The sequence below is a fragment of the Kribbella speibonae genome (assembly GCF_004331375.1).
Classification (GTDB): domain Bacteria; phylum Actinomycetota; class Actinomycetes; order Propionibacteriales; family Kribbellaceae; genus Kribbella; species Kribbella sindirgiensis.
Genome location: NZ_SJKC01000002.1, coordinates 1313841 through 1371511, shown reverse-complemented (window position 1 = coordinate 1371511; position 57671 = coordinate 1313841). Strand labels below are relative to the sequence as shown.

Annotated in this window: 44 protein-coding genes (2 of these 44 cut by a window edge); 26 read left to right on the top strand and 18 right to left on the bottom strand. The window is 68.6% G+C overall.

Annotation, left to right across the window (positions count from 1 at the left end):
- Positions 1-409, bottom strand: the 5' portion of a protein-coding gene (locus E0H92_RS19720; protein WP_131497207.1) for a DUF3574 domain-containing protein. 20 nt of this gene lie to the left of the window's left edge; only the first 409 of its 429 coding nucleotides appear in the window; the start codon lies at positions 407-409; the stop codon falls past the left edge of the window.
- A gap of 182 nt (positions 410-591) precedes the next feature.
- Between E0H92_RS19720 and E0H92_RS19715 the strand changes: the two genes are divergently transcribed.
- The 5 genes from E0H92_RS19715 to E0H92_RS19695 all read left to right on the top strand — a co-directional run bounded on the left by E0H92_RS19715 (position 592) and on the right by E0H92_RS19695 (position 7626).
- Positions 592-1452 (top strand): S1 family peptidase, encoded by an 861-nt coding sequence (locus E0H92_RS19715; RefSeq protein WP_131497206.1) that lies wholly within the window; start codon positions 592-594, stop codon positions 1450-1452.
- A 219-nt stretch (positions 1453-1671) separates the two neighbouring features.
- Positions 1672-4152, top strand: coding sequence for a leucine--tRNA ligase (gene leuS, locus E0H92_RS19710; protein ID WP_202873696.1), 2481 nt, complete (start codon positions 1672-1674; stop codon positions 4150-4152).
- Between the two features lie 12 nt (positions 4153-4164).
- On the top strand, positions 4165-4569 hold the full coding sequence (locus E0H92_RS19705; protein WP_131459199.1) for a YjbQ family protein: 405 nt from the start codon (positions 4165-4167) through the stop codon (positions 4567-4569).
- Positions 4570-4668: 99 nt separating this feature from the next.
- Positions 4669-4863, top strand: a complete 195-nt coding sequence (locus E0H92_RS19700) for a hypothetical protein (protein WP_131459198.1) — start codon at positions 4669-4671, stop codon at positions 4861-4863.
- 159 nt (positions 4864-5022) lie between these two features.
- Positions 5023-7626 carry an ATP-binding protein gene (locus E0H92_RS19695; RefSeq protein ID WP_131497205.1) on the top strand — a complete coding sequence of 868 codons (2604 nt, stop codon included), beginning with the start codon at positions 5023-5025 and terminating at the stop codon, positions 7624-7626.
- 632 nt (positions 7627-8258) lie between these two features.
- Here E0H92_RS19695 and E0H92_RS19690 read toward each other — a convergent pair.
- Complete coding sequence (locus E0H92_RS19690) at positions 8259-8777, bottom strand: pyridoxamine 5'-phosphate oxidase family protein (protein WP_131497471.1); 519 nt, start codon at positions 8775-8777, stop codon at positions 8259-8261.
- Positions 8778-8997: 220 nt separating this feature from the next.
- Between E0H92_RS19690 and E0H92_RS19680 the strand changes: the two genes are divergently transcribed.
- The 3 genes from E0H92_RS19680 to E0H92_RS19670 all read left to right on the top strand — a co-directional run bounded on the left by E0H92_RS19680 (position 8998) and on the right by E0H92_RS19670 (position 14755).
- Positions 8998-9840 carry a DegV family protein gene (locus tag E0H92_RS19680; protein ID WP_131497204.1) on the top strand — a complete coding sequence of 281 codons (843 nt, stop codon included), beginning with the start codon at positions 8998-9000 and terminating at the stop codon, positions 9838-9840.
- Positions 9841-11190: 1350 nt separating this feature from the next.
- Positions 11191-11988 carry a ComEA family DNA-binding protein gene (locus tag E0H92_RS45515; RefSeq protein ID WP_131497203.1) on the top strand — a complete coding sequence of 266 codons (798 nt, stop codon included), beginning with the start codon at positions 11191-11193 and terminating at the stop codon, positions 11986-11988.
- Between the two features lie 169 nt (positions 11989-12157).
- Positions 12158-14755 carry a ComEC/Rec2 family competence protein gene (locus E0H92_RS19670; protein WP_238173492.1) on the top strand — a complete coding sequence of 866 codons (2598 nt, stop codon included), beginning with the start codon at positions 12158-12160 and terminating at the stop codon, positions 14753-14755.
- Here E0H92_RS19670 and E0H92_RS19665 read toward each other — a convergent pair.
- Complete coding sequence (locus tag E0H92_RS19665) at positions 14745-15266, bottom strand: cysteine hydrolase family protein (protein WP_238173491.1); 522 nt, start codon at positions 15264-15266, stop codon at positions 14745-14747. The two genes, E0H92_RS19670 and E0H92_RS19665, sit on opposite strands and share 11 nt — an antisense overlap.
- A gap of 265 nt (positions 15267-15531) precedes the next feature.
- On the opposite strand from E0H92_RS19665, the gene holA reads away from it, so the two are divergent.
- Positions 15532-16491, top strand: a complete 960-nt coding sequence (gene holA / locus E0H92_RS19660) for a DNA polymerase III subunit delta (protein WP_238173490.1) — start codon at positions 15532-15534, stop codon at positions 16489-16491.
- A gap of 128 nt (positions 16492-16619) precedes the next feature.
- Here the strand turns inward: holA and rpsT are convergent, their stop codons facing one another.
- Entirely contained in the window at positions 16620-16880 is a 261-nt protein-coding gene (rpsT, locus tag E0H92_RS19655; protein WP_131290686.1) for a 30S ribosomal protein S20, read from the bottom strand.
- A gap of 175 nt (positions 16881-17055) precedes the next feature.
- On the opposite strand from rpsT, the gene E0H92_RS19650 reads away from it, so the two are divergent.
- Complete coding sequence (locus E0H92_RS19650; protein ID WP_165549840.1) at positions 17056-17979, top strand: DUF2207 domain-containing protein; 924 nt, start codon at positions 17056-17058, stop codon at positions 17977-17979.
- 81 nt (positions 17980-18060) lie between these two features.
- Entirely contained in the window at positions 18061-21057 is a 2997-nt protein-coding gene (locus E0H92_RS19645) for a S8 family serine peptidase (RefSeq protein WP_131497199.1), read from the top strand.
- Between the two features lie 48 nt (positions 21058-21105).
- Here E0H92_RS19645 and E0H92_RS19640 read toward each other — a convergent pair whose 3' ends face one another.
- The 3 genes from E0H92_RS19640 to E0H92_RS19630 are packed head-to-tail and all read right to left on the bottom strand — an operon-like array spanning position 21106 to position 23663.
- Positions 21106-22218 (bottom strand): hypothetical protein, encoded by a 1113-nt coding sequence (locus tag E0H92_RS19640; RefSeq protein ID WP_131497198.1) that lies wholly within the window; start codon positions 22216-22218, stop codon positions 21106-21108.
- Positions 22215-22724, bottom strand: a complete 510-nt coding sequence (locus E0H92_RS19635) for a SigE family RNA polymerase sigma factor (RefSeq protein WP_131497197.1) — start codon at positions 22722-22724, stop codon at positions 22215-22217. Before E0H92_RS19635 ends, E0H92_RS19640 begins: the two co-directional genes overlap by 4 nt.
- A 33-nt stretch (positions 22725-22757) precedes the next feature.
- Positions 22758-23663: a phosphotransferase family protein gene (locus E0H92_RS19630; protein WP_131497196.1), complete on the bottom strand. Its 906-nt coding sequence runs from the start codon at positions 23661-23663 to the stop codon at positions 22758-22760.
- 104 nt (positions 23664-23767) lie between these two features.
- On the opposite strand from E0H92_RS19630, the gene lepA reads away from it, so the two are divergent.
- The 6 genes from lepA (at position 23768) to E0H92_RS19600 (ending at position 30624) form a co-directional block, all read left to right on the top strand.
- The gene (gene lepA / locus E0H92_RS19625) at positions 23768-25657 is read left to right on the top strand and encodes a translation elongation factor 4 (RefSeq protein ID WP_202873695.1); all 1890 of its coding nucleotides are present in this window, start codon (positions 23768-23770) and stop codon (positions 25655-25657) included.
- Positions 25658-26557, top strand: a complete 900-nt coding sequence (locus E0H92_RS19620) for an aminoglycoside phosphotransferase family protein (RefSeq protein ID WP_131497195.1) — start codon at positions 25658-25660, stop codon at positions 26555-26557.
- 58 nt (positions 26558-26615) lie between these two features.
- A complete protein-coding gene (locus E0H92_RS19615; RefSeq protein WP_202873694.1) occupies positions 26616-27194 on the top strand; it encodes a TetR/AcrR family transcriptional regulator in 579 nt (192 codons plus the stop codon).
- 35 nt (positions 27195-27229) lie between these two features.
- Positions 27230-28582: an MFS transporter gene (locus E0H92_RS19610; protein WP_202873693.1), complete on the top strand. Its 1353-nt coding sequence runs from the start codon at positions 27230-27232 to the stop codon at positions 28580-28582.
- A 4-nt stretch (positions 28583-28586) separates the two neighbouring features.
- Positions 28587-29225: an MOSC domain-containing protein gene (locus E0H92_RS19605; RefSeq protein ID WP_131497193.1), complete on the top strand. Its 639-nt coding sequence runs from the start codon at positions 28587-28589 to the stop codon at positions 29223-29225.
- A gap of 166 nt (positions 29226-29391) precedes the next feature.
- Entirely contained in the window at positions 29392-30624 is a 1233-nt protein-coding gene (locus E0H92_RS19600) for an MFS transporter (RefSeq protein WP_131497192.1), read from the top strand.
- Here E0H92_RS19600 and E0H92_RS19595 read toward each other — a convergent pair.
- The 3 genes from E0H92_RS19595 to kduI are packed head-to-tail and all read right to left on the bottom strand — an operon-like array spanning position 30603 to position 32955.
- Positions 30603-31358 carry an IclR family transcriptional regulator gene (locus E0H92_RS19595; protein ID WP_131290714.1) on the bottom strand — a complete coding sequence of 252 codons (756 nt, stop codon included), beginning with the start codon at positions 31356-31358 and terminating at the stop codon, positions 30603-30605. The genes E0H92_RS19600 and E0H92_RS19595 overlap by 22 nt on opposite strands.
- A 20-nt stretch (positions 31359-31378) precedes the next feature.
- On the bottom strand, positions 31379-32134 hold the full coding sequence (locus E0H92_RS19590; protein WP_131459183.1) for an SDR family oxidoreductase: 756 nt from the start codon (positions 32132-32134) through the stop codon (positions 31379-31381).
- Complete coding sequence (gene kduI, locus E0H92_RS19585) at positions 32131-32955, bottom strand: 5-dehydro-4-deoxy-D-glucuronate isomerase (protein ID WP_238152391.1); 825 nt, start codon at positions 32953-32955, stop codon at positions 32131-32133. Before kduI ends, E0H92_RS19590 begins: the two co-directional genes overlap by 4 nt.
- Before the next feature lie 148 nt (positions 32956-33103).
- Here kduI and E0H92_RS19580 point away from each other — a divergent pair, with 148 nt between their 5' ends.
- From E0H92_RS19580 to E0H92_RS19565, 4 genes are all read left to right on the top strand, one after another.
- Positions 33104-34606, top strand: a complete 1503-nt coding sequence (locus E0H92_RS19580; protein ID WP_131459182.1) for a sodium:solute symporter family protein — start codon at positions 33104-33106, stop codon at positions 34604-34606.
- Between the two features lie 68 nt (positions 34607-34674).
- A complete protein-coding gene (locus tag E0H92_RS19575) occupies positions 34675-34860 on the top strand; it encodes a tautomerase family protein (RefSeq protein ID WP_131497191.1) in 186 nt (61 codons plus the stop codon).
- Between the two features lie 255 nt (positions 34861-35115).
- Entirely contained in the window at positions 35116-36141 is a 1026-nt protein-coding gene (locus E0H92_RS19570; protein ID WP_131497190.1) for an aspartate-semialdehyde dehydrogenase, read from the top strand.
- 119 nt (positions 36142-36260) lie between these two features.
- Complete coding sequence (locus E0H92_RS19565; RefSeq protein ID WP_131497189.1) at positions 36261-38993, top strand: AfsR/SARP family transcriptional regulator; 2733 nt, start codon at positions 36261-36263, stop codon at positions 38991-38993.
- Here the strand turns inward: E0H92_RS19565 and E0H92_RS19560 are convergent.
- Positions 38981-40588, bottom strand: a complete 1608-nt coding sequence (locus tag E0H92_RS19560) for a peptide-N4-asparagine amidase (RefSeq protein WP_131497188.1) — start codon at positions 40586-40588, stop codon at positions 38981-38983. The genes E0H92_RS19565 and E0H92_RS19560 overlap by 13 nt on opposite strands.
- Positions 40589-40696: 108 nt before the next feature.
- On the opposite strand from E0H92_RS19560, the gene E0H92_RS19555 reads away from it, so the two are divergent.
- The gene (locus E0H92_RS19555) at positions 40697-42532 is read left to right on the top strand and encodes an AMP-dependent synthetase/ligase (RefSeq protein WP_131497187.1); all 1836 of its coding nucleotides are present in this window, start codon (positions 40697-40699) and stop codon (positions 42530-42532) included.
- Between the two features lie 175 nt (positions 42533-42707).
- Here the strand turns inward: E0H92_RS19555 and E0H92_RS19550 are convergent, their stop codons facing one another.
- Together E0H92_RS19550 and E0H92_RS19545 are read right to left on the bottom strand one after the other, a co-directional pair.
- Positions 42708-43385 carry an IMP cyclohydrolase gene (locus E0H92_RS19550; RefSeq protein ID WP_131497186.1) on the bottom strand — a complete coding sequence of 226 codons (678 nt, stop codon included), beginning with the start codon at positions 43383-43385 and terminating at the stop codon, positions 42708-42710.
- Complete coding sequence (locus E0H92_RS19545; RefSeq protein WP_165549839.1) at positions 43382-44254, bottom strand: alpha/beta fold hydrolase; 873 nt, start codon at positions 44252-44254, stop codon at positions 43382-43384. The genes E0H92_RS19550 and E0H92_RS19545 overlap by 4 nt, the downstream gene beginning before the upstream one ends.
- Positions 44255-44457: 203 nt before the next feature.
- Here E0H92_RS19545 and E0H92_RS19540 point away from each other — a divergent pair, with 203 nt between their 5' ends.
- Positions 44458-45276 carry an META domain-containing protein gene (locus tag E0H92_RS19540; protein WP_165549838.1) on the top strand — a complete coding sequence of 273 codons (819 nt, stop codon included), beginning with the start codon at positions 44458-44460 and terminating at the stop codon, positions 45274-45276.
- Positions 45277-45312: 36 nt separating this feature from the next.
- Here the strand turns inward: E0H92_RS19540 and E0H92_RS19535 are convergent, their stop codons facing one another.
- Positions 45313-47328, bottom strand: coding sequence for an MDR family MFS transporter (locus E0H92_RS19535; RefSeq protein WP_131497183.1), 2016 nt, complete (start codon positions 47326-47328; stop codon positions 45313-45315).
- A gap of 184 nt (positions 47329-47512) precedes the next feature.
- Between E0H92_RS19535 and hemW the strand changes: the two genes are divergently transcribed.
- The 3 genes from hemW (at position 47513) to E0H92_RS19520 (ending at position 52656) form a co-directional block, all read left to right on the top strand.
- The gene (hemW, locus tag E0H92_RS19530; RefSeq protein ID WP_131459170.1) at positions 47513-48772 is read left to right on the top strand and encodes a radical SAM family heme chaperone HemW; all 1260 of its coding nucleotides are present in this window, start codon (positions 47513-47515) and stop codon (positions 48770-48772) included.
- 96 nt (positions 48773-48868) lie between these two features.
- A complete protein-coding gene (locus E0H92_RS19525; RefSeq protein WP_131497182.1) occupies positions 48869-51229 on the top strand; it encodes a polysaccharide lyase 8 family protein in 2361 nt (786 codons plus the stop codon).
- 80 nt (positions 51230-51309) lie between these two features.
- Positions 51310-52656 (top strand): M60 family metallopeptidase, encoded by a 1347-nt coding sequence (locus tag E0H92_RS19520; RefSeq protein WP_202873692.1) that lies wholly within the window; start codon positions 51310-51312, stop codon positions 52654-52656.
- Positions 52657-52978: 322 nt separating this feature from the next.
- Here E0H92_RS19520 and E0H92_RS19515 read toward each other — a convergent pair whose 3' ends face one another.
- The 4 genes in view from E0H92_RS19515 to E0H92_RS19500 are tightly spaced (at most 10 nt apart) and all read right to left on the bottom strand, a layout consistent with a single transcriptional unit that may run on beyond the window.
- Entirely contained in the window at positions 52979-54238 is a 1260-nt protein-coding gene (locus E0H92_RS19515) for an alpha-L-fucosidase (RefSeq protein ID WP_131497181.1), read from the bottom strand.
- Positions 54235-55887 carry a type 2 periplasmic-binding domain-containing protein gene (locus E0H92_RS19510; RefSeq protein WP_131459167.1) on the bottom strand — a complete coding sequence of 551 codons (1653 nt, stop codon included), beginning with the start codon at positions 55885-55887 and terminating at the stop codon, positions 54235-54237. Before E0H92_RS19510 ends, E0H92_RS19515 begins: the two co-directional genes overlap by 4 nt.
- A 10-nt stretch (positions 55888-55897) precedes the next feature.
- On the bottom strand, positions 55898-56791 hold the full coding sequence (locus E0H92_RS19505) for a carbohydrate ABC transporter permease (RefSeq protein WP_202873691.1): 894 nt from the start codon (positions 56789-56791) through the stop codon (positions 55898-55900).
- On the bottom strand, positions 56788-57671 hold the 3' portion of the coding sequence (locus E0H92_RS19500; protein WP_238173489.1) for an ABC transporter permease. The gene runs 133 nt beyond the window's last position; 884 of the gene's 1017 nt are visible here — the last part of the coding sequence; its start codon lies beyond the right edge, outside the window; it ends in the stop codon at positions 56788-56790. The genes E0H92_RS19505 and E0H92_RS19500 overlap by 4 nt, the downstream gene beginning before the upstream one ends.

Here is a 57671-nt window from a genome sequence, read left to right as displayed (position 1 = left end):
TGGAGTCGGTACGGAGCACGGACTCCTGCTGGAACTGCTTCTCATAGGCAGAGCGAATCTCTTCGATCTTCTTGCCACTGCCGGCGGCACCGTCCGCCGGGTACAGGATGATGACGAGCTTGGACCGCTCCCGGACGATCTTGCCGTCCGACTTCCACTGCCCGTTGCCGGACAGCACCGTGAGCCCGTCCGGAAACCGCGGCGTCACGGTGTCGTTCACGAACCGACTGAACTGGTACTCCGTCACGTCCGGCCCCGGCCTGTCCGTCCCGAAGAACAACTCGGTCCGTACCCAGGTCTCACCAGCGAGCTTCGGGCCGTCGTCCTGCTGCAGCGCCACCGCAGCGGGAGCGGCCACGGCCGTCATCATCAGCGCGGCTGTGGCGCCGATCTTCCCCAGTTGCTTCATGCGGTTGACGCTAATGACAGAACGCAGGCATCGGCTGGGTTCTGCGGGCAGTCTGCCCGCCCGCTCCGGTGGATCTGCCCCAGCGGACGGTCACAGAAGGTAGTCAAACGAACTCTGGACAGCGGATGACGCCGCTGCTCAAATGCAGGCACATAGTCACGCCGTACCCCTGGAGGGGACACATGAGGAGTCGACTGGGCCGCATCATCGGCATCTGTGCACTGGCTCTCGGACTGGCCGTCACACCGGTTCTGTCCGCCAGCGCCATCACCGGCGGCGAACCCGACGGCAACGCGCACCCCAACGTCGGTCTGATCCTGTTCTACCAACCTGACGGGCGCTTCCGCTGTACGGCGACGCTCGTCTCGCCGACCGTCGTGGTGACCGCGGCGCACTGCACGCTCGGCACGCTCGGCAAGACCCTGGTGACGTTCGACTCGGTGATCGCCGAGCAGCCGCCGTCGCCGTTCCCGGTCGCCGCCGACCCGGCGAAGGGCTACACGCAGGCGGAACTGGAGAAGGCCGGCTACAAGTCCGGTACGGCGTACACGCACCCGAACTACTCCGACTTCACCGACCTGGACAACTGGAACGACGTCGGCGTGATCGTGCTCGACCGGCCGGTCACGAACATCGCTCCGGCGAAGATCGCGCCCGCCAACTACCTCAACGCGTACCAGCAGCCCAAGCTGAACAGCACGATCTTCAGGTCCGTCGGCTACGGCACCGAGGTCCGCAAGGCCGACTCAGGCCCGCAGAAGCCCACCCCGATGTCGTACCCGCTCCTGCGCCGCTGGGCCGACGAGCCGGGCCAGAAGCTCACCCCGCAGATCCTGCAGGTGAACGGCAACGAGCACGACAACCGCGGTACCGGCGGCACCTGCTTCGGTGACTCCGGCGGCCCGACGTTCCACGGCGGTTACCAGGTGACCGTGACCAGTTACGGCTACACACAGAACTGCCGCTACCTCGACGGTCTGCAGCGGATCGACATCAAGGTCGTCCAGGACTGGCTGAAGACGTTCGGCGTCAAGATCGGCTGAACGCTCTGTGTGAGTAACCGGGTGCCGCGACCGTCCCGGACGGTCGCGGCACCCGGTGCTATCCTGCTGCTATGCGAGTGAGCCTGCTCCTTACGTAGCCGTACTGGCAACCAGGCGCAATCTGAAGCGCCGGTCAGTGCGGCACCCCCTCCTGTGTGAGGGGATTTTTTATTTCTGGCAGATTTAGGCTCAACAAGACCAAGAAGCAGGAGTAGGACCGTGACGGAGCAGGTAGAGGACGCCTCGATCGACCGGGGTGGCTACGACTTCAACGCCATGCAGGCCAAGTGGCGTCCGGTGTGGGAGAAGCTGGACCCGTTCAAGGCGAAGGACGACGGCTCGGCGGAGCGTCGCTACGCGCTCACGATGTTCTCCTACCCGTCCGGCGACCTGCACATGGGCCACGCCGAGGTGTTCGCGCTGCACGACGTCCTGGCGCGCTACTGGTTCCAGCAGGGGTACGACGTGCTGAACCCGATCGGCTGGGACTCGTTCGGCCTGCCGGCGGAGAACGCCGCGATCAAGCGCAACGAGCACCCCGCGACGTACACGTACGCCAACATCGAGACGCAGGCCGAGTCGATCCGGCGCTACGCGCTGAGCTTCGACTGGTCGCGCCGGCTGCACACGTCCGACCCGGAGTACTACCGCTGGACGCAGTGGCTGTTCCTGCGGCTGTACGAGCGCGGTCTGGCGTACCGCAAGGCGTCGTACGTCAACTGGTGCCCGAACGACCAGACCGTACTGGCCAACGAGCAGGTGGTCCAGGGACGCTGCGAGCGCTGTGGCTGGGAGGTCACGAAGCGGGAGCTGACCCAGTGGTACTTCAAGACCACTGAGTACGCCCAGCGGCTGCTGGACGACATGGAGCTGCTGCAGTGGCCGGAAGAGATCCTGCTGATGCAGCGCAACTGGATCGGCCGCTCCGAGGGCGCGTTCGCGGACTTCCAGGTCGAGGGCCGCGACGAGCCGATCAAGGTGTTCACCACCCGTCCGGACACGCTGTTCGGCGCGACCTTCATGGTCGTGGCGCCGGACGCGAAGCTGGCGGCGACCCTGGTCACGCCGGACCAGCAGGAGGCGTTCGACACCTATCTGGCGAAGGTCAAGGGCGAGACCGAGATCGAGCGGCTGAGCACCGAGCGCGAGAAGACCGGTGTCTTCCTGGGCTCGTACGCGATCAACCCGGTGACCGGTCAGCGGATCCCGATCTGGGCGGCCGACTACGTGCTGGCCGACTACGGCACCGGCGCGATCATGGCCGTCCCGGGCCAGGACACGCGCGACTGGGAGTTCGCGGAGAAGTTCGACCTGCCGATCGTCCGCACCGTGCAGCCGACCGACGGCTTCGACGGCAAGGCGTTCACCGGTGACGGCCCGGCGATCAACAGCGCGAACGACGAGATCAGCCTGGACGGCCTGGAGGTCGCCGAGGCCAAGTCGCGGATCATCGACTGGCTGGAGAGCAAGAGCCTGGGCGAGCGGACGATCAACTACCGCCTGCGCGACTGGCTGCTGAGCCGCCAGCGGTACTGGGGCTGCCCGATCCCGATCATCCACTGCCCGTCCTGCGGCGAGGTCCCGGTCCCCGACGACCAGCTGCCGATGGAGCTGCCCGACCTGCGCGGCGCCGACCTGCAGCCGAAGGGCGTGTCGCCGCTGGCCGCCGCCCGCGAGTGGGTCGAGGTCGACTGCCCGAAGTGCGGTGGCCGGGCCGAGCGCGACACCGACACGATGGACACGTTCGTCGACTCGTCCTGGTACTTCCTGCGCTACCTGTCGCCGGAGTACACCGACGGTCCGTTCGACCAGGCCACGGCCGAGCGGTGGATGTCGGTGTACCAGTACGTCGGCGGCAAGGAGCACGCCGTACTGCATCTCCTGTACGCGCGGTTCTTCGTCAAGGCGCTGCACGACATGGGCCTGCTGAACGTCGTGGAGCCGTTCACCCGGCTGCTGAACCAGGGCCAGGTCATCAACCAGGGCAAGGCGATGAGCAAGTCCCTGGGCAACGGCGTGAACCTGGGCGACATGATCGACGAGTACGGCGTGGACGCCGTCCGGCTGACCATGGTGTTCGCCGGACCGCCGTCGGACGACATCGACTGGGCCGACATGTCCCCGGGCGGCTCGCTGAAGTTCCTGCAGCGGGCCTGGCGGCTGGCCGGAGCGGTCGAGGCGCCGGTCGGCGCGGACCCCGCGACCGGTGACGCCGAGCTGCGCAAGCTGACCCACCGGACGGTGGCGGACGCGGCCGAGCTGATCGACTCACAGCGGTTCAACGTCATGGTCGCCCGGATCATGGAGCTGGTGAACGCGACCCGGAAGGCGATCGACTCCGGTCCGGGTGCGGCCGACCCGGCGGTGCGCGAGGCAGTCGAGGCGGTGGCGATCGTGCTGAGCCTGGTCGCGCCGTACACGGCCGAGGAGATGTGGGAGGAGCTGGGCCACGAGCCGACCGTCGCCAAGGCCGGCTGGCCGAAGGTCGACCCGGCGCTGCTGGTCCAGGACTCGGTCACCTGCGTGGTGCAGATCGCCGGCAAGGTGAAGGACCGGCTGGAGGTCTCGCCGGACATCTCCGACGCCGACCTGGAGCAGCTGGCGCTGGCCTCCGAGGCGATCCAGAAGGCGCTGGACGGCCGCGGCACCCGCAAGGTGATCGTGCGGGCGCCCAAGCTGGTCAACATCGTCCCGGCCTGATTTCGTCGCCTGATGGACTCCATCGTGCTGGATGTGAACACCGGTGCTCGTGAGGTCGTCCTCGACCTCACGAGCCGGTGTGAACAGTTCGTTTCCGGTCGCGGCGACGGCCTGCTGCACGTGTTCGTGCCGCACGCGACCGCCGGCGTCGCGATCCTCGAGACCGGGGCCGGCAGCGACCTCGACCTGCTGGCGGTCCTGGAGGACCTGCTGCCGCGGGACTTCGAGTGGCGGCACCGCCACGGCTCGCCCGGTCACGGCCGCGACCACGTGCTCCCGGCCCTGATTCCGCCATACGCGACGGTCCCGGTTCTGGCCGGCCGCCTGACGCTGGGCACCTGGCAATCCATCTGCCTCGTCGACACCAACCGCGACAATCCCGACCGCCACGTCCGGCTGTCGTTCCTGGCCGGTTAGCGGACTACCCGGTAATAACCCGGGCCGTATTTTGGTGACTTATCGTGATGTTGGCAGTCGCGTTACGTTTGCGAAACACGGCTCCGCTTGAATTACCGCATGGCAGCCCTGGAGACCTTGCGAGACGTCACGGTTGAGCTCCTGGTTCGGGCGACCCGGGGGATTTCCGACGGCAGTTTGCTGAATGCCGACACCGGGCGCACCGACACCCGGGCCCGGCTCGACGACTGGGCCGGCGTGCTTTCTCTGTACGCCGGGGAAAATGAATCCAGCTCGGTTCGCGCGACTGCTTGAAACGTGCATTTCTGAGTTCGCAGCAATTCGAAACCCGTTGCCCCGATCAACGAATTGTGTGATCCAGGCCGCATCCCGCCGCCCGGTCACGCCCGCCGCCGGGCCGCTTGTCACGCTATGTTGTGACAGGAACGTGAGGCCTAAGAGGGGTGACAGGCTGTGTCGGACACGGATGGCCGGGCGGACGGTCGGCGGGGATTCGCCGATCTGTTGCTCGACTTGAGGGTCCAGGCCGGTCTCTCCCAGGAGGAGCTGGCCGACCGGGCCGGGCTGAGTGTGCGGTCGATCCGCGAGATGGAGGCCGGCCGGGTCGCGCGCCCGCGCAAGGACTCCGTCCGCCTGCTCGCCTCGGCACTCGGTCTGCGCCCCGACGACACCGATCGCTTCCTCGCGGCCGCGGGGCATGGCTCGGTGCGTCCCGTCGTACGGCCGGTGGAGCCGTCCCCGCCGGTCGTCTCGGTCGCGGACGCCGTACCGACCGGTCTGCGCTGGCGAGGCACCCGCCCGATCCCTGACGGTCTGGTGGGTCGCGAAGAAGAGCTGTTCGAGCTCGAGGCGCTGCTGCGGCAGAACCGGCTCGTCACGCTCGTAGGTCCCGGCGGGGTCGGCAAGACCGAGTTGGCGCTCGCCGCGGCAGACCGGTTCTCCGGCGCCGACACCACCGTCGTGGTCGTCGACCTCACCACCGTCCAGCGCGATGCCGCCGTACCGTCGGCGATCCTGGACGCCTTCGGCACAGCACCGGGTACGTCGGACCTCGACGACGTACTGTCCGGACGCCGGCCCGGTGACCTGGTGATCGTCGAGGACAACGCCGAGCACGTCCTCGACGGTGTCGCGACCGTCGCCAACCGGATGGTCCGCAGCTTCCCGGGGATCGGCGTGCTGGTCACGTCCCGGATCCCGCTCGGTCTGCCGGACGAGGTAGTCCGCCGGGTGCAGGTGCTCGGGGTGCCGGCGAACGACGAGGACTTCGAGGCGATCTCCGCTTCGCCGGCGGTCGAGATGTTCTGCCGCCGCGTCGCGCGGGTGCGGCCGGGCTTCACGCTGACCCCTTCGAACGCCCCGACCGTGGCGCGGCTGTGCCGGCGGCTGGACGGTCTGCCGCTCGCACTCGAGCTGGCGGCCGCGCGGGCGGGGTCGCTGTCGGTGGAGGCGATTCTCGCTGCGCTCGACGACCGGTTCCGGCTGCTGTCCGGGCCGCGACGGTTCGGTGCGCCGCATCAGCGGACGCTGGCCGACACGATCGCGTGGAGCGTCGATGCGCTCTCGGACCCGGCGCGGCAGCTGCTGTACCGGACCTCGGTGCTCGGGTCGCCGTTCACGCTCGAGGCAGTCGCGGGTGTCTGCACGGGCACTCCGATCGACGAGAGCGACGTACCGATGCTGCTCGCCGAGCTGGTCGAGAAGTCGCTGCTGCAGCCTGTGCACGAGTTCGAGCAGCTGTACGGCGCGCGGTACAAGCTGCTGGAGACGATCCGGGAGCACGCGTACGCCGGGCTGTCGTCACAGGACGACGACCTCACCGAGTTCCGGAACCGGGCGGTCGAGTGGTGTACGACGTACGTCTCGGGGCTGGAGGGCGCGTGGTCGTCACCGGACCGCGATCGGCGGTACCGGGCGGCGCATGCGAACTCGGCGCTCTTCGAGGTCGCGCTGGCGCGTGCGGGTGAGCTGGGGGAGTGGGACACCGCGGCGCGGATCGTGCTCGGGTTCCGGATCGCGTGGCAGTACCAGGCGAGCGTTGCCGAGAGCGGGATCCGGTGGGCGACACTGTGCGCCTCCAACGTCTCTGACAAGGAGGTTGGCGGTCGGCTGCTCGCGATCGCCGGCCGGCTGTCCAGTCTGACCGGTGACATCCGTGGAGCGCGCCGGCACTACGAAGAGGCACGCACGCTGATCCCGGGTGAGACAGAGATGGGCCTGGTCGCCCGGGGCGGCTGGGTGTCGTCCGGGTCGCACCTGCTCGATACACAGAGCCTGGCCGAGATCCCTGCGCTCGTAGAGGACGCTCGCAAGCATGGCGACGTACAGCGGTCTGCCACGGTGCAGGCGACCTGTGGGCTGGCGCTGCTGCGCTGGGGTCGTTTGGTCGAGGCCAAGGAGCTCCTGCTTGCTTGGGAGGCCGCACTGGTCAATCCGGGCGTCTACCCGGACGAGATCGCGTACATGGCACTCAGCCGCGTCGACCTGGAGCTGGGGAACCTGTCCGGCGCCCGTCACTGGGCCCAGCTCGCCCGCGACAGCCAAGCGTCGGACGACCCGGAGCGCACCAAGGTCGCCGGATGCCTCGCGATGGTCGAGTACCACGACGGCCGGTACGACGAGGCGCGGGCACTGCTCGACCAGGCCGACGCCGACATCCGCGGCCACCGTGGGTACTTCGACTACTTGGTGATGCTCTACCGGTCCCGGCTGGCCCGTGCCGCTGGTGAGGCCGAGCAGGCGCGTGTGACGATCCTGGACGCGCTCAACCGGTTGCTGCTCGAGGGGCGGGTCGTCTACCTGCTCGAAGTGCTGCCGGAGGCTGTGGCGGTGCTGCACGCACTAGGGCGCTCTGAGGCCGGAGACGCCGTCTGCGGCCAGTTGCTGGCGTGGCAGCGGTCGATGGACCCGCCGATGCTGCCGACCGCGTGGGCGGTCCTGCAGGAGTCGTGCGAGAGCGCATCGGCCGCGGACGGGTGGCCGGAGCCAGACCCGTCGGCCGCCGTACAGCGGCTGGCCAACGACGTACTCGGTGCGCTTTCCGCCCCTCTTTTATGACGCGGATCTGCTGAAGCTGCCGGGTAACTGCCGGTTGTTCTGCCTCGTCCTGACATGGCTGCCGGACCAAGAATTACAGCCGTAGGGCAGGTTCCACGAAGCAGAGACCGACATCGGCGACGGGCAGCGAAAGGGGTGGCGAACCATGAAGAGGCCATGGCGAACCGCTCAGCTGCCCAGCCCGGCGAAGGCGACGCGGAGGGCCTCCGGTGGCTGGTTGGTGGGGGCGCCGACCGGCGGCCGAGAGCTCCGGAGTGCTGTGGAGTGTGGATCTGTCCTGCCTGTACCGGGCGCGGTGCACCGTCAGGGCACTGCTTCCGGGGCGGGGTCCCAGCACAGGGTCAGGCACACGACACAGGGGACGAGTGCCACGACCCGGCTGGCGCGGATCAACCGGTGGGTTTGGTCACCCACCGGCCGGTCGGCCGCTGGGACCTCCCGGGACCTCGACGAGCTCGCGGTCAGGCCGGTTCTCATGGAGCCGGATACGGGGAGTAGCTCGCCGAGGACCCACCAACTTCGGCTGACAACCAGGGGGAGTCAGCAGGACGAGCCGGGCTGGTGACGCACAGGGGACGTCAGTAGCCCGGCACAACCAAGAGCGAGGTGAAGGTCCCGTGGAGGGGTGGCCTTCACCTCGCTGGTGTGTCCAGCACAGCCGACTTGTCGAACGCGTAGCCGACCATCCACGACGGCTGGAGCCGGCAGTAGACGATGTCGTCGCCCCAGCTCGACGGCGAGCTGCCGTAGTGGCTGGTGAGGTGCTCCTCGATCTCGGCGAAATCCGGGTGGTCCGCGGTCAGGAACTCGACGTCCCCGTGGCTGAACACGCCGATCCGCTCGCCGTCGACGTACGAGATGCTCGCCGCCGGGCGCTGCTTCAGGTGCCGTGCCTTCGCCGCCGACCCCGACGTCGTGAACACCCACCGCGCGTGCAGGAAGTGGCCGTCCACAGCGCTGATCCGCGGCTCACCCCGCGCGGTCACGGTGGCCAGGTTCAGCGTGCACATACCGGTCAGAACCTGCACCAGCTCCCCGGCGTCCAGCCGCCGCGGCCCCGTGATGATGTTGCGCAGATGCTCGGTCGACCGCTCGTAGGCCGCGTCGAGGAGCACCTGCAGCTGTGTGACTTCGGTCGCTGTCTCCCTCATCTTGCCGAGTCTGGCACTGCGCTCGGACATTAAGGGCGTGTCTGCCGGTCCCACACCTACTGCGCGGCACTCGGCACGGCACCTCGCCGCACGGGTGCAAAGGCCACGATGCTCCGCATCGAGACCTTCGCCCCCGCACGCCGATGCACCGCACCGAGCACCTGCTCGCGACGGTGTGGGACCGGCAGACACGCCCTAAACTGTCCGGTAACCTCGCTGCATGGCAGCCCGCGTGCAGGTCGTCACCGACTCCACGGCCGGTCTGTCCACGCACGAGCTGCTCCGCCACCCGCTGACCGTCGTACCGCTGCAGGTCGTCATCGGCGGGACGTCGTACGACGACGGCGCCACGTCGGCGGATGCGGTCGCGGAGGCGCTGAAGACGTTCACACCGGTCTCGACCAGCCGGCCGGCGCCGCAGACGTTCGCCGAGACGTACGCGGAGTGCGCCAAGGACGGCGCCGAGGCCATCGTGTCGATCCACCTGTCCGGCGACATGTCCGGCACGTTCGAGGCCGCGATGATCGGCGCCAAGGAGTCCCCGGTCCCGGTCCACGTGGTCGACTCCCGCTCGCTGGCCATGGGACTAGGTTTCCCGGTCCTCGCCGCGGCCGCAGCAGCCGCCGCCGGCGAGGACGCCGTCACCGTCGAGGCCGCTGCTCGGGCCCGGATGAAGTCCATCTCGTCGTACTTCTACGTCGACACCCTCGAATACCTCCGCCGCGGCGGCCGCATCGGCGCCGCCCAGGCCCTTCTCGGTACGGCGCTCGCAGTCAAGCCACTGCTCACCATCAGCGGCGGCCGGATCGTCCCCCTGGAAAAGGTCCGCACCTCCAGCCGAGCCATCGCCCGCCTGGCCGACATAGCCGTCCAACGCGCCGGCGACACCCCCGTCCAAATCGCCGTCCACCACCTCGCCAACCTGGAAAAAGCCCAAACCCTCGCCGACAACCTCGCCACCCGCCTCCCCCAAGCCGAAGAGGTAGTCCTCCGAGAAGTAGGAGCCGTAATAGGAGCCCACGTAGGCCCCGGCCTCCTAGCAGTAGTAATAAGCCCCCACTAACCCCGCCTGCCCGGCGCCGCACCTGCCCGGCTCGCGCCACCCCGGCCTGGCCCGGCCGCCCGCCCCACTGGCCGCCGACCCGCCCAACGTCCGCGCGCCGGCCCCTTCGAGCGACCGCCGCAGGCCCTGGCGACTCATCGAGTCGTGACCTCCGGCGACCAAACCCAGCCGCAACCCACGACTCGCCACTCCCGGATCGCACCAAACGCCACGACTCGACGTACTTGCCGGTCAGCGCCCGCCCAAACGAGCCCGTCCGACCGACCGGCCCTCCCGAGCCGCCCCGGCACAACCCCGCACCTGGCACCCGCCCCGGATAACCCCGCGCGTTGGGGGTTCTCCCCTCGCACACCAGCCGACAACCCCCAACACCCGGGGTTATCCGTACATGCGACTGACCAACGGCGCCGGCGCCGGGTACCGGGGAACTGGGGGACGGGGGACTGGGGGGACTGGCGAGCTGGGGGAACTGGGGGCTGGCGAACCGGGGGAACTGCGAACCGGGGGAACTGCGGACTTGGGGTACTGCGGACTTGGGGTACTGCGGACTTGGGGTACTGCGGACTTGGGGTACTGCGGACTTGGGGTACTGCGGACTTGGGGTACTGCGGACTTGGGGTACTGCGGACTTGGGGTACTGCGGACTTGGGGTACTGCGGACTTGGGGTACTGCGGACTTGGGGAGGATTACTTCCCACATCGGGCAGGAAATCCTCCCCAACTACCTCCGCCCAGCACCGCGCCACGGCATCTGCCCACCCGCCGTCGTGAGTCAACGACCCACGAACCTGGCAGAAACCTCCTCGTCACCGCCCCACGGGACATCCCCACTCCCACAAGCCGACCAACCCACGCGCAATCAGCCGGCGTCCGCGGCCGCCATTGCGAGCACCCAATCCTCCGTTCCCGCCCCGACCGCGCGGTTTCTCCACAGCTTTCAAGTCGCCGTTCCACCCACACCCGAGACTCGTACCTTCTCTGGGCGTGAAGGTCTTCCGCCGAACCCCACCTCCCGACCCGGCCGCCCGAGCCCGAGCCCTCGCCCGCCTAACCCCCCGCCCTCAACACCCAACCCCCACCCACCTTCACACCCCACCCACCACCCAAACCCACCCCAACCGCCCCGCCACCAACCAGCCCCCCACCGCCCCGACAAGTGCCACCGAGCCAACCTCCGACGCGCCAACCTCCACCGAGCAAACGTCCGCCCGGCGAACCTCCGCCGATCGGACCACTCAGACGCCCAGCTCGCGCGCCGCGCCCGGCACGACCGACCGCGACGTACACCCCACCGGCGACCCGCCAAGCGGGCGAGAGCCACCAGACGAATATCCGGAGGAGCGTGATGAGGTGCGAGGCGGATGGACCCCCGAACAACCCCCACCCGACCGACTGCGCGACGCCCGCTGGACCCTCACCCCACGCCACATCGTCGTCCTGGCCGTACTCCTCACCCTCGGCCTGACCTGGGCCGCCTGGACCTTCTTCAAAGCCCGCCCCGAACCCCTCCCCGACACCCGCCCATCCACCACAACCACAGGCTCCGCAGTAATCCGCCCAACACCCCAACCCGGGACCAACCAAACCCAACCAGCCGCCAACCAACCCGCCGCCACCAACCAGCCACCCACCACCAACCCAACCTCAGGCGCGAACCCAACCTCAGGCGCGCCCCAGCCTCCCGGCGACGGATCCTCCTCCAGCCCACCGCCAGTCGTGGTCCACGTCGCAGGCAAGGTACGCCGCCCCGGCCTGATCCGCGCCCCAGCCGGCTCCCGCGTAGCCGACGTACTCACCCTCGCCGGCGGCCCACTCCGAGGCGTAGACCTCACCACCCTCAACCTCGCCCGCCAAGTAACCGACGGCGAACAAATCATCGTCGGCGCAACCACCCAACCCCCACCCCCGAACCAACCATCAGCAACCGCCGGCCCCAGCCCGTCCTCAGCCCCCACCGCCCCCGTCAACCTCAACACCGCCACCCTCGACCAACTCGACGCCCTCCCCGGCGTAGGCCCAGTCCTAGCCCAACGAATCCTCGACTACCGCACCCAAAACGGCCCCTTCACCACCATCGACCAACTCCAGGAGGTCCCCGGCGTAGGCCCCAAGAAGTTCGACTCCCTAAAACCCCATGTCCGCACCTAACCCCACCAACCACCCACCCAAACCAGCTCCCACTCCCGCCCCGACGCCTGGGGAAGCCACCAATCCTGCACTCGCAGAGGCTCTCGGACCTGTGCCCGCGGACGCGGTTGTGCGCGTGCCCGGGGAGGCTGTTGAGCCTGCATCTGCGGAGGGTGTCGACCCGACCTCCGTGGAGGCGACCGAGCATGAGCAGCTCGATGCGCGGCTGCTCATCCCGGCGGCCGCGGGCTGGCTGGCTACCGCGGTGCTGGTCGGCCAGCCGCCAGTCGTCGGCGGGATCGTCGCCGCATGCGCACTGGCACTCGCCGCGATACTCGGGCTCACCCTCCGGCGCACGAGCCGCACACCCTCAACCGCAACCCCTACGACCGATCCGGCAACTGATCCGGCAACTGATCCGGCAACTGATCCCGCGACCGGCCCGGCGACCGGCCCGGCTACCGGTCTGGTGACTGCCCCGGGGACTGATCCCGCGGCCGGGCAGGCAACTGATTCGGCGACTGGCTCGGTACGTCGGTGGGCTACTCGGTGGCTGGCTCGTGCAGCGGCTGGTTGGGCGATCGTTGGTTCGTTGGTCGTCGTGGGTGGTCTGGCGATCGCCGCCGGGCTGCACACCGCCGCCCTCCGCGCCGGCCCCGTGCAGGAACTCGCGTCCCGCTCGGCGACAGTCACCGTTCGGCTCAAGATCGACGGGGATCCGTCGCTCCGGCAGAGCACCACCAGCAGACGGCCGCCGTACGTCGTGGTGAGGGCGACCATCGAGGAGATCCGCACCGGTGCCGGCTCGGACCACGCGATCCGGGAGCGAGTACGTACGCCGGTCCTGGTGGTAGGCACCGCGAAATGGGAGCACGTGAGATACGGCCAGCATGTCGACGCGAGCGGAAGGCTCGAGCAAGTAGAAGGCGGCGCCGAAGTGGCAGCGATGCTCTCGACCAGGTCCCCGCCGCGGACCGTAGATCACCCTCCCTGGTGGCTTCGTGCGGCCGAGCAGGTTCGGGCAGGACTGCGAGAAGCCGTAGCAGGTGAGCCCGAGGACGTCCGCGGGCTGGTGCCGGCACTCGTCATGGGTGACGTCTCCGGCGTATCACCGGACCTCAACGCGGACTTCCAAACCACAGGCCTCACCCACCTGTCCGCCGTGTCAGGGACGAACCTGACGCTCCTGCTCGCGTTCCTCCTCCCACTGGCGCGCCTGGTCGGCGTACGGGCGCGTGGGTTGACCGTGGTCGGGCTGTTGACGGTGGTCGTGTTCGTCGTGCTGGCCAGACCACAGCCGAGCGTCCTTCGGGCGGCCGCGATGGGTCTGATCGCCTTGGCCGCTCTGACCAGTGGGGGAGGGCGACGCCGCGCCGTGCGGAGTCTGTCGGTCGCGGTGATCGTGTTGCTGCTACTGGAGACATCGCTCGCGCGCTCAGCCGGGTTCGCGCTCTCGGTGCTTGCGACCGCCGGGATCATCCTGCTCGGACCAGGCTGGCGGGATGCGTTGGCAAGATGGATGCCTGGCTGGCTGGCCGACGCGATCTCGTGTCCGCTCGCGGCGCAACTCGCCTGTACGCCGGTCGTCGCGTGGCTGTCAGGCGAGGTGTCGCTGATCGCCGTCGCCGCGAACCTGTTGGCGGGACCAATGGTCGGCCCGGCGACGATTCTCGGTTTCGTCGCGGCCGGTGTGGCCCTGATCAGCAGCGAGTTGGCCCAAGTCGTCGGCTGGGCGGCCGGATGGCCCGCTCGCTGGATCATTCTGGTTGCTCGCGAAGGCGCGGATCTTCCGGGCGCCGCCAACGCGTGGCCCGCGACCGTGGTCGGGGTCGTCGTACTGACGGTGCTCTGCCTGGCCCTCGTGCTGGGTCTGCACCGCATCCTGGCTCGCCCGATCGCGATGATTCTGGCGGTGGTCCTGCTCGCGGTCGTCGTACTGCGTCCCGTCGGATCGCTCGGCTGGCCGCCTGACGACTGGGTGTTCGTCGTCTGTGATGTCGGACAGGGCGACGGGTTGGTGTTGCGCGCTGGTGATCGTACGGCGGTAGTCGTCGATACCGGGCCGGATCCGGCGGCGATGGATCGGTGTCTGAAGGACCTCGACATCGAGTACGTCCCGGTTGTCGTGCTGAGTCACTTCCATGCGGATCATGTCGGCGGGCTGGCCGGCGTACTGAACGATCGGCGGGTGGACGAGATCGAGGTGACGCCGTACTTCTCGCCGCCGGCCGAGTACGACCGCGTGGTTGATTTGGCGTCGCGGCACGGGGTGGTTGTGCGCACTGTCGCGTTCCACGAGCAGCGGGTCGTGGGGAAGGTGAGTTGGACGACGCTCTGGCCGGCGAAGGTGCCGGCCTTGCCCGCGCCGGGTACGTCCTCGGCGACGTCGACGGATGAAGGGTCGCCGGAGAACAACGCCAGCATCGCGATGATGGTCGAGCTCGACGGCCTCCGGATCCTGCTCACCGGTGACCTGGAGCCGGAGTCGCAGCGCGCCGTCGTGGCGACGGGAGCTGACCTGCGGGCGGATGTGTTGAAGGTCCCGCATCACGGTTCAGCTCAGCAGGATCCTGGATTCATCGCTGCTGCGAACGCGCGGTTGGCGCTCATCTCGGCAGGGCGGGACAACGACTACGGCCACCCGGCCCCGAGGACCCTGGATCTCCTGTCCCACAACGCGACCCGAGCCGCCACCACCAACGTCAGCGGGCCCCTCACTGTCACCAACACCAACAACCACCTCGCCCTCACCACACACCCACCGCTACAGGAGGCAGCTAGAAGGTGACGGCGGAGGTTGGGGTGGTGTTTTCGGGTTGGTCGCCCAGGGACCAGGCGGCTACTCGGGAGACGACGTGGGCCGGGATCTTGTCCGCTACGCCGGGGACGGCGGGTACGTCGTACGTGGCGTGCGCGTCGTACGGGAGGACGACTCGGTAGCCGCGGGCGAGTGCGGTCTTGGATGTGGCGTGTACGCACATCTCCGACATGACGCCGCAGATGGCGAGCGAGCGTACGCCGGCCGATACCAGGATCTCCCCGAGTGGTGTCGCGTCGAAGCCGTCGTCGCGTGGCTTGCGGATCACGTGCTCGCGGGGCCCTGGTTTGAGCGGCAGGTACAGCTCCGAACCGGGTGTGCCGGGTTCGTCGTCCGCGCCGGGCGGGCCGTCGTTCTGCAGGTGTACGACGAGGGCGTCGGCGGCCCGGGCTCGGTCCAGCAGGTCGCTCGTCCGATCCAGGAGGGCCGCGGCGCCGGGCACAGCACCCAGACCCGAGACGAACGCAGTCTGCAGATCCACAAGAACCAAGGCATCAACAGGCGAGCTCATCGCGCCCGACGAATGCATCGCGTCGGAAGCGGTCGTTGCGTCGCGGGAGTGCATCGCGTCAGGTGAGGTTGTCGCGGTGGGTGGGTGTGGGGCGTTGGGTGGGGGTGTGGGGTCGGGTGGGGGCATGGGGGTCATCCTTGCTGGTTTGGTGTGGGGGTGCACGGGGATTGTCGGGAGGGCGTGGGATGCTGACGGGGTGGCTGCTCGTAAAGGTTCTGCGCCGAAGCTGGGTGATGTGCTTCTCGTGACCGGGAGCGAGTCGTTCCTGGCGGATCGGGCCGTGCGGTCGGCGATCGCGGCGGTGTCGAAGAACGCTTCGGCCGAGGGCGACAGCCCGGTGGAGGTGACGGATCTCGAGGCTTCGACGCTGGACGTCGGGGTGTTCGCGGAGCTGACCGGGCCGTCGTTGTTCGCGACCGAGCGGGTGCTGGTGCTGCGCGGGCTGGAGAACCTGCCGAGTGAGATGGCGCCGCATCTGATCGAGTACGCCGCTTCGTCGTCGGACGACGTACTCGCCGTGCTCGTGCACTCCGGTGGGCAGAAGGGGAAGGGCGTCCTCGACAAGTTGCGGAAGGCATCGGTCACCGAGGTTGTCGCGACGGCGCCGAAGGCTTGGGAGCTTCCGCAGTTCGTGGCGGGGGAGATCCGGCTGCACGGGGGGACGGTCGACGAAGGGGCCGCGTCGGCGCTGGTGGACGCGGTCGGGCACGATCTGCGGGCGTTGGCCGGGGCGTGTTCGCAGTTGGTGTCGGACTCGGGTGGTCAGGCGGTGACTACGCAGCTGATCGGGCAGTACTTCGGTGGGCGTGCGGAGGTCACGAGCTTCGCGGTGGCCGATGCGGCGATCGCCGGTCGGACGGAGCCGGCGCTGGAGCAGCTTCGGTGGGCGCTGGACTGTGGTGTGGCGCCGGTGTTGGTGACGAGTGCGATGGCGGGCGGGTTGCGGGGGCTGGCGAAGTACGCGAGCGCGCCGAGTGGGATGCGGGAGGCGGACCTGGCACGCGAGGTCGGCGTACCGCCATGGAAGCTCAAGCAGCTCAAGCAGCAGTCGCGCAGCTGGACTCCGGGTGGTCTCGCGACCGCGATCAAGGCGGTCGCCCAGGCCGACGCAGACGTGAAGGGCGCCTCCGGCGACGCCGGCTACGCCCTCGAACGCATGGTCCTAACCATCACCCGAGCCCACGGCCGCCGCTAACCACCCACCCGCCGCGAACCACCGCAGCTACCTGCCCGCTCGAGGCTGGTTTGGGTACGCAAAAACGATCGGCCGGTTGGGACCGGGCCGATCGTTGGCGGGGGCGCGTCGGGGACGCGGCCCTGGTGTTAGAGGGAAGCGGCCTTCTTGAAGATAGCCGACTTGCGGTTTGCCGCCTGGTTGGCGTGGATGACGCCCTTGCTGACGGCCTTGTCGAGCAGGCGACCGGCCTTGCGGGCGGTGTCGTTGGCCTTCTCGGCCTCGCCGGCCTCGACGGCCTCGTGGAAGCGGCGAACAGCCGTCTTGAGGGTCGACTTCACCGACTTGTTGCGAAGTCGCGCAGCCTCGTTCTGGCGGTTGCGCTTGATCTGGGACTTGATGTTCGCCACGGAGCAGAGCCTCGATCAGGAGTATGCGGTCATTACGGAAGGTGTTGCGGCGCACGGCTGAGCACCACCCGTGAACGCGCGAACAACCAGATTACCAACAAGCCCCGCCCGCAACCAAACCGGCCCAGCGGGGGAACGGCTACGGAAGAACCTGCGGATCGTCACACTACTGTCTGTGGTCGACGGCAGGGTGGTGCGGGTTGTGGCGCTGGCGGCGCTTGGGCTGGCCGTGGCGGGGGTTGTGGTGCCGGTGGTGCGGGAGGGGGAGCGGTTCTATCCCGGGCGTACGGAGGATGCGCAGGTGAAGGCGCAGTACGAGATCCGTGCGGACGGTGCTGTGGATGTCACCGAGACGATCGACTACGAGTACAACAGGTCGGGACTGCCGCTCGACCGGATTGTCCACCTCCGCCGGCCCGCTGAAGGGCCGATCGACCAGCAGGTCTCGGAGCGGGGCAAGGACCGGGTCTGGAAGGTGACCGACGTCACCGCCACGGACCCCACCGGCGCACCGGTGCCGGTGCGGACGAAGGCGCTGGATCCCGCCCTACCGCCGATGACCGCGACCGGCATCGACGGCTGGGACAGCCGGCTGTCCGATCTGCTCATCCAGCTCGGGGACGACAACCAGCCGGCGGGCCACCGGGCGAGCTATGTACTGCGGTACCGCGTTCACGGCGCTCTGGACAAGACAGCCGACGGCTATGAGCTCAACTGGCCCGACCCGGTCCGGGCGGCCGAGAACTCGTGGGTCGACTATCCACAAGTGCCCCTGAATGAGGTCCGGGTGCTCGCACCGACGAAGGTCACTACGGCGTCGTGCACCGCGTACACCGAGGACAAACAGACTCCCTGCGCAACCAAAGGCGAGCCCACAATCTTCACCCCGGGACGCGTTCCCGCAGGGATGACGGTGAAGGTCGTCGTACCGTCCGCCGGCATCACCGACGGCGGTGCGGAGTACGACGGTTCGCCGCTGAGTCTCAAGCTCAAGATCCTGCTCATCGCCGCGGCCGTGGTCCTGTTCCTGGCCCTCGTCGGCTTGGTGGCTAGTTGCCTGATCAGGGGTTTTCCCTTGCACCTCCGCCGGCGTGCGTGACAGCGGCCACCCCTGACGGCATACTCGGGGCCCGCGAGCCAAGGGCTCCGCCATCGCTCCGTCCAAGCCTGGAGGAACTGCGTGACCCGCAAACGCCCGGCGATCGTCGTGGCCACCGCACTGATCGCCGCCTGTGCCGGCGTACCTGTGCTGGTGAACGCCGCGAGCGCCAGCCAGCCGGCCCCGAGTCCGGCCGCCGATCCGGAGGTCAAGCGCTCCGAGACCGGTTCGTACATCGTTCAGCTCGACGACTCCCCGGTCGCCGAGTACGCCGGTGACATCGCCGGCCTCGCCGCCACCAAGGTGGTGCCGGGCGGCAAGCTGCTGAAGACCGCGGCGCCGGTCGTCGACTACGTGAAGCACCTCGCCGGTGAGCGCGACCAGGTGATCGCGAAGGTCCCGGGCGTCAAGAAGCTCTACGACTACAGCTACACGTACGCCGGGTTCTCCGCCGAGATGTCGTACGACGACGCGGTCAAGCTGGCCAAGTCGTCGGGGGTGAAGAGCGTCGAGCCGAGCGAGATCCAGCACGCCGACACCGTCGACACCCCGCGTTTCCTCGGCCTGTCCGGCAAGGGCGGCGCGTGGCAGCAGGCGGGTGGGATCGACAAGGCCGGCGACGGCGTGATCATCGGCATGATCGACTCCGGGTACGTCCCGGAGCGGGCGAGCTTCGCGCCGATGAAGACCACGAAGACCTCCGACGCGATCGTCGCGAAGAAGTGGAAGGGCACCTGCCAGGCCGGCGAGGAGGCGCCCGTCACCTGCAACAACAAGGTGATCGGCGCGCGGTACTTCGACAAGGGCATCGGCACCCGCCCGATCCCGGACGAGTTCAAGTCGCCGCGTGACTACGGCGGCCACGGCACCCACACCGCCAGCACCGCGGCCGGCAACTACGGCGTCGACATGAAGGTCATGGGCCGCGACTACGGCAAGGGCTCCGGTATGGCGCCGCACGCCCGGCTCGCGATCTACAAGGCGCTGTGGGCGGTCGACGCGACCGGCGGCGGCAGCGGTACGGACGCCGACATCGTGGCCGCGATCGACGCCGCGGTCTCCGACGGCGTCGACGTGATCAACTACTCGATCTCCGGCAGCGGATCGACGTACGTGAACGCCACCGGGCTCGCGTTCCTGCGGGCGGCCAAGGCGGGCGTGTTCGTCGCGACCAGCGCCGGGAACACCGGTCCGGGCGAGGCGACCGTCGGCAAGACGTACCCCTGGGTCCAGTCGGTTGCCAACGGCACCCATGACCGCGACATCCAGACCACGGTGACGCTCGGCGACGGCAAGTCCTACACCGGTGCGGGCATCGGTTCCGGTACGCCGGCGACGCCGGTGGTGCTGGCCAAGGACGCGGGCCTGCCGAACGCCGACCCGGCGAACCTCGCCCTCTGCCAGGCGGGCACGCTCGACCCGGCGAAGGCCACCGGCAAGATCGTGGTCTGCGACCGCGGCGGGAACGCCCGGGTCGACAAGAGCGCGCAGGTGAAGGCCGCCGGCGGTGTCGGCATGATCCTGCTCAACATCGTCCCGGGCACGCTGGACGCCGACCTGCACACGGTCCCGACGGTCCACCTCGACGACAAGGCCACGCCGGCGGTCAAGGCGTACGTGAGCGGCACCGCGAACCCGACGGCCACCATCGGCGCCGGTACGCCGGTGAAGGTCAACGCCCCGAAGGTGGCGGCCTCCTCCAGCCGTGGTCCGTCCCCGGCCGGTAACGGCGACCTGCTCAAGCCGGACATCATGGCTCCGGGTACGAACGTGCTGGCCGCGACGACCGCGTTCAGCGCGGCCGGTGGCGAGTACGCGTTCATGAGCGGTACGTCGATGTCGACGCCGCACATCGCCGGGATCGCGGCCGTGCTGAAGAGCAAGCACCCGACCTGGTCCCCGATGGCGATCAAGTCGGCGATGATGACGACCGCCACCGACAAGGACGCCAGCGGCAAGCCGATCCAGAACGACTCCGGCTCGCAGGCGACCCCGTTCGGGTACGGCGCCGGCCAGGTACGGCCGAAGCTCGGGATGGACCCGGGTCTGGTCTACGACTCGACGTACACCGACTGGACGAAGTTCATCTGCGGTTCCGGGCAGGTGCCGAGCACGCACGAGCTGTGCGCGAACGGCAAGATCGACCTCAGCGACCTGAACTACCCGACGATCGCGATCGGTGACCTGGCCGGCAAGCAGACCGTGACCCGGACCGTGACGAACGTCGGTCAGGTGCCGGAGGTCTACTTCTCGAAGGTCGAGGGCCTCAAGGGCCTGAAGGTGACCGTGACGCCGCGGATCCTGGTCACGCTGCCGGGCCGCAGCGCGACGTACAAGGTCACGATCGAGAACAACGGCGCCCCGCTCGAGCAGTACTCGTTCGGCCGGCTGGTCTGGAAGTCGGTGAAGCACTCGGTCGCGAGCACGCTGGCGATCAAGCCGCTGACCGTCAAGGCGCCGGTGCAGGTCAACGGGACCGGCACCGCCGGGTCCGTGCAGGTGCCGGTCACGGCCGGGTACGCCGGAACGCTCGAGACCACCGCGGTGGGCCTGAACCCGGCCACCGTCGGCGAGGCCGCGCTGAAGAACCCGGGTGGCGTTTCGTTCCCGACGACCGCGCCGAAGGTGAACGACCACGTCGCGAAGTTCACCGTCAACGTCCCGGCGGGTACGACGTACGCCAGGTTCTCCACGTTCGACGCGGACTACCCGGCCGGCACTGACCTGGACGTGTTCGCGTACAAGGCCGGTACGACGACTCTGCTCGGCAGCAGCACCGGTGGCTCGGCTGAGGAAGAGGTGAACCTCTCACAGCCCGCAGGCGGTCAGGTGGACGTGTACGTCGACCTGTACGCCGGAGCGAACGAGCAGGTGGTCAAGCTCGACCACTGGGAGCTGCAGAAGGCGGAGGGCAACCTGACCGTCACACCGGCCAGCCAACCGGTCACAGTCGCCGGTCAGGCGAGTGTGACGGCCAGCTGGACCGGTCTGACCGCCGGTACCAGGTACCTCGGCCAGCTGCACTTCACCGACGGAGCCGACGGCTCCGGCTCCACCATCGTCCGCGTAGACAGCTGAAACAGCGACGAGGGCAGCCCCGCACCCCGGGGCCGCCCTCGTCGTCTGTTACGGCTCGTGGATCGTCCAGCCGTCCGCCTTCTCGACCAGCAACTTGCACTCGCCCGACGTGACGTCACAGCGGAACAGTTGGTTGTGGACGACACCGCCGGCGGCGATCGTCTCTGTGAGCGTCAGCAGTTGGGTGCCGTTCTCGAAGACCGGCAGCGGCAGGGTGTCCGTCATGCGGTCCTTCAGCTGCAGCTTGGTGACCTGACCGGTGTTGATGTCGATGGCCTCCGCCCGCTCGCTCTGGATCATGGTCCGGCCGTCGGGTGACAGCACTGGGTAGAGGTGCGCCTGCCCTTCGGCGCAGTACTCCCGCAGTACCTTGAAGCCGTCGTCTCGCAGTGCTCCGGCCTTGAGGCATGGTTTCCCGTCGACCTTGGCGGACACCACGATGGTCCCGGCCGCCGGTGGAATCGCCGCGCTGCCGTCGAAGCCGGCAATGGACACCGGCCGCCGCCGACCGGATGCCGGCTGCCAGACGACCAGTCCGGCCTTTCCTCGGTTCATCCACAGGCCGTCCTGGTTCCAGCCGAGGAGCTCCGGCGACCCGGCGGCGGCGGGCAGTTGGGCGACCTGCTTCCCGGACTGGATGTCGACGACGATCACCTGGCCGCGAGTGTTGGACAGGTAGTGGAACATCGCCACCTGCTTGCGATCCGGGGACAGGACCTGAAAGCCGGATCGGTCCGGGCCGAGCGTCCGGAAGGTGCCGTTCGGTAGCAGGATGCCGGGGCGGAACCGGCCGGCCCCGGGCATCTGCTGCCCCAGCCAGCCACCGCCGGCCCGCCCGAAGAAGAAGCCGTCGACCCCCTTCGGAATCCGCACTTTCTGCTTGCCGTCGTGGAGCGAGTTCTCTTCGTACACGGTGTACGGGACCTGGGGTGCTGCTCCGGAGACGGGTGGGGCCGGGCGTCGCGCCGGGTCGGGTCGATCGCCTCGGCTCAGCAGGGATGCCGCCAGTACGACGACCACGACGATCGCCGCGGCGGCCGCGAGGACCGGCCAGGTGCGGCGGCGTTCGGGTGGTTCGAGGCCCGGGCCCTGGGCGTTGTCGGGGACGGTGGCGGCCTGGGTGTGCAGGTAGTCGCGGAGGCGCGTTTCGGTGTCGGTCATCGGAGTTCCTCGAGGCGTTCGGTCAGGACGGCGAGACCGCGCGACGACGTGGCGCGGGCGGAGGACTCGCTGATCCCGAGAAGCTGGGCGATCTCGGCGAAGGGGAGATCGAGGTAGTAGCGCAGGACGAGGACCTCGCGCATCCGCCGCGGCAGTCCCTGGAGCGCCTGCTGTACCTGGGTCCGTTCCTCGCTCAGTACGGCGGCGCTCTCGGCGGAGGCGTTCGGCGCCTCGTGCGGTGGGATGTACAGCCGCGCGACCTTACGCCGTCGCAGTACGGACCGGCTGCGGTTCAGCACCGCCGTACGCAGGTACGCCAGGGCCGCATCGGGCCCCCGTAACGGCCAGCGCCGGTACAGCTCGGCAAAAGCCTCCTGTACGACGTCTTCCGCCGCCTGCCGGTCGTCGACCATCAGCACCGCCAGCCGGACCAGCCCGGCCCAGTGCTGCTGGTAAAGCGCCGACACGGCCGCCTGAGCAGGCGCCGGGCGTCCGATGCTCACCATTTGATTCGTCACACCGTTAGAGACGCCCGACCCTCAGAAACGCTGCGTCCGTTCCCGCACCCAGTCCAGATGGACCAGCGCCTGCTCTCGTTGCCACTGCCTGATGGTCGGCAGGCCCGGCGGTGCCGGCTGCGCCCCGCCCCACCACTGGCCGCCCGCGATGGCAGCGATGAACCCGGTGATGGCCTGGTCGTCCGGCAGCTCCGGCAGCTTCACCGACCCGCGCATGTCCGCGTGCACGATGACCGTGTCGGCCCAGCGCGGTGCCAGGGCCGGGTGGGCCCAGTCGATGAACACCACGCGGTCGTCAGTCAGGATCATGTTGTCTGCGCGCAGGTCCCAGTGCGCCAGCGCTTTGCCCTCGGCGAGCACTTGCAGCGCGTACCGGGACAGCTCGGCGAGCTCCTCGACCCGCCCCTCCAGCCACTCAGGTACGGCCAGGCCGTCCTCCAGCACGTTCTCCCACCGGCTCAGGAAGTCATGACTCCGCACAGCTGCCACAGGAGCGTCCGGCCAGGGCGAAGGGTCCAGGGCCTCGGTCAGCTCCTCGAGAGCGTCCAACGCCCGGTCTGCGTCCGCCTGCTCCCACGGGTGGGTCGGCAGCCGGCCCTCGACATCCTCGAAGAGCAGCGCGACCCAGTCCCCGTCGTCGTACACGTCGTACAGCAGCGGAGTCATCGGCAGCGGGCCGATGCTCTGCACGGCGGTGATCTCCAGTCGGAACAGTTCCGGCGTCTTCGGGTTGAGCTCTGTACCGACCGCCTTCAGGAACGCCCGGCGGCCGGAGGCGGTTACCAGGCGGGCTGCCACGCCGGGGGAGAAGCCGCCCTGCTGGGTGACCGCGGACACCACGACCGACCCGAGCGAGCGCTCCACCCAGGCCCGCACCGCGGCGGGCAGCTTCTCGAACGGCAACCGAACCCCAGCAGCATGCGCCATGGGTCACCACGCTAGCGGGCGCGAGCCACTGATTTTCGAATCTGCTGGACCGCCATGGGATGATTGACCGGATATACCTCCGAGACCAGAACTGGATCCCCTCCGTGCCCGTTGGCCCCACGAAAGTGCCGCAGCCGGGTCGCACCGACCCGTCGCTGATCCGGAACTTCTGCATCATCGCCCACATCGACCACGGCAAGTCGACGCTGGCCGATCGGATGCTGCAGATCACCGGAGTGGTCGACGACCGCTCGATGCGGGCCCAGTACCTGGACCGGATGGACATCGAGCGCGAGCGCGGCATCACGATCAAGTCGCAGGCGGTCCGGCTCCCGTTCACGCCCGGCCCGGAGTCCCCGGGCGGCCTGCTGGCCCCGGACGGTACGACGTACATCCTGAACATGATCGATACGCCCGGTCACGTCGACTTCACGTACGAGGTCTCCCGGTCGCTCGAGGCGTGTGAAGGCGCTGTGCTGCTGGTCGACGCCGCGCAGGGGATCGAGGCACAGACGCTGGCCAACCTGTACCTCGCGCTGAACGCCGACCTGCACATCATCCCGGTGCTGAACAAGATCGACCTGCCGAGCGCGCAGCCGGAGAAGTACGCCGCGGAGCTCGCGCACATCATCGGGTGCGACCCGTCCGACGTGCTCAAGGTGTCCGCGAAGACCGGTGAGGGCGTCGAGGAGCTGCTCAGCGAGATCGTCGCGCAGGTCGAGCCGCCGAAGGGCGTGAAGGACGCGCCGCCGCGGGCCCTGATCTTCGACTCGGTCTACGACACCTACCGGGGCGTCGTCACCTACGTCCGGGTGGTCGACGGCGAGCTGACGCACCGGGACCGGATCAAGATGATGTCGACCGGCGCGGTGCACGAGATGCTCGAGGTCGGCGTGATCTCCCCGGAGCCGGTGAAGACAACGAGTATCGGTGTCGGTGAGGTCGGTTACCTGATCACCGGCGTGAAGGACGTCCGCCAGTCCCGGGTCGGTGACACCGTCACTGCGGCCGTCCGCGGCGCGACTGATCCGCTCGGCGGCTACAAGCACCCGCAGCCGATGGTGTACTCCGGTCTGTTCCCGATCGACGGCGACGACTACCCGACGCTGCGCGACGCGCTGGAGCGGCTGCAGCTGAACGACGCCGCCCTGCAGTACGAGCCGGAGACGTCGGGGGCGCTCGGGTTCGGGTTCCGCTGCGGGTTCCTCGGGCTGCTGCACATGGAGATCGTCCGCGAGCGGCTCGAGCGCGAGTTCGACCTGGCGCTGATCTCGACCGCGCCGAACGTGGTCTACCGGGTGGAAATGGAGGACGGCAAGGAGTTCGTCGTCACCAACCCGAGCGAGTTCCCCGAGGGCAAGATCGCCGACATCTACGAGCCGGTGGTGAAGGCGACGATCCTGAGTCCGAAGGACTACATCGGCGTCATCATGGATCTGTGCCAGACCAAGCGCGGCAGCCTCGGCGGCATGGACTACCTGTCCGAGGACCGCGTCGAGCTGCGCTACACCCTTCCGCTGGCCGAGATCGTGTTCGACTTCTTCGACCAGCTGAAGTCCAAGACCAAGGGTTACGCGTCCCTCGACTACGAGCCGACCGGCGAGCAGTCCGCCCAGCTGGTCAAGGTCGACATCTTGCTGCAGGGCGAGACGGTCGACGCGTTCTCGGCGATCGTGCACCGCGACAACGCGTACTCGTACGGCGTCGCGCTGGCCGGCAAGCTGAAGGAACTGATCCCGCGGCAGCAGTTCGAGGTGCCGATCCAGGCCGCGATCGGGTCCCGGATCATCGCCCGCGAGTCGATCCGCGCGATGCGCAAGGACGTGCTCGCCAAGTGCTACGGCGGTGACATCACCCGGAAGCGCAAGCTGCTCGAGAAGCAGAAGGAAGGCAAGAAGCGGATGAAGATGGTCGGCCGCGTCGAGGTCCCGCAAGAGGCCTTCATCGCCGCCCTCCGCACGTCCGACACCGGAGAAAAGGCCGGCAAGAAGTAGGTGCCCGTCCAGATTCCTGAAGGCCTGCTCGTCGTCGCCTCGCGCGGGCAGGACTGGGCCGACTGGCTCGATCGGCTGCCGCGGCTGCTGCGGGACCTGCTCGACGAGTGGGACCTGCGGGTCGACGGTACGGCGGCGTACGGGAACTGCGCGATCGTCGTACCGGTGCTCGCGCAGGGGCAGCGCGCCGTACTGAAGGTGCAGTTCCCGCACTGGGAGGCGGAGACCGAGCACCTGGCGCTGCGGGCCTGGGCAGGCAACGGCGCCGTCCAGTTGCTGCGCGCGGACCCGCGCCGGTTCGCGCTGCTGCTCGAGCGCCTCGAACCGCGTGACCTGACGACGATCGACGTACTGGACGCCTGCGAGCTCGTTGGCGACACCTACAAGCGGCTGCACGTGCCCGCGGGACCGCAGTTCCGGACGCTGTCCGGGGAGCTGAAGCGCTGGGTGGAGCGGTTCCGGCAACTGCCCGCGTCGGCGCCGGTGCCGCACCGGTACGTCGAGCAGGCGATCTCGCTGGCCGAGGACTTCATCACCGATCCCGCGACCGACGGCCGGCTGATCCACACCGACCTGCACTACGAGAACATGCTCGCCGCCGACCGTGAACCGTGGCTGGTGATCGACCCGAAACCGCTGTCCGGCGACCCGCACTTCGAGGTCGCGCCGCTGATCTGGAACCGCTGGGACGAGGTCACCGACGTACGGTTCGCGGTCCGGCAGCGGTTCTGGACCACGGTCGACGCCGCCGGCTTCGACGAGGACCGCGCCCGCAACTGGGTGATCGTTCGCCAGATGCTCAACGTGCTCTGGACCCTGGAGTCCGCCGGCACCGACGACTCCCTGCCCCAGGACTGGCTGACCCGCAACATCACCATCGTCAAAGCCATCCAGGACTGACGTGAGCTAGCAGACATCCGATTGAAGTTAGTAGTTACTACCTACTAACTTCAGTCGTATGCCGACACGGATGAGCGGGCAGGAGCGGCGCGAGCAGGTCCTCGGGATCGCCGAGGAGGAGTTCGCGGCCGCGGGGCTGTACGGCGCCTCGACCGAGACGATCGCGCGGCGGGCCGGGATCACGCAGGCGTACGTGTTCCGGTTGTTCGGGACGAAGAAGCTGCTGTTCCTGGAGTGCGTGGACGCCGCGTTCGAGCGGATGCGGCTCGCGATGGTCGCGGCAGCCGGTGGGGCGAGCGGGGTCGAGGCGCTGGCGGCGATGGGGCAGGAGTACAACGACATGCTCGCCGACCGCACCACGCTCCTGCTCCAGTTGCAGGGCACGGCCGCGGCCGCCGCGGGCGACGGCGAGGTGCGGGACGCCGTACGGACGAGCTTCGCGCGGCTGTGGCAGTCCGTGGCGGACACCGCGCAACTGGACCCGGTCACGGTCAAGGCGTTCCTTGCCTTCGGCATGCTTCTCAACACGAACGCCGCCCTGGACCTCCCGCAGGTCGACGAACCGTGGTCCCATCAGGCCAGAACCCGCATCAAACCGGGCCTCTTCACCCATATCACCACCGACACCAACCAATGAACGCCCCGACCCTGGTGCGGCCCCCGGGAGTGCTCGTGGGGTTCCTGGTCTTCGTCGGACTGGTCGGCGCAGTGATCGGGAGTCTCGGCGCACCGTTGATCACGGCCGTGGCCGAGGCGTACGGCGTTTCGCTCGCCGCCTCGCAATGGACGTTGACGATCGCGTTGCTGGCGGGATCCGTGACAACCCCGGTCCTCGGGCGGCTCGGGTCGGGCCCGCGGCGGCGCACCGTCGTACTGGTGATGCTGGCGGTGGAGGTCGTCGGCAGTCTGCTGACGGTGATCCCGTTGCCGTTCGGGTTCCTGCTGGCCGGCCGGGCGCTGCAGGGCTCCGGGATCGGGCTGATCGTGCTGATGATGGCGGTCGCGCGGGACCACCTGGACGAGCAGCGGGCCGCGCGGACGATCGCGTTGCTGTCCGTCGCGTCGACCGCGGGAATCGGGATCGGCTACCCGTTGTCCGGACTGCTCACGGACATCGCCGGGGTTCGCGCGGCGTACGGGCTCGGCCTCGTGATCACCGCGGCCGCCTTCGTCGCGGCCGTCTTCGCGCTACCGCAGGCCCCGGACCGGCCGTCGTCCCGGCTCGACGTCCGCGGCGCGATCCTGCTCGCGATCGCGCTACCTGCCGTGCTCCTTGCGATCGGTGAGATCGGTGATCACCCTGCCCCGGCCACGGCGCTCCTCGCGGCCGCGCTCCTGCTGCTGATCGGCTGGACCTTCCTCGAGGCCCGCACCGAGAGCCCGCTGGTCGACATCAGGCTCCTTCGCCATCCCGCGGTCGCCGCCGCGAACCTCGTGATGCTCGTCGGCGGCGTCGGCATGTACCTGCTCTTCAGCCTGATCACCCGCTACGTACAGACACCTGCGGCGGCCGGGTACGGCTTCGGTCTCAACTCGTTCCAGGCCGGTCTGGTCCTGGTCCCGTTCTCGCTCCTCGGGTTCGCTGCCGGCCGGCTGATCCCGGCCTTGCGTCTCGGCGCCAGGTCGTTGCTGGCAGCAAGTACTGCGGTGGTCCTCGCCGCGTTCGTACTCTTCGCGGTCGCCCGATCACACCTGGTCGAACCGATCCTTGCCATCGGCATCCTCGGCTTCGGTGTCGGCGCGTTCTCCGCCGCGATGCCGGTGGTCATCCTCGCGGTCACGCCGGCCGCCGAGACCGCGAGCGCGATGAGCGTGAACGCGGTCGTCCGGAGCGTCGGCTTCTCGACCGGCAGCGCCCTCGGCGGCCTCATCCTCGCGACGCACACGACGGGCGTCTTCCCCCGCGAGTCCGGGTACGGCGCGGCCGCCTGGATCGGGGTCTGCGCCACAGCGGCCACCCTGCTGATCGTCGCCGTACTCCCACTTAAACCGGTGGCTCCGGAGCGGTTGCGCGGGAGAGGATGACGGTATGCGGTTGTTGACGGTCAACGTGGTGGAGAAGCTGATCCCGGGTCCCAAGGAGACGGGGTTTACCGCGATCGACAAGCGCCCGCAGTCCGGCCGGGTCCGGGTCGGCGAGCTGGGTCTCGCCGGGGATCGGGTCTGCGACACCAAGAACCACGGCGGCCCGGATCTCGCGCTCTACGCGTACGCCGAGGAGGACGCCGACTGGTGGGCCGCCGAACTCGGCCGCGACATCCCGACCGGTCTGTTCGGCGAGAACCTGCGGACCGAGGGTGTCGACATCAGCGGCGCGCTGCTCGGTGAGGTCTGGCGGATCGGCGACGAGGTCGAGGTGATGGTCCGCGCGCCGCGCATCCCGTGCATCACGTTCCAGCACCGCATGCAGGAGCCGCACTGGGTCAAGCGCTTCCACCAGGCCGGCTGCCCCGGCGCGTACCTGAAGGTGCTCCGCGAAGGCACGATCGGCGCCGGCGACCCGATCGAGATCATCAGCCGCCCGGACCACGAGGTCACCATCGCGGAGATGTTCGGCGCGCAGGACCCGGCGAAGCTCCGGCGCATGCTCGACTCCGGCGTGGACCTGATGGACGAACTCCGCGACACCGCCCACCGCGTCCTCTCCCGCGGCCTCTCCCGCGGATGAGCCCCCGCCCCGCACCCCTCCCGACCGCCCGACCCCCATTTCCCTGGCTGACCCAGCAAATGCGGGGTTCCACACCCGTGTCACGGGTCATTAACCCCCAATCTGCTGGGTCAGCCAGGGAAATTGCTGGGTCAGCCAGGGAAATGCGGAGAGGGGAGGAGCTGGGGTGAAGGGGGTGCTGCCGGAGCCGGGGCCGTTGCGGCCGTTGGCGCTGGCGACGTTGCTCAGCCGGGTCGGCAACGGGCTGTTGATGACGGTCAGCGTCCTGTACTTCACGCGGATCGTCGGCCTCTCGATCGCCCAGGTCGGTCTTGGTCTCACCATCGCGGGCCTGTTCGGCCTGCTGTCCGCCGTACCGCTCGGGCATCTCGCCGATCGGCGCGGGCCGCGCGGGTTGTTCGTCGTCCTGAGCCTGATGGTGTGCGGCCTGTCCTTGGTGTACCTGTTCGTGCACAACTTCTGGCAGTTCCTGGTCGTGAGCATCGTGCTGACGATGGTCGACCGCGGCGCCGGCGCGGTGCGCGCCGCGTTGATCGCCGCCATCACGCACGGCGCCGGCCGGGTAGCGGCCCGCGCGTACCTGCGGGCCGTCACAAACATCGGCATCATGGCCGGGGCAGGCATCGGCGCGTTCGCACTGCATTTCGACACCGGTACGGCGTACCGCCTGATGTTCGTGCTCGACGCTGTGCTCAGCAGCATCGCGGCGTTCGTCGTCCTGGCGATCCCGCGGGTCGCGCCGCAACCCCATGACGACGGCGGGCCGGTGTGGATCGCGCTGCGCGACCGTGGGTACCTCGCGGTCGCCGCGCTCAACGCAGGCATGAGCATCCACTTCGCCGTCCTCGATGTCGCGATCCCGCTCTGGGTGGTCGATCACACCGATGCCCCGCGCTGGACGGTCGCGCTGCTGCTGATCATCAACACCGTGGTGGTCTCGCTGTTTCAGGTGCGTTCGTCGCGCGGCATCGCCGATCCGGCGACGGCCGCCCGCGCCACCCGTACCGCTGGGTTGTTGCTGCTGGCATCGATGGTCCTGCTGGCCGGTGCGACCTGGGGCAACGCCGCGATCGCGGTCGGTCTGCTCGCCGTCGGTGCTCTGGTGCAGGTGATCGCCGAACTGCTGCAGTCCTCAGGGTCGTTCCTGCTCAGCTTCGACCTGGCGCCGAGTCACGCCCAAGGCCAGTACCAGGGCGTCTGGAACACGAGCATGTCGATCAGCACCATGGTCGCCCCCACAGTCCTAGCACTGCTCCCACTGGGCCTGGGCGTCCCCGGCTGGATCATCCTCGGCGTCTGGTTCGCCGCCGTCGGCATCCTCTCGGTCCCGGTCGTGCGCTGGGCCGCGGCGCGCCAGGCGGCGGGTCAGGCAGGGGATCAGCTGGTGGGTTCGCGGTAGCCGAGGGCTGCGGAGATCTTGCGGGCCGCTTCGATGGCGGCGGGGGCCATCAGGGCGACCTGGGCGATCGACTGTTCCAGCGAGAGGGTGGAGATGCTGACCGCGGCGATCGCGGCGCCTGTGTGGTCGTGGATGACCGCGGCGACGCAGCGGATGCCGGGCTCGTTCTCCTCGTCGTCGAGGGCGTAGCCGCGGGATCTGATCTGGGCGAGATCGGCCTTCAGCGTGGCCGCCGACGTGTGCGTCAGGGGAGTGCGGGCGGGCAGACCGGTCCGGGTGATGTGGACGTCGAGCGCTTCGTCGTCCTTCTCCGCGAGCAGCGCCTTGCCGATGCCGGTGCAGTGCAGCCAGATCGCCTTGCCGACCCGTGACGGCATCCGGTACGGCTTCGGGCCGTCGAGCCGCGCGACGTAGATCGCCTCGTCGCCGTTCAGCAGACCGACGTGGACCGTGCACCGCGTCTGCGCGACGAGGTCCGCGAGTACCGGGCGGGCCACGGTGGCGAGGTCGACGTTCGTGAGGGCGTGACCGGCGAGCCGGAGCGCCTTCGGCCCCGGGTGGTACGAGCCGTCGTCGGCCTGTGTGACGAACTCGTGCTCGACCAGCGACGCCATGATCCGGTGCACCGTGGACTTGGCCAGGCCGGTCGCGTTCACCACGTCGGTGAACCGCGAGTGCTCCAGTACGGCGTCCAGCACCATCAACGTCTTGTCGATGGCCGAGGGCGAACTCATGTCCGACATCCTGCCACTCCTCACCTCGCCAGCCAGCCACCGTCGACCGCGAGCACGTGCCCGTTGACGTAGTCCGCCGCCGCCGACGCGAGGAACACCGCGGCTCCGACGACGTCCTCCGGCCGTCCCCAGCGCCCGGCCGGGATGCGCTGCCGGATCGAGGCCTCCCGCTCGGGGTCCGCGCGCAGTTCCGTGGTGTTGTCGGTGCTGATGTACCCGGGCGCGATCGCGTTCACCTGGACCCCGGCCGGTCCCCACTCGTTGGCCAGCGCCCGGGTCAGCCCGGCCACCGCGTGCTTGCTCGCCGTGTACGCCGGGACGGTGATCCCGCCCTGGAAGCTCAGCAACGACGCGATCGTGACGATCTTCCCGGTACGCCGCCGCGCCATCGCGGCCCCGACCGGGCGTGTCACCGCCCAGGTGGAGTTGAGGTTCACGTCGATCACGTGCTGCCAGTCCGCGGTTGTGGTCTCGGCCGCCGGCGCCCGCCGGATCGTGCCGGCGTTGTTGACCAGAATGTCGACGTTCCAGTTGTCGACAATCTCCGCTGCTGCTCGTTCCACCGCGGCCGGGTCGGCGAAGTCGGCGATCACCACGGACGCGTCGCCGCCGCCGTTCTGCTTGATCGCCTCGAGCGTGTCCTCGAGCGCCGCGTCCCGGGCCATCAGGATCAGCTCGGCGCCGGCAGCGGCGTACCCGGCTGCGATCGCCGCGCCGATCCCACGCCGGGCACCGGTGACCAGCGCCGTACGTCCTTCGAGACTGAAAGACGTCACCGCAGGTCCCGTACGTCGACACCGTCCATGTCGCCGAACGCCTGGTTCTCGCCGGCCATCGCCCACACAAAGCTGTACGACGACGTGCCGCAGCCGGAGTGGATCGACCAGCTGGGGGAGATGATCGCCTGCCGGTCCGCGACCAGCAGGTGGCGGGTTTCCTCGGGCTCGCCGAGCAGGTGCACGATCCGCTCGGTCTCCGGGAGCCCGAAGTACAGGTAGCACTCGGTCCGGCGGTCGTGGGTGTGGGCGGGCATCGTGTTCCAGGTGCTCCCCGCGTGCAGCGTGGTCACGCCGAGCACGACCTGGCAGCTCTGAACGCCGTCCGCGTGGATGAACTGGTCGATCGTCCGGCGGTTCGCGGTCTGCTGATCACCGAGCTCGAGGCGATTGCCCTCGCCGGGGTTGACCTGCGCGGTCGGGAAGCTCGTGTGCGCGGGCGCGGAGAACACGTAGAACGCCGCCGCGGGTCCGTCGAAGACGACGTCGCGGACACCGCGTCCGACGTACAGGCAGGCGCCGGTGGTCAGCTCGTACTTCGTTCCGTCGGCGGTGACCGTGCCGGGTTCGCCGACGTTGACGATGCCGGCCTCGCGGCGTTCGAGGAAGAACTCGCTGCGCAGTTCGGGGTAGGTGCCGAGTGTCAGCGGCCCGTCCGTCGGGCGGGCGCCGGCGAGCACGATCCGGTCGTGGTGGGTGAGCACCGCGGTGACGGCGCCGGGGACGAAGAGGTCGTCCACCAGGTAGTGGCGGCGCAGCGCGGCCGTGTCGAAGCCGGGCAGCTGCTCGGGATGGGTGGCGTGCCTGATCTGCAGAGTCACGGAACTAGGTTCTACTGAGCGAAACCACCTGTCAATCGTCGTTGAGCCTTGGAACTGGGCGCGGAAATGTTCCAGGTTCCGTGTCTTGACACCAGGTTCTGGTCAATGGAACCTCTCAACCAACCCATCGCCCCTGGGAGGCTCTCTGATGACCGTTCTGGACTGGTCGGTCCTGGTCGGCTATTTCGTGCTGATGGTGCTGATCGGAGTCTGGTCGCGCACCAAGATCAAGACGGTCGTGGACTACTTCACGACCGGCGGCCGGATTCCCTGGTGGTTGTCCGGTATTTCTCACCACATGTCCGGCTACAGCGCCGTCATGTTCGTCGCGTTCGCGGCGGTCGCGTACTCGTACGGCATCACCGTCTACGTCTGGTGGGCGATGACGATCGGCGTCGGGGTCGGCATCGGCGCGTTCCTGTTCGCGGCGCGCTGGAACCGGCTGCGGGCCAAACACGGGGTCGTGTCGCCGCTGGAGTACCTCGCGCGCCGCTACAACCTGCCGACGCAGCAGGCGCTCGCGTACTCCGGTGCCGCGCTGAAGGTCGTCGACATCGCATCGAAGTGGGTCGCGATCGCCGTACTGCTGAACGGTTTCACCGGCGTGCCGATCCGGTGGGGGATCCTGCTCACCGGCGTCGTGACGATGCTGTACGCCACGCTCGGCGGGCTATGGGCCGACGTACTGACCGACTTCGGGCAGTTCGTGATCCAGTTCGGCGCCGGTGTCGCGATGTTCATCGGGGTCCTCGCGCATCTGGACGGCGTACCGACGCTGTGGAAGATGTGGGACCAGTTGCCGGCCGGGCACGGTGACGCGCTGAACGGGCCGTACACGCCGATCTTCCTGATCGCGTTCCTGTTCATCAAAACCTTCGAGTACAACGGCGGCATGTGGAACCTGGCGCAGCGGTACATGGCCGCGCCGTCCGGGACCGCCGCCAAGAAGTCGGCCTTGCTGTCATCGGTGCTGTGGCTGGTCTGGCCGTTGATCCTGTTCATCCCGATGTGCGCGGCGCCGCTGCTGGTGCACCCGGGCAAGCCCGAGCAGTCGTACGTCGCCCTCGCGCAGCTGCTCCTGCCGACCGGGCTGATCGGGCTGGTGCTGGCCGGGTTCTTCTCGCACACGATGGCGATGGTGGCCTCCGACGCGAACGCGATCTCGTCGGTGATCACGCGGGACCTGGCGCCGGTGATCGTGCCTCGTGTCCGGCAGTTGACCGACGGCGCGGCGCTGAAGATGGCGCGGATCGTCACGTTCACGTTCGTCACGGTGAGCATGCTGATCGCGATCGCGACGAACGGTGAAGGCGTCGTCCTGAAGATCGTCGTCGACCTGGTCGCCGCGACGATGGGACCGATCGCGATCCCGCTGATGCTCGGACTGCTGCCGTGGTTCCGGCGCAGCGGACCACGGGCCGCCTTGGCGTCGTGGGCGATCGGGCTGATCGCGTGGGGGATCGTCAAGTACGGCGTCGGCTCGACCGACACCACCCTGGTCGTCGCGTTGCCGCTGGCAACTTCTTTGGTGGTGTACGTCGGCCTCGGTCTGCTCGCGCCGGAGAACCGCGCGGACGTCGACGAACTGGTCGACTCGCTGAACACCGACCCCGACGACGTCGGCACCCGCCCGGCGGCCGCCCTGTCCTGAAAGCGCTGTCCTGAATCTGAAACACTGTCCCATGTCACGGAACCGTCCACACTAGGAGAACGCCCCTCATGCCGAACATCACCGTCGAACTCCTCTCCGGCCGCACCCTCGACCAGCGCCGCGAGTTCGTCGCCGCCGTCACCGACTCCGCGATCGCCATCCTCGGCGCCAAGCGCGAATCGGTCCGCATCGTCTTCACCGAAATCGAGAAAACCGACGTAGCCAACGGCGGCACCCTGGTCGCCGACGCCTGACCGGCACGCCCAACACCCACACCCCACACCCCGCATCCGCACCCCGCCCCGCACCCGCGTCCCGCACACGGACAACTCACCGGCTTCGATTGATCCCCTTTCGTGGGTGTACCCACCAGATGCTGGGTTTGCGTCCAGGATCCCGGGCGCAAACCCGGCATCGCGGACGCCAACCCACGAAATGCGGGTCTGGGCGGGGCGCCGGATGGTGAAACGGGCGGGCGGGTGTGGTGTGGACCTACTAGGGTCTGACCCATGCGAGTAGGTGTTTTCGGTGCGACGGGTCAGGTCGGCGGCGTGATGCGGGAGTTGCTGGTTGAGCGCAGCTTCCCGGTGGACGAGGTGCGGTTCTTCGCCTCGGCGCGGTCGGCGGGGAAGAAGCTGGCGTTCGGGGACCGGGAGGTTGTCGTCGAGGACTCGGCGACGGCGGACTTCTCCGGGCTCGAGCTCGCCTTGTTCTCCAACGGCAAGACGGCGTCGAAGGAACTCGCCCCGAAGGTCGCGGCGGCCGGTGCGGTCGTCGTCGACAACTCGTCCGGCTGGCGGATGGACCCGGACGTACCGCTGGTGGTGTCCGAGGTGAACCCCGAGGACCTCGCCACGATCCCGAAGGGCATCGTCGCCAACCCGAACTGCACGACCATGGCCGCGATGCCGGTCCTGGCCCCGCTGCACCGCGCGGCCGGCCTGACCCGCCTCGTCGTCTCGACCTACCAGGCCGTCTCCGGCTCCGGCGGCGTCGGTGTCAGCGAGCTCGAGGACCAGGCGCGTGAGCTGGTGCAGACCGGCGGCGCGCTGGCCCGCGGCACCGACGGCGTCACGCTGCCGGAGCCCAAGGTGTACGCCGGGCCGATCGCGTTCAACGTGCTCCCGCTGGCCGGGTCGATCGTTGCCGACGGCACCGGTGAGACCGACGAGGAGCAGAAGCTCCGCAACGAGAGCCGGAAGATCCTGCACCTCCCGGACCTTCCGGTCGCCGGCACCTGTGTCCGGGTGCCGGTCTTCACCGGCCACTCGCTCAGCATCCACGCCGAGTTCGCCGAGCCGATCACCCCGGAGCAGGCGACCGAGATCCTCGGCGCGGCGCCGGGCGTCGCCGTCACGGACCTCCCGACCCCGCTGCTCGCGGCCGGCCAGGACCCGTCGTACGTCGGCCGCATCCGGCAGGACCAGTCCGTCCCGGGCAACCGCGGACTGATCCTGTTCGTCTCGAACGACAACCTGCGCAAGGGCGCCGCCCTGAACGCGGTCCAGATCGCCGAACTTCTCGCTGCACGCTGACCTCCCGTGCCCTAGGGCATGTCTCCCGGTCCCCCGCCTACTGCGGGGCACTCGGCACCTCCTCGCGACGGTGCGGGACCGGGAGACATGCCCTAGGGTTGAGGGCTCTGGCGAGGGAGGTGGCCGGGCTGGAGTTCCGGGTGCTGGGGGCCGTGGAGGTCAGGACGGCCGACGGCGACGTCGTACCGTTGCCGTCGCGCCGGGTTGCGGCGCTGCTGGCTGCGCTCGTCCTGCGGGTCAATCGGACGACGCCGATCGATGACCTCGTCGAGCTGTTGTGGAACGAGGACGAGCTACCGACCAACCCACGCTCGGCGCTGCAGATCTATGTCTCCCGGCTGCGCACCGCGCTGGGCGACACCGGCAGAACCATGGTGCGCACGGACGCGGGCGGGTACTCGCTCCGCGTCGATCCCGAGCAGGTCGACGTCGAAGTGTTCCGGTCCCTGGTCCGCAGCGCCACCGGGATCACCGAGCCTGCCGGCCGGATCGAGCCCCTCGCCGCCGCCCTGGCATTGTGGCGCGGCGAGCCGCTCGCGGGCCTGAACGCCCGTGACCTGATCCCCCGGCTCGACGAGGAGCACCTCCAGGCCCAGGAGTTGTACGTCGACGCGCGCCTCGCAGCCGGTGAGTCCGCCGACCTCGTTCCCGAACTGACCGAACTCGCCGAGCGCCACCCGACCCGCGAACGGTTCTGGGCGCAGCTGATCCGCGCCCATCAAGCGTCCGGCAGCACCGCGCTCGCTCTGGCGACGTACGGCGATGTCGCCGACCGGCTGCGCGATCTTCTCGGCGCCGACCCCGGCCCCGAACTCAGAACCCTGCACGCCGAACTCCTCACCGCAACAGCCACCGCAACAGGCACCGCGCCGGGCACGGCAACGGGCGTTGTACCGCGTCAGCTTCCCGCCACCATTCCCGCCTTCGCCGGCCGCACCGACGACCTCCGGCGCCTCGACGAGCTGCTCCCGACCGCGAACCTCGGCCTGGTCATCGGCGCGGCCGGCATCGGCAAGACCTCGCTCGCGGTGCACTGGGCCCGTCGGGTCGAGGACCGTTTCCCCGACGGCATCCTGTACGCCGACCTGCTCGGCTTCTCGCCCGTCACGGAACCGGCCGACCCGCAGGCGATCCTCGCGCGCTTCCTGGTCGCACTCGGTACGCCGCCCGATCGGCTGCCGGCGAACGCCGAGGCACAGATCGCGCTGTACCGCAGCCTGCTGGCCGAACGGGCCGTCCTGGTCGTCCTCGACAACGCGCGCTCCGCCGATCAGGTGCGCCCACTCGCGACGACCGGGTCCGGATGCTGCACCGTCGTCACCAGCCGCAACGAGCTCGCCGGTCTGGTGGCGACGGAACAGGCAGAGCCGATCCGGCTGGACGTGTTCGACCCGCCGCAGTCGAAGCAGTTGCTGGCGGCAAGGATCGGTGCCGAGCGGTTCGGGTCGGATCCGGCGAGCGTCGACGCGCTGGTCGAGCGTTGTGCGGGCCTGCCGCTGGCGCTCTCGCTGCTCGCGGCGCAGATCGCGCTGCGCCCGCAGCGGTCGCTGGCGTCGTTCGTCAGGGCGCTCGGCGAGAGTCCACTCGACGCGTTGTCGACCGCGGACGGTGTCGGCGTACGGACGATCTTCTCCTGGTCGTACCGGCAGTTGCGACCGGAGCTGGCGCGGATGTTCCGGCTGGTCGCGCAGCATCCCGGCACCGAGATCACGCCCGGAGCGGCGGCCGCGCTGGCCGGGGTACCGATCCGTGCGGCGCGGCGGATGGCCGCGGAGCTGGTGGCGAACCATCAGCTGATCGAGATCGAGCCGGACCGCTGGGTACTGCACGACCTCCTGCGCGCCTACGGGCAGGAGCTGTGCGAGCCGGGCGAAGCGGATGCGGCCTTCGAGCGGCTGCTCGGCTACCTCGTCCACACCGGGTTCGCGGCCGCGGTCCTGCTGGCGCCCAGCAGGGTCCGGGTCGAGCTGCCGGAGCTCCCCGCGGACGTCGAGGTGGTCGCGCCGACGACCCGCGACGAGGCGTTCGCCTGGTTCGATGCGGAGCAGCCGAACAATCTCGCCGTACTGCGGGCCGCGACCGGGCGGGCCGACGCGGCGCTGTGGCTTTGTGTGTGGACGATCGCGGACTATCTCGACTTCCGCGGCCGGTCCGGGTACGCGCAGGCGCAACAGTTGGCGCTCGAGGCTGCGGTACGGCTCGGCGATCTCACCAAGCAGGCGCACACGCGCCGCGACCTGGCCCGCGGGCACATGGCGATGCGCGAGTGGGACGAGGCGATCCGGCAGCACGAGCTCGCGCTCGGCATCGCGGAGGAGCTCGACGACGACGCGGCCATCGCGCACGGATCACTCGGGCTGGGGCGGGTGTACACGCGGATCGGGGACCATCGGCGAGCGATCGAGCACACCCAGCGGGCGCTGCGGATCTACGAGCGCACCGGTCATGTCGATGCGCGCGCCAACGCCCTCAACAACCTCGGGTGGTACCACTCCGAGCTCGGTGAGTACCAGGCTGGGCTGGACTACGCCCAGCAGTCCCTGAAGCTGTACACCGAGTCGGACTCCGAGTTCGGCCGTGCCGTGGCCAGCGACACCAGCGGCTACGCGCTCGCCGGCCTCGGGCGGTTCGACGAGGCGATCGACCTGTACACGGTCGCTGTCGACGTACTGCGGGCTCTCGGCCGGCGGCTCGACACCGCGGACTGCCTGATGGCGATGGCTCGCGTCCAGGACCGGGCCGGCCGTGGCGACGGCGCACGTGCCAGTTACGCCGCGGCCCTGGAGATCCTGGACGCGCTCGACCATCCGGATGCGGAGACGGTCCGCAACTGTCTCGCTCAGCAGCGGTAGAAGTCCTTCGTGTAGACGCCGTTCACCGCGGTCAGGGTGTGGTCGTAGCAGCCGTTCCCGATCGCGCGGAAGCGTACGGTCTGGGTCCCGGTCGCGTGCCGCTGGTCCCGCGGTACGCCGTAGATCCAGGACGCGCGACCGTCGTACGTCTCGGTGCTGGTCCGGGCCGGGGTACGGATCGTGTCGTGGATCTTCAGGTCCGTGACGACGTCGTACCCGCCGGGGGTCGTTGCGTTGGGCAAGAAGGTGAGTACGCCGTTCTTGCCATAGTCGAGGTCGGTACGTTCGACGCGGCCGTTGCTGATCGTCGTCGCGGTGTCGCGCCAGTTCGCGTCCAGTGCGTCGCGGGATTCGCCGGCGTCCCAGGTGTGCTTCGAGACGTTGCTCAGCGTGCGCTGGACGCTTGTCCGGACACGGCCTTTGGAGGTGTCGACGTACCCGCTGATCGTCAGCGTGCGAGATGCCTTGGTGTTCACGGAGCCGGCCGCGTTCGGTGCGCCGGTCACGCCATCGGTCTTGGCCAGCGGGCTGACGGCGTACGACGTGAGTTTGCCGGTCGTTTGCGCGCGGTGGGCGTCGGTCCACACGTGCAGGTTCGGGACGGTGAACCACCCCGACTGGCCGGCTGGTACGCCGTCGACGTGGACGCGGAACTCGTGCGGCTTGCCGTCGGTGAGCAGCCCGGTGAACGGCGTGAGGTCGTACATCAACGGCTTGATGTCGAACGCGCGCGGTGCGGGGGACGGGCGCCACGAGTACGGGTTCGACCAGCCGCCCGTGTAGATGTACGGGTACGGCAGCGCGATCCCGGCGAGTTTGCCGTCGATGCTGACGTCGACCTCGCGGTACGGCGATCCGTCCGGGCAGGAGTACCCGGTCTCGGCCGGCGCGGACGTGTCCCAGAACTCCTCGCAGCCGCCGCCTGATCCGGTGACGTAGACCTCGCCGAGCAGGCGGGTCGTGTTGCGCGGCAAGGTCGCCGTACCGATCAGGTCCGAGTCCTCACGCGTCTGGTTCTGCAGCGGCAGTACGTCGTTGGCGGTCCGGGCGGCCGGGGTGTGGCGGTCGGTGGTGTAGAAGTCGAGCGTCACCGTGATGTCGAGCACGCCCGTGTACGTGTCGTTGACGACGTTGCCGAGCTCCATGACGACGGGTTGCGACGTCCGCAGGAGCGGGCTGTACGACGTGACGTCCTTCTCGACGTCCCAGGCGATACCGTCCGTGCTCGGCTCCGGTGTCGACGTCCGGAAGACGCCGACACCGCCGATCGTGATGTGCCCGAGGCGGTCGTACTGCACGCCCTTCACCTCGCCGTGCATCCGCAGCACGACCTTGGACCACGGACCCTGGCACGCGGCCGGGGGCGTGTACGTCGCCTGGTACGGGTCGAAGTCGCGGAACTGGTTCCGGACGATCTGCACCTCGCAGTGCCTGGTGTCCGGTACGGCGACCTTCGGCGCGGGCGTCCGCGGGTCGTCGTAGTCCGACCCGAACTCCGCCGGCGGGGTCACCGCGTGGGCCGGAGCGCCGAGACCGAGGAGGAGCGGACCGAGTAGAACGGATAGTGAGGCAAGAGCCACCGACCGTATGCGCATGTTGCGGAAACGTAATGGAGAAGGTGCAGGTGGGCAAGCGAGTGCCATGGTCAGGCACCCTGCCCAGCGATTACCCTCCGGTTACTTGACCCCCGATGGAGGCCAGTTATGAAGCCTGTCGCCGATTCCGGCCAGCTCGCGCTTCTCAGCAACCGCAAGGACACCATGGCCCAGATGTTCCTGGACCGGGTGGCGGCGACCCCTGAACGGGAGGCGTTCCGGTTCCCGCGCGCCGAGCAATGGAAGTCGGTGACCTGGCGCGAGACCGAGGCGTTGACCCGCCGGCGCGCCGCGGGCCTGATCGCGCTCGGCGTGGAGCCGGAGCAACGGGTCGCCGTCGCGTCCAGCACCCGGATCGAGTGGATCGAGTGCTACCTGGCCGCCGTACTGGCCGCCGCCGCGACCACCACGATCTACCCGTCGACGATCTCGTCCGATGTGGCGTTCATCGTGGCCGACGCCGACGTCCAGGTGGTGTTCGCCGAGGACGCCGGGCAGGTGGACAAGCTCCGCGAGCACCGGACCGAGACACCGTCGCTGCGCAAGGTCGTGCTGCTGGACGGCACGCCTCTCGAGAGCGATGGGGACTGGGTGATCAGCCTGGGCGAACTCGACGCGCTCGGTGACGACTACCTCGCCGAGCACCCGTCGATTGTCGACGATCGGATTGCAGGCATTAAGCCGGACGACCTGTGCACGTTGATCTACACGTCCGGTACGACGGGACGCCCGAAGGGCGTGCGGCTGCCGCACTCGGTGTGGACGTACGAGGGCGCCGCGGTCGAGGGGATGCGGGTGCTGTCTCCCGACGACCTGCAGTTCCTGTGGCTGCCGTTGTCGCACGTGTTCGGCCAGGTGCTGCTCGCCGTTCAGTTCCAGCTCGGGTTCGCGACCGCGGTCGACGGGCGGATCGACAAGATTGTCGACAATGCGGCCGTCGTACAACCGACATTCATGGCGGCGGCGCCGCGGATCTTCGAAAAGGCCCACGGGCGGATCGTCACGATGATCCAGTCCGAGGGCGGGGCTAAGGCCAAGCTGTTCGACTGGGCGTTCGGTGTGGGTGCCAAGGTTTCGGCGCTGCGGCAGGCCGGCAAGGAGCCGGGCGGGTTGCTGGGTGCGCAGTACGCGGCCGCCGACCGGCTCGTGCTGTCGAAGATCCGGGCCCGGTTCGGTGGACGGATCCGGTTCTTCGTGTCCGGGTCCGCCGCGCTCGACAAGTCGCTGGCGGAGTGGTTCCACGCCGCCGGGCTGCTGATCCTCGAGGGGTACGGGTTGTCGGAGACGTCGGCGGGATCGACGCTGAACCGGCCGACGCAGTACCGGCTCGGAAGCGTCGGGCCGGCGTTCCCCGGGACGCAGTTCAAGATCGCCGAGGACGGGGAGATCCTGATCAAGGGCGACGGGGTGATGAGCGGGTACCACAACCAGCCCGAGCAGACCGCCGAGGTGCTCGGCGCCGACGGCTGGTTCCACACCGGCGACATCGGGCACTTCGAGGACGAGTACCTGTTCATCACCGACCGCAAGAAGGACCTGTTCAAGACCTCCGGCGGCAAGTACGTCGCGCCGCAGGTGATCGAGGGCCGCTTCAAGACCATCTGCCCGTACGCGAGCCAGTTCATCGTGCACGGCAACCTGCGCAACTTCGTCTCCGCGCTCGTCACCCTCGACCCCGATTCGATCGAGGGCTGGGCCGCCGCGAACGGCCTGGCCGGAAAGTCGTACGCCGAGATCGTCACGTCCGACGCCGCGCACACGATGGTCCAGGGCTACGTCGACGAACTCAACGCCGGCCTCAACCGCTGGGAAACCATCAAGAAGTTCACCATCCTCGACCGCGACCTCACCGTCGAGTCCGGCGAAATGACCCCCAGCCTCAAACTCAAACGCAAACACGTAGAAACCCAGTACGCCGACGTACTCGACAAGATGTACGAGTAACAGAAGTCTCCCGCACAGCCCTCCCGGCCACCTCACCCCGCCACGCGAGCGGATATCCACCCGCGTCGGGGGTTCTCCGCTGGTGTGCGAATGGAGAACCCCGATGCCGACGGATATCCCCTCGCGTGGCGGCGGGCGCGTGTGGGCGAGCGGCAGGTGATCTCCGGCGGAGTACCTATCGGGATTGCAGGATCGCGTCGGTGAAGTTGGGGGTGTCCAGGCGGGTTGTGATCGCGGCTACGCGGAGTTCGGGGTGGAGTGATTGCCAGAGTTGGTCCGTTAGGGCGGACCAGGTGAGCGGGATCGCGACTACTTCCGGTCGGCCGTGGGTGATGATGTCGGCTGCTGTGCCGTTGTAGGTCGTGGTGGTGACGGCTGTGCCGGGGGCGATGTGGGCCGCGTAGAGCGACGGGTGCTCGGTTAGCTCGGAGGCGCCGTCGTAGGCGCGGGCGGAGCCGACTACTACCTCTGTCAGGTGCGGTCCGTTGAGTGTCGCGGTTGCGGTGATGCGGGGGGTGCGGATGGGTGGGTCGGGTTCGTAGGTGAGTTGTCGTAGGGCGAGCTGGAGGTCGGGCTGGTGCTCGCGGGTGGCGGTGAGTTCGGCTACCTGGGTGCCGTTGCCGACGATGACCCAGTTGTCTCCGCGGGTGGCCGCTGTGTAGTGGCGCAGGTCGTCCACCGGACCGCCTGAGGTGTCGCGGACGATGATCTCGCGGTCGTGGACGACGAGTTCGCGGGCCTGGGAGGCGGGAGACCGCCCGGTCAGCCAGTACGAGAAGAACGGGACGCCGTCCACATCGCGACCGATCGCAAGACCACGGCCTGGGTACTCAGCAGATGCGAAAAGGCTCATCGGACAAGAAACCTGCGGATCGCCTCGACGTACTCTCCGGGCTGTTCGTCGTGGATCGAATGCGCCGAACGGTCGAAGATCTCGAGGGTCGCCCGCGGTAGCCGGGTTGCGAGGTCGCGGGGCATGTCGAAGCCGACGTGGCGGTCCCAGAGGCCGGCGAGGATCAGGACCGGTACGTCGAGGTCGGCCAGGTCGTCGGCGAGCTCCACGCGTTCGTTGCCGACCAGCGCCATCGCCATCTCCAGGTTGGATTCCGGCGCGTTCTCGTCGGGCGGGATGTTCGCCGGGTCGTGATAGAAGAACCGCGCGGCGTTCGCGCTCCCTGCGATCGCCCCGAGCGCGGCCACCGTACGCTCGATCGACTCCGTGACGCCGTCGAGCTGCGTACGGAGCGCCGTCCGCTCGTCCGGCGTGAGGAACACGTCGACGGCACCCGGCCGCATCGTCCACAGTCCTGGGTGCAGAGGATCGATGATCGGCGGCGCGTGCAGGATCAGCGCGTCCACGTGGTTGCTATGAGCAACGGCGTACTCGGCCGCCAGCAGGCACCCGAACGACGCGCCCCACGGCACGATCCGCTCGACGCCGAGCGCCGTACGCAACTCGTCGAGGTCCGCGACCAGTTGCTCCATCGTGTACGTCGACGGGTCGGCCGGGCGCGCCGATCGCCCGCACCCGCGCTGGTCGTAGAACACGACCGGGGCCAGCTTCGCGACCTCGTCGCCGACCGACTGCTCGATCGAGTACGAACTCTCACCGGGTCCGCCGTGCACCAGGACCAACGGCACGTCGCCGTTCCCCGCCCCAGCCACCCGCACCCAATGCTCAACCCCGCCGGCAACAACCACCCACACCCCATCACTCAGCATGCGCGCGAGCATACGCGCCGCGGCGTACCTGGCACGGGGTCTGTGAACAACCAATGGTGTCTGGGCACAGGAAATAGCTTGTTCACGGACACCGTGGGGTGTTCGCAGTCACGCCCACAGCCATCCGGCCGGCGCGACGGTCCGCGCGAGTCTGGTGCACCGTCGTGATCGGCGGGATGATCCGAAACGGAAGGGGGAGTGAGATGACGGTGGTGTACGGGCCGCTGATCGGTGGGGAAGGATCGCCGATCGGGAAGACGTACCTGTCGGTGTCGGTGCAGGACGACGGTGTGGAGCGGGCGCTGGTACCGGGCACGCGGATCAGGGTGCAGATCCGGAAGAACGGCGTACTCATCGCACGAGCCGGGTGCAACTCACTCAGTGGCGGGATCACACTCGACGACGGCGTACTGCGGTTCCCGACCGTCGAGATCACGGACGACGACGGCGTACTGCGGTTCGCGAGCGGCCCGATCCAGACCCAGATGGGATGCGGTCCCGAGTTCGGGGCGCAGGAAGACTGGGTCTTCGGGTTCCTGCTCCACGAGCCGGAGTGGACCGTCGACGGCGACACCTTCACCCTGACCAACGGCCGTACGACGTTTGTCCTGCTGGACACCCGCCTCTCCGAACCCGACCCTCCACTCGACGGCACCCTGTGGATCGTCGACGCGGTCGTCCGCGGCAAGGACCTCTGCGAGCACCACCCCGGCCTCGCAACCCTCATCATCAACGGCACCCTGGCCACCGGCTCGACCGGCTGCAGCGCCTTCACCGCAACAGTTGCCCGAGCCAACGACACGCTCACCTTTACTCACCTCACCAGCACCCCCACCAACACCGGAGGCGTAGCCGCCGCCCTGGAGCAAGCCTTCCTGGAAGCCCTCCGAACGCCCCTGACCTACATCCTCGAGTCCACCCACCTGCGACTCCGAGCCGCGACGGGAACCACCGGCCTCAACCTCACCGCCGTACGGCCCGACGGCTACCCTCCGCGGCACGTGCTGGCCGGGCGAACATGAACAACTGTTGCTCGGCCGGCAGGACGGCCGCGCCAGTCAGCCGGCGGTGGTGAGGGCCGCGGCGTGTTTGCCGGTGGTGAGGGACTGACCCTGGTCGATCATCTGTTCGGCGATCCGGTCGACGGCGTGCGAGAAGGCTTCGGAGTTCTCCGGGTCCCAGTCGGTCAGGCGGTCGAGCATCCAGATGCGGAAGGCGCCGACGAAGCGCTGGAACATCTCCATCCCGAGCGGGGTGAACCGGTAGTGCCCGAGCGTCTCGGAAAGGTAGCCGCCGGCAACCAGTTGAGTGGCGAGCGGTTCGAGGACCCCGGGCGGCATCCGTAGGTCGCCGGCCATCTCGGCCAGGGTCGCGGAACCCTTCTCGGCGCCGCCGCGGAACACCCGCATGATCATCCAGGCCTGAGCGTGGCTGAGCGGGATCCCGGACTCGGCCAGAACCTCGGGCGCCGGGTTGCGTTTGTGATGCTGTACGACGAGGGCGGCGAGCTTCTGCAGTTCGCGTTCGGAGTCGAACGACGCCGGCGCAGCGAAGTTCTCGCCGACGTCCGAGGCCGCCATTCGCGCGGTGTCGCGGAGCGGAACCTCCTTCAGCAGCAGGGCGGTCAGGAATCCCAGACCGGCGACCGGAACCGCCCAGAGGAACACGATATGGAGCGAGTCGGCGTACGCCGCGGTGATGACGGAACGCGCCGCATCGGGCAACCCACGAACGCCTTCCACCGTCGACGCCAGACGAGGATCGACCTGCGCGGTCTGAACGGCGGCACCGAGCTTCTCCGGCAACTGATGTGCGTAGATCGAGCCGAAGACCGCGACCCCGAAGGAACTGCCCATCGTCCGCAGGAAACTCACGCCGGACGTCGCGACGCCGAGGTCCGAGTAGTCGACCGTACTCTGCACGACGACCGTCGGGACCGGCATGCACAACCCGACACCGAGTCCCAGCACAATCATGAATCCGGCCGTCTCGACGTACGACGTCTGATTGTCCAACAAAGACAGCAGGAAGAGCCCGACGCCGATCAGCACGGTGCCGACGATCGGGAACAGCCGGTACCGCCCGGTCTTGCTGATCACCTGGCCGACGCCGACCGACGCGACCAGCAGTCCCAGTACCAGCGGGAGCATCTGCAGACCGGACTCCGTCGCCGAGGCGCCGTGGACGAACTGCAGGTACGTCGGCAGATACGTGACCCCGCCGAGCATCGCGAACCCGATGATGAAGCTCATGATCGAGCACACCGTGAACACGCCGGACCGGAACAACCGCAACGGCAGCAACGGTTCCGCCGCCCGCTGCTCCGCCAGGACGAAGAGCACCAGCGCGACCACGGATCCGGCCGCCATCGCGATGATCACCGTCGACGTCCAGGCGTACTCGTTGCCGCCCCACGTCGTCACCAGCGTCAGCCCGGTCGCGGCGAGACCGATGAACAGGATGCCCAGGTAGTCGATCTTCGGTCCGACCGCGGCCTTCACCGACGGAAGGGTGATCGAGGCAACGATCAGGACCAGGATGCCGAGCGGCAGGTTGACGTAGAACGCCCACCGCCAGCTCAGGTGGTCGACGAACAGCCCGCCGAGCAGGGGTCCCGCGACTGTGGAGACGCCGAACACGGAGCCCATCACGCCCTGGTACCGGCCGCGCTCGCTGAGCGGTACGACGTCCGCGATCACCGCCATCGCGGTCACCATCAGCCCGCCGGCGCCGAGCCCCTGGATGGCGCGCGAGCCGACCAGCCACAGCATCGAGTCCGCCATCCCGCAGAGCGCCGAGCCGGCCAGGAACAGCACGACGCTGAGCAGGAACATCGGCTTGCGCCCGTACAGGTCGCCGAACTTCCCGATCAGCGCGGTCATGATCGTCTCGGCGAGCAGGTACGACGTGACCACCCAGGACAGGTGATTGGCGCCGCCGAGGTCGCTCACGATGGTCGGCAGCGCGGTCGCGACGATCGTCTGATCGAGGGCCGCGAGCAGCATTCCGAGCATGATCGCGACCACGACCGCGTTCCGGGTGGCACGTCCGACAGGCTGAGCCTCGGTCTCCATGAGCCGAATGTAACCGTCCCAGTACGCTCCGCGACCGCAGAACCGCTGCGATCGGATGAAGAAGTACCGAAGAACGGGTCGTGGTGGGTCGGCGGCCGACGTTCACGGTGCGGCCCAGGCGCCGGCGGTCACCGCGGAGGCGGCCACTACCCGTCGTTCGGTACGCCGTCCGTAGGATGGGTGGGTGCCGTCGACATTGCCCGAGGGGGAGGTTGCGCCCCGGGACGGGGCGTTGCCGGATGGTGTTGTCCGCGAGGCTGCCGGTCGGCCGCTGGGGTTCTACCTCCACGTGCCGTTCTGCGCGTCGCGGTGCGGATACTGCGACTTCAACACCTACACCGCGCGCGAGCTGGGCGGTGGCGGTTCGCAGGCGTCGTACGCCGAGACCGCGGTCGACGAGGTCCGGATGGCGCGGCGGGTTCTGGGCGATCTGGACCGGCCGGTCGACACGGTGTTCTTCGGTGGCGGTACGCCGACCCTGCTGCCGGCCGCTGATCTGGGGAAGATGCTGGCCGCGGTGCGGGACGAGTTCGGGCTTGCGCCGGGCGCGGAGGTGACGACCGAGGCGAACCCGGAGTCGGTGGATCCGGCCTATCTCGAGGCGTTGCTGGAAGCCGGATTCACCCGCGTGAGTTTCGGGATGCAGAGCGCGTCCTCGCACGTACTGCGGATCCTCGACCGGCAGCACACGCCGGGCCGGGCGTTGCAGGCGGTGAAGGAAGCGACCGCGGCCGGGTTCGAGCATGTGAACCTGGACCTCATCTACGGGACGCCGGGGGAGTCGCTCGACGACTGGCGGGCGTCGCTGGAGTCGGCGTTGTCGGCGCAGCCGGACCATGTCAGCGCGTACGCGCTGATCATCGAGGACGGTACGCAGCTCGCCCGGCGGATCCGGCGCGGCGAACTGCCGATGCCGGACGACGACGACCTGGCCGACAAGTACGTGCTGGCCGACGAACTGCTGTCGGCCCAAGGGCTGCGGTGGTACGAGGTGTCCAACTGGGCGCGCAGTACGGCGGCGCGCTGCCGGCACAACGAGCTGTACTGGCGCGGCGACACCTGGTGGGGCATCGGGCCGGGCGCGCACAGCCACGTCGGCGGGGTGCGCTGGTGGAACGTCAAGCATCCGAGCGCGTACGCCGAGCGCATCAATGCCGGTGAGAGTCCGGCGCACGCGCGGGAGATCCTCGACGAGGAGACCCGGCGCGTCGAGCGAGTGCTGCTCGAGGTGCGGTTGTCGGCGGGTCTGCCTCTCGATGTCCTTGACGAGGCCGGCCGAGCCGCTGCGGACCAGGTGGTCGCCGACGGCCTCGCGCTGATCGCGGCCGACAGCGCCGATGGGGTCGACGGCGTTGGCGATGGCGGGTCGTGGGCGGGGCGGCTTGTGTTGACCGATCGGGGGCGGTTGCTGGCCGATGCGGTGGTCCGGGATCTCCTCCCGTGAAGTGATCAGAACTGATCACAGTCAGCTGTTGACGACTGTTACGAGCAGACGGCAGGCTTTGCGGTAAGCGTTTACTACCGCCCCGAGGAGTCCGCGATGCCGCCCTTCATCCGTCGTCGGCTGTTGCTTCAGGCCGGCCTTGCCGCCGGTGCCCTCAGCACGCTCGGGCTACCCACCCGCGCATTCGCGGAGGACGAGTACGACGTACTCCGGGCGCGCTGGGCCGAGCTCAACACCGGCGGGGCGATCGACGCGTCCGATCCGGCGTACGCCGCGGCACTCGCCGGGCTGGGCGCGCAGGCGCAGCAGTTCCTCGACACGATGATCACCTCGGCGGACCGGACGATGCTCTGGCCGGATCTCCCGCTCAGCCCGTCGAGCGGGAACTTCTCGATCAGCTACACGCGCCTGAAGGCGATCGCGCTGGCCCGCGCCACGCGCGGGACGCAACTGGAGACAAGCGCGGGGGAGTTGCTGAGTGGTGGGCTCGACTTCCTGAACGCCACCTCCTACAACGAGACGCTCAAAGAGACCGGGAACTGGTGGTTCTGGGAGATCGGTACGCCGCGGGCGCTGCTCGACACCTGCGTGCTCGCGTACGACGTCCTGTCCGCCGAGCAGATCGCCAAGTACCTGACGGCCGTCGACCGGTTCGTCCCGGACCCGAACCGGCGGACCAACTCGCCGACGCTCCGTGAGACCGGCGCCAACCGTGTCGACAAGGCGCTGATCGTCGCGCTCCGCGGCATCGTCGGAAAGTCGACCGTCAAATTGTCGACAGCCCGTGACGCCCTCAGCGATGTCGCCGAGTCCGGTAAGAACAGCGTCTTCACCTACGTCACGAGCGGCGACGGCTTCTACCGCGACGGCTCGTTCGTCCAGCACGGCAACCTCGCGTACGTCGGGACGTACGGCAACGTGGCGCTCGGCGGTGTCGCGAACCTGATCGCCCTGCTCGGCGGCTCCACCTGGGAGATCGCCGACCCGAACCGCGCCGTCCTCCTGGACGCGGTCGACGCGAGCTTCGCGCCGTTCGTCGTCGACGGACTGATGATGGACTGCGTCTCCGGCCGCGCGATCTCCCGTGAACGCGCCGGCGATCACCGCAACGGGCACGGTACGACGTCGACGGTCCTGCTCCTCGCGAGCGGCGTCGCGGAGCCATACGCCTCGCGGTACAAGGCGCTCGCGAAGGGCTGGATCACCCGAGATCGCCTCAACGACTACCTCCCGGGCACGTCGATCCCGGAGATCTCCCGCGCGAAGGCGCTGCTCTCCGACACCGGCGTCGTACCGGCGCCGGCGCTCCCGCGGCACTACCAGTTCTACAACCAGGACCGCGTCGTGCACCGCCGCCCGGGCTGGACGTTCGCGATCGCGATGTCGTCGAAGCGGATGGCCCGCTACGAGTGGGGCAACGGCGAGAACCTCCGCGGCTGGTACGTCGGCGACGGCATGACCTACCTGTACAACCGGGATCAGTCCCAGTTCAACGACGCGTATTGGCCGACGGTCGACGCGCAACGGATGCCCGGTACGACGGTCAGCACGCAACCGCGCCAGCCGGGCGGCTCCGGGAGCGGCACCGGCACGGTCGCGGCGTACGCCGACTGGGTGGGTGGAGCGTCGTACAAGAACGTCGCCGGCGCGGTCGGCATGCACCTGATCAATCACGACAAGACCTTGCAGGCCAGGAAGTCCTGGTTCTGCCTGCGCGACTCGGTCGTTGCCCTCGGCGCCGGAATCGCCGGGACCGACGGCTACCCGGTCGAGACGATTGTCGACAATCGGAATCTCCACGAGGACGGGACGGCCGCCCTCGCGCTGGACGGACGACCGGCCACGGACGGCACGCACGAGGATCCCTGCTGGGCACATCTGGAGGGCGTCGCCGGCTACGTCTTCCCGGCCGGTGGTCATCTCCGCGTGGAGCGTGAGGATCGGACCGGGTCCTGGTCGGAGATCAACATCGGCAACGACACGGCCGGCTCGACCACGCCGTACACCCGCCGCTACGCGAAGCTCGTCCTGGAGCACGGGACGGCGACCGGCGACTACGCGTACGTCGTGCTACCCAATGCGACCAGTCGGCAGACGGCCGAGCGCGCCGCCGATCCGGGGATGACGATCCTTGTCAACAATCCGATTGTTCAAGCGATCCGGTCGCACCGCGAGAACCTGGTCCTGGCGAACTTCTGGGCGGCCGGTGCCGTTGCCGAGATCGCCTGTGACGGTCCGGCGTCCGTGGTGGTCGGCAGGGACGGCCGGACGACGACGGTCGCGGTGGCTGATCCGAGTCGCACCGCCAGCACGGTCCGCGTGACGATCGACCGGCGGGTCGGTGCCGTGGTCGCGCAGGATCCAGCCGTCACGGTGGTTGCTACCGGCAAGCAGTTGGTGCTGGACGTCGCCGTCGGCGGTACGAAGGGCGCCACCCACACCGTGTCCTTCAACTGAGTTTCCGCAAGCAACCGGGGCCGGCGACAAGCGCCGGCCGGGTCGCCGGGTGCTGGCAAGTTCAACCAGGAGGTTGTTCGATGATGCCGCACGCCCGCCCTCAGCTCGCGGGGCAGTTCACCAGGCGACGCGTCCTGCAAGTAGCCGGAGCCGGTGTGGCGCTGGCCGCCGTACCGGGGCTGGCGCACGCCCAGACCAGCACGATCACGATCCCCGCGTTGCCGTCGGCGCGCACGACCGAACTCGACCGCACGCAGAACTCGCTGAGCGCCAGCGAACTCCGCTCCACCGGCTACTACCTGCCCGCGGACACGGCCCTCAACGTGGTCGTCCACGCCGGGAGCCTGGCACCGACGCTCGTGATCGGCGCACCCGACGCCGACGCGCGCAAGGAGTTCAAGTCGCCCCGCGCGTACCCGCTCCAGGTCGGCCGCAACACAATCACCGACGCCGGCGGCGGCGTCGTCTACCTCAAGCTGATCGGCGACACCGGCCAGGCGAAAGTCAGCATCGGCGAGCAGGCCCAGCCGATGCCGTACTTCGTCCTCGGCTGCACGGGTGAGGCCGAGTTCCAGCGCCAGCTCGACGAGCGCGTCACGCCGTACGTCGAACTTCTGAGCCCGCACGCGATGATCACTGTCGAGCGTGCGTCCGCTCTGACGTACCGCGCCGAGAACCACACCGACCTGTTGTCCACCTACGAGGAGATCATCCGGATCGAGGACGCCACCAGCGGGTACGACGGATCCGCGCCGCAGCATGTCCGCCTCGCGCATCGGTACCACTTCGTCGGGTACCCGTCCGCGATCACCGGGGTCGGGGCGTACGCGACCCACGGCCACATGTCGTTCCCGCCGCCGATCCAGGACCGGATGCTGACCGTCGCGGCGCTGAGGACACGCGGTTGGGGCATCTACCACGAGCTCGGCCACCAGCATCAGCAGATCACCTACAAGCCGAGTTCGCTGACCGAGGTGACGGTCAACATCTACTCGCTCGCGGTGAACGCGGTCTTCGCCACGAAGTACGGCCAGCAGCCGCGGCTGCACGCACCGGATGCGAAGACCGGCCTCACCCCCTGGCAGAGCGCGCCCGGCAAGCTCCGCTCCCCGGACGTCAACTACGGCACCACCTTCGACCCCTACGAGAAGCTGGTCATGTTCGAGCAGCTCCGCCTGGCATTCGGCGCCACCTTCTGGCCGAACCTGCACAAGCTCGTCCGGGTCGAGCGTCCGTACGCGAGCGACTACACGGACGAGGTGCTCCGCCTGCGCAACCTCGTCGTACTCAGCAGCCGTACGGCCGGCCACGATCTGAGCGACTTCTTCCGCGCCTGGGGCGTCCCCGTCGACGCCGAGGCAACCGCCCAACTCACCGCCCTCCACCTAACCCCACCACCCACCGACCCCACCACGATCCGCGAGTAGCGCCGGCATCCGTCGAGTCGTGGATCGCGGGCGCCAAATCCAGCCCCGATCCACGACTCGCGGACCCCAGCGACACCCAATCGCCACGACTCGGCGTACTTGCCCGGGGCGACAAAGACGGAGGACAGGACCTGCGGACTGCGGCCACCCATGAGCGCTGTCCGTTGGTTGCGGGGGGATCGGACACCTTCTGGGTGTTGCGGACAGGAAATATCAGGTGCGAGCCCACCAGAACCTGTGCCACGGTCTCGCAGGTCACCCGCAGCCCAGACAGGACGAAGGCACCCACCGGGTCGAGGTGGGTGCCTTCGTCGTACGGGGGTCAGTCCTTCAGGAAGAGTTCGATGACGCAGCTGTCGACGTCGGGTGCGCGGTTCGGGAGCTTGAGGGTGAGGGTGTTGTCGGGGAGGCCGGTCAGGTAGGTGTGCCCGGGGGCGGACGGGTCGACCTGTACCCGCTTGACCTCGGAGGCGTCGTGCAGGAACTGGGCGTACTCGACCCGATCGCCGAGGTCCGGCAGGTGGAGATGACCCATCGGCCATGCGAACACGTGCAGGTACAGGTGCCGGCCGTTCTGCGTGTAGCGGCAGTCCGCCGGCGGGATGTACGTGCTCGGCCCGCAGTCGCGGATCGAGCGCTCGTGCAGCCGCATCCAGGAACCGATCCCGGACAGTACATCGAGGGCGCGCGGCTCCCACGCGCCGCGTCCGTTCGGGCCGACGTTGAGCAGCATGTTGCCGCCCTTCGAGACCGCATCGACCAGCATCCGGATCAGCAACGCCGGCGACTTCCAGTCGTGGTTGTCGCGGTGATAACCCCAACTGCCGTTGAGCGTGTGGCACGCCTCCCACGGCACCTGGGTACCTTCGCCGGCCGCCACCTCGTTCCCGGGCGGCTGCACCTGCTCCGGCGTCGTGAAGTCACCCGAGCCGAGGCCCAGTCGATTGTTGACCAAGATCCCGGGCTGCAGCTCTCGTACCATTGTCAACAATTCGGACGATCGCCACTCGTCCGGGCCCTTCGCATTGAACCCGCGATCGGCGTACGAGAAGTCGAACCACATCACGTCGATCGTGCCGTACCCGGTGAGCAGCTCGCGGACCTGGCCGTGCAGGTAGTCAGCGTACTTCGAGACGTCGCGGTCCGCCGTACGGTCGATGAAGTCCACGTCCTTGCGCTGCGGGTGGTACAGGTCGACCGGGAATTCCGGGTGGTGCCAGTCGAGCAGCGAGTGGTACAGCCCGATCCTGAACCCGCGCTCGCGGAACGCGTCGACCATCGGCGCGAGCAGATCCTTGCCCCACGGCGTGTTCGGCGCCGAGTAGTCGGTGAGCTTGGAGTCCCACAGACAGAACCCGTCGTGGTGCTTGGTGGTGATCACCAGGTAGCGCATGCCCGCGTTCCACGCGTCGTCCGCCCAGCGCACCGGGTCGTACAGGTCCGGCGAGAAGTGGTCGAAGTACGGCTGGTAGTCGGCGTCGGTGAGCTGTTCGTACGACTTCACCCACTCGTGCCGCGCGGCGGCCGCGTAGATGCCCCAGTGCACGAACAGCCCGAACCTTGCCTCGGTCAACCAGTTCATCGCGGGCTCGCACCGCCGAGCGCCGACTCGAACTCGCCGCGGATCTTGTCGCCACCGTCCTTCTTCCACTTGGCAAGCGCGGTGTCGAACGCGCTGATCGGCTTCCGCCCGGCGATCACGTCGTTGCGGACGTCGGTCAGCGCCTGCCCGATGTCGCCGCCGGACTTGTCGTTGGTCGGCGAGATCAGCGACGCGGTCGGGTCCTTGACGACCATGCCGATCAGCTTGGTCAGGTCCTCGTGCGCGCGCTCGACGTACGTCGGGAACTGCGCGTTGTAGAGCGCCTGCGGTGGTGCGGTGATGTACTTCCACGGCACCGTCATCTCCGCCTCGCCCTTGCTGGTCAGCGTCGGGTTGCCCTTCGCGTCGCGGGTGAAGTCGACACCTTCGACGCCGTACGTGAGCAGCAGGTTCTCGGTGCTGCCGAACGGCGCGGCGAAGAAGTTCGCCACCTGCAGCAGTTCCTTCGCGCGTGCCTCGTCGGCCTTCTTCATCAGCGTGTAGGCGAACAGGATGTTGTCCGACCAGGTGTTCGCCTTGCCGCCCTTGGGCGCCATCGGCACGAACGCCCGCGGGTCGTTCTTCGGGTCCAGGCGGGACATATCCTTCACGTAGCCGGAGTACGCCGGGAACCCGTCGTACACCAGTGCGCCCTTGCCGGCGCGGAACGCGTTCTTCCGGGCGGTGCCGTCGATGCCGTCGGAGCCCGGCACGGTGACGCCGGCCTTGACCAGTTGGACGGCGAACTCGAGCGCAGCCTTGTACTCCGGCGTCTCGAAGCTGCGGACCAGCTTGCCGCCGTCGTCCTTCCAGCCGTTCGGCACGCCGAACATCTGCTGGACCATCGTGAAGAACGTGTTGCCCTTCGAGTTCACGATCGCCCACTGGCCCTGCTGCGGCTTGGTCAGCTCCTTGCACGCGGCCAGGAAGTCCTCGGCGGTGGCCGGGTACTCGATGCCGGCGGCGTCGAAGAGCCGCTTGTTGTAGAAGCCCGCACCGCCGGTGATGCTGCGCGGGATCGGCAGCCCGTAGATCTTGTCCTGCACCACGCAGGCCTGCCAGATCACCTGCGGGATGTTGGCCAGGTTCGGGTAGTCCTTGACCTTGTCACCGGACAGGTACGGCGTGAGATCAGTGCACTTTGCCGACAAAAAGGCCGGTAGATTGTTGACAAGGCTCGAATCCGACAACAGGACGAGGTCCGGCAGTTCGTTGGCGGCCAGGACGGTCTGGAACTTCGTCGCCCAGTCGCTGTCCGGGACGATGGTCAGGTCGAGGGTGCCGCCGAGCTGCTTCTCGACCGCCTGCCAGGCCGCGTTCTTGTCCTTCGCAGGCGGCAGCGGGTCGAAGATGTCGGTCATCACGCTCACCTTGCCGCCCGCCAGCGGCGGCGTCTTCACGGTGGTGACGAGGTCCTTCGGATAGGTCAGGTAGCCGGGCGGTACGCCGTCCGCGGTGCCGGCCAGATCCGGCTTCGGTCCCTCGAACGCGACGTACGTCGGGAGCGTCACGGTGGAGGCCCGCGCGGGGCCGGCCGCCGTACTGCCGTTGCTGCAGGCAACCAGCGTCGGTACGCCGGTGGCGCTCATCACAGCGACGCCGACGGCGCTGCGCAGGAAGTTCCGGCGACTGAGAGATGGGGTGGTCACGGTCTTTCTCCTAACCCTTGATGGCGCCGGTGAGTACGCCCTTGGTGAAGTAGCGCTGCAGGAACGGGTAGACGCAGAGGATGGGGACGAGCGCCACGACGACGACCGCCATCTGCACGGCCTGGATCGACGCCACCGCCTCGCCGGGTGACTCGGTGGCGCCGCCGACCGGTTGGCCCTGCAGGACGTAGAGGCGCAGGACGAGCGGCAACGGCCACTTGCCGGTGTCGCTGAGGTAGAGCAGTGCGTTGAAGAACGCGTTCCAGTGGCCGACGGCGTAGAACAGCGCGACGACCGCGAGGACCGCCTTCGACAGCGGCAGCACGATCCGGAGCAGGATCGCGAGGTCGCCGGCGCCGTCGATCCGCGCGCTGTCGAGCAGCTCGGCCGGGATGTTCTGGAAGAAGTTGCGCAGGACCAGGAAGTTGAAGGCGCTGACCAGGCCGGGGACGATCAGCGACGCGTACGAGTCGTAGAGCCCGAGCGCCTTGATCAGCAGGAAGTTCGGGATGATGCCCGCGCCGAACAACATTGTGAACAATACTGCTGTCAACACGAACCGCCCGCCGACAATCGGACGGCTGAGCCCGTAGGCGAGCGCGATCGTGACGACCAGGTTCAGCGCCGTACCGATGACCGTGATCCCCGCGCTCACCAGCAGCGCGTGACTCACCACACCACCGGCGAAGATCGTCTTGTACGCCGCCAGCGTCGGCTCGCTCGGGAACAGCGGGATGATGCCGCCGCGCCTCGTGATCTCGGACTCGCCGGCCAGGCTGGTCGCGACGATGTTCACGAACGGGTAGAGCACCAGCAGACAGACGACCGCGATCACCACGCCCTTGATCGCCAGCCCGGCTTTCGTCGGTGCCTCCATCCAGGGCGGCCGCTGCGAGGTTTTCATCGGGAGTAGATCCCTTCGTGGCCGAAGCGGTGGGCGAGTTTGTTGGCGCCGAGGATCAGGACCAGTCCGATGACGCCCTTGACCAGGCCGACGGCGGCGGCCGGGCCCCACTGGCCGTCGAGGACGCCGTGGAAGTAGACGTAGGTGTCGAGTACCTCGGCCGCGTCGGCGCCGACGGCATCGCGTTGCAGCAGGATCTGTTCGAAACCGACCGAGAGAATGCTGCCCAGGTTGAGGATCAGCAGTAGCAACGTGACCGGCACGATGCCCGGAAGCGTCACGTGCCACAACCGGCGCCAGCGGTCCGCGCCGTCGATCGCCGCGGCCTCGTAGTGCTCGGTGTCGATGTTGAGCAGCGCGGCGAGGTAGATGATCGTGCCCCAGCCGGCGTCCTTCCAGATCAGCTGCAGCGTCACGAGCCACGGAAAGAAGCCGGAGCTGGTCATCAGGTCGACCCGCGGCAGGCCGAGCTCACCGAGGAGCTGCGGGAGCAGGCCGGTGCCGCCGATCAGTTGCTGGCTGATCGAGATCAGGATCACCCAGCCGATGAAGTGCGGCAGGTACACGACGCTCTGCACGAACCGCTTGATCTTCGGGCTGATGATGCTGTTCAGCAGCAGGGCGAGACCGATCGGCGCGGGGAAGAACAGGACCAGCTGCAGTACGGCGAACTTCAGCGTGTTGAGCAGTGCGCGGTAGAAGTCCGGCTCGGCGAAGACGCTGAAGTTGCCGAGGCCGATCCATGGGCTTTCTTTGAAGCCGAGGTATGGCTGGTAGTCCTGGAAGACGATCACGTTTCCCAGCAGCGGCACGTAGTGGAACACCACGAAGAACAGGAAGCCGGGCAGCACCAGCAGCAGCATCACGCGGTCGCGCCGCA

Excerpts from the sequence above, each read along its gene's own strand:
- E0H92_RS19715 (WP_131497206.1), top strand. The coding sequence starts at position 592 with ATGAGGAGTCGACTGGGCCGCATCATCGGCATCTGTGCACTGGCTCTC.
- E0H92_RS19705 (WP_131459199.1), top strand. The coding sequence starts at position 4,165 with ATGGACTCCATCGTGCTGGATGTGAACACCGGTGCTCGTGAGGTCGTC.
- E0H92_RS19700 (WP_131459198.1), top strand. The coding sequence starts at position 4,669 with ATGGCAGCCCTGGAGACCTTGCGAGACGTCACGGTTGAGCTCCTGGTT.
- E0H92_RS19690 (WP_131497471.1), bottom strand. The coding sequence starts at position 8,777 with ATGAGGGAGACAGCGACCGAAGTCACACAGCTGCAGGTGCTCCTCGAC.
- E0H92_RS19680 (WP_131497204.1), top strand. The coding sequence starts at position 8,998 with ATGGCAGCCCGCGTGCAGGTCGTCACCGACTCCACGGCCGGTCTGTCC.
- E0H92_RS19640 (WP_131497198.1), bottom strand. The coding sequence starts at position 22,218 with ATGACCGACACCGAAACGCGCCTCCGCGACTACCTGCACACCCAGGCC.
- E0H92_RS19635 (WP_131497197.1), bottom strand. The coding sequence starts at position 22,724 with ATGGTGAGCATCGGACGCCCGGCGCCTGCTCAGGCGGCCGTGTCGGCG.
- E0H92_RS19630 (WP_131497196.1), bottom strand. The coding sequence starts at position 23,663 with ATGGCGCATGCTGCTGGGGTTCGGTTGCCGTTCGAGAAGCTGCCCGCC.
- E0H92_RS19615 (WP_202873694.1), top strand. The coding sequence starts at position 26,616 with ATGCCGACACGGATGAGCGGGCAGGAGCGGCGCGAGCAGGTCCTCGGG.
- E0H92_RS19605 (WP_131497193.1), top strand. The coding sequence starts at position 28,587 with ATGCGGTTGTTGACGGTCAACGTGGTGGAGAAGCTGATCCCGGGTCCC.
- E0H92_RS19595 (WP_131290714.1), bottom strand. The coding sequence starts at position 31,358 with ATGAGTTCGCCCTCGGCCATCGACAAGACGTTGATGGTGCTGGACGCC.
- E0H92_RS19580 (WP_131459182.1), top strand. The coding sequence starts at position 33,104 with ATGACCGTTCTGGACTGGTCGGTCCTGGTCGGCTATTTCGTGCTGATG.
- E0H92_RS19575 (WP_131497191.1), top strand. The coding sequence starts at position 34,675 with ATGCCGAACATCACCGTCGAACTCCTCTCCGGCCGCACCCTCGACCAG.
- E0H92_RS19570 (WP_131497190.1), top strand. The coding sequence starts at position 35,116 with ATGCGAGTAGGTGTTTTCGGTGCGACGGGTCAGGTCGGCGGCGTGATG.
- E0H92_RS19560 (WP_131497188.1), bottom strand. The coding sequence starts at position 40,588 with ATGCGCATACGGTCGGTGGCTCTTGCCTCACTATCCGTTCTACTCGGT.
- E0H92_RS19555 (WP_131497187.1), top strand. The coding sequence starts at position 40,697 with ATGAAGCCTGTCGCCGATTCCGGCCAGCTCGCGCTTCTCAGCAACCGC.
- E0H92_RS19550 (WP_131497186.1), bottom strand. The coding sequence starts at position 43,385 with ATGAGCCTTTTCGCATCTGCTGAGTACCCAGGCCGTGGTCTTGCGATC.
- E0H92_RS19545 (WP_165549839.1), bottom strand. The coding sequence starts at position 44,254 with ATGCTGAGTGATGGGGTGTGGGTGGTTGTTGCCGGCGGGGTTGAGCAT.
- E0H92_RS19540 (WP_165549838.1), top strand. The coding sequence starts at position 44,458 with ATGACGGTGGTGTACGGGCCGCTGATCGGTGGGGAAGGATCGCCGATC.
- E0H92_RS19535 (WP_131497183.1), bottom strand. The coding sequence starts at position 47,328 with ATGGAGACCGAGGCTCAGCCTGTCGGACGTGCCACCCGGAACGCGGTC.
- E0H92_RS19525 (WP_131497182.1), top strand. The coding sequence starts at position 48,869 with ATGCCGCCCTTCATCCGTCGTCGGCTGTTGCTTCAGGCCGGCCTTGCC.
- E0H92_RS19520 (WP_202873692.1), top strand. The coding sequence starts at position 51,310 with ATGATGCCGCACGCCCGCCCTCAGCTCGCGGGGCAGTTCACCAGGCGA.
- E0H92_RS19515 (WP_131497181.1), bottom strand. The coding sequence starts at position 54,238 with ATGAACTGGTTGACCGAGGCAAGGTTCGGGCTGTTCGTGCACTGGGGC.
- E0H92_RS19505 (WP_202873691.1), bottom strand. The coding sequence starts at position 56,791 with ATGAAAACCTCGCAGCGGCCGCCCTGGATGGAGGCACCGACGAAAGCC.